Here is a 46,253-nt window from a genome sequence, read left to right on the forward strand (position 1 = left end):
AGGCCGCCGTCGTCGGCGCCGCCGACGAGACCACCGGCCAGGCCGTCGTGGCCTTCGTGATCCTGCGCGGCTCCGCCGCGGACGACCCGGACATCGTCACCACGCTGCGCAACCACGTGGGCCACGAGATCGGCCCGATCGCCAAACCCAAGACCATCCTCGTGGTCCCCGAACTGCCCAAGACCCGCTCCGGCAAGATCATGCGCCGCCTCCTCAAGGACATCGCTGAGGGCCGCGAAGCCGGCGACTCCTCCACCCTCGCCGACAACACCGTGATGAACCAGATCTCGGACTCCCTGAAGGCCTGACCCGGCCCCCGCCCCATCTGTGTTGCAGTTGTTGATTGAAAGCGTCCGTTTTGGCTCGTTTTCGTCCAACAACTGCAACACAGATCCATTTAAACCGGTCGGCGCGGGCACGAATGATCGAAAATTTTTCTTTTTGAGTCTTGACGTTCGTTTTTGACTGCTTCATGATTGTTTCATGTGATCCACTTCACAGGCTTGTGTTTTTCAAGGGAGAAATCATGTCAATCAATGAAGATCGGCCCGCCTCCGGAAACATCCGGCCGGGCTTTGACCGCCGCACCCTTCTGAAGACCCTCGGCGTCGGTGCCGTCGGTGCCGCCGCCATCCCGCTGCTGGCCGCCTGCACGGGCGGCAGCGGCCCGGGTGCCTCCGCCGCCGCCTCCACGTCGCTGACCTTTGGGTCCGGCTCCTCCGACGACGTGCCCAAGGCCGCCTACAAGGCGGTGACCGACGCGTTCACCGCGAAGACCAAGATCAAGGTCACCACCAACGTGGTCCCCCACAACGACTTCCAGAACAAGATCTCCACCTACCTGCAGGGCAGCCCGGACGACGCCTTCACCTGGTTCGCCGGCTACCGCATGCGGTACTACGCCGGCAAGGGCCTGCTCGCACCCATCGACGACGTGTGGGAAAAGGTCGGCGCCAACTACTCGGACGCCATGAAGAAGGCCTCCACCGGCCCCGACGGCAAGATGTACTTTGTACCGAACTACAACTACCCGTGGGGCTTCTTCTACCGCAAGAGCGTCTGGGCCGACAAGGGCTACGCCATCCCCACAACGTTCGATGAGCTGAAGACCCTGTGCGCCAAGATGAAGTCCGACGGGCTGATCCCGATCGAGTTCACCGACAAGGACGGCTGGCCGGCCATGGGCACCTTCGACTACATCAACATGCGGCTGAACGGCTACCAGTTCCACATGGACCTGACCGCGCACAAGGAGTCCTGGGACCAGAAGAAGGTCAGCGACGTCTTTGACACCTGGAAGGCCCTGCTGCCCTACCAGAACCCCGGCGCCCTCGGCATGACCTGGCAGGACGGCGCCATCAACATGGGCAAGAAGAAGTCCGGCATGTTCCTGCTGGGGTCCTTCGTCACCCAGCAGTACACGGACAAGGCGATCCTGGACGACATCGACTTCTTCCCGTTCCCGGAAATCGCCATGGAGGGCCGGGACGCCGTGGAGGCGCCCATTGACGGCCTGCTGCTGTCCAAGAAGGGCGGCAACAACCAGGGCGCCCGGGACTTCCTGGCCTTCATGGGAACCCCGGCCGGACAGGACGCGTACGCAAAGGTGGACCCGTCCAACATCGCCACCGCCAAGGGTGCCGACACCTCCACGTTCTCGCCGCTGACCAAAAAGTGCGCCGAGACCATCGCCAATGCCAAGAGCATCAGCCAGTTCTTTGACCGCGATGCCCTGCCGGCCATGGCCAACAACGTGATGATCCCGGCGCTGCAGGGCTTCATCAAGGACGGCACCGTGGACGTCAAGAACCTCGAGTCGCAGGCCAAGGCGCTGTACGCGGCCCAGTGACTGCGTGCGGTGGCGGCCGGGCCCCCCGGCCCGCCACCGCCGTCCGCTGCACCTGAATCCGCCCCGCAAGCGTCCCTGCGAGAAAACGAGTCTCCCCCATGAGCACGCCAACCGAGCTATCCGAACCAGCCGCCCCCGGCACCCGGGGCAGCCACAAAACAGCCGTGCGCCCGGCCAAACCGGGCCGCGTCAAACGGCTCTCCAAGCGGGACAAGGTGGTCCTGGGCATCATGGTGGGCATCCCGACCCTGATCCAGCTCGCCTTTGTCTGGATCCCCACGCTGCTGTCCGTGCTGCTGTCCTTCGCCCGCTGGAACGGCCTGTCCCTTTCCGACATCCGTGCCGCGGGCATGGCCAACTACACCTACGCCTTCACGGACAACCCGGCCTTCTGGCCGGCCGTCCAGCACAACATCCTGTGGCTGCTGTTCCTGGCCGTCGTGGCCACCCCGCTGGGCCTGCTGCTGGCCGTGCTGCTGGACCAGCAGATCCGCGGCAGCAAGATCTACCAAAGCATCTTCTTTGTCCCGGTTATGCTGTCCCTGGCCCTGGTGGGCATCATCTGGCAGCTGTTCTACCAAAAGGACAACGGCCTGCTGAACTTCCTGCTGGGCACCGCCGGCACGCCGCAGGCCGTTGACTGGTTCGGCAACTCCAGCGTCAACATCTGGGCGGCCCTCATAGCGGCCACCTGGCGGCACGCCGGCTACGTCATGATCCTCTACCTGGCCGGCCTGAAGGGCGTGGACGCCTCGCTGAAGGAGGCCGCCTCCCTGGACGGGGCCAACGCCACCCAGACGTTCTTCCGCATCGTGTTCCCCGCCATGGCGCCCATCAACATCGTCATTGTGGTGATCACCATCATCGAATCCCTCCGGGCGTTCGACGTCGTCTGGGTCATCAACAAGGGCACCAACGGCCTGGAACTCATCAGCGCCCTGGTCATCACCTACCTGATCGGCGAGGGGCAGTCCATCGGCATCGGCTCGGCCTTTGCCGTCATCCTGCTGGTCATCTCCCTGGTGCCCATCACCATCTACCTGTCCCGGACGTTCCGGAAGGAGAAGTTCTGATGTCTGCTTCCACCACCACCGCCCGCCGGGCCCGGCCCGCCAAGCCAGGGGCGGGCCGCAGCCGCCCGCACTACGGCACCCACCTTTTCCTCACCGTCATGGCAGTCATGTGGATGGTCCCCCTGGGCTGGGCCCTGTTCACGGCCCTGCGCCCCAAGGCGGACACGGACAAATACGGCTATTTCAGCCTCGGCGGCGCATTCAACTTCAACAACTTCGCACAGGCCTGGACGCAGGGCGGCTTCCCGCGCTACTTCATGAACTCGCTCATCATCACCGTCCCCACCATCATCCTGGTGCTGCTGTTCAGTTCCATGATGGCCTTTGCCGTCAGCCGGGTGAGCTGGAAGTTCAACGTCACCCTGCTGATCATGTTCACGGCCGGCAACCTGCTCCCGCCCCAGGTCCTGGCCACCCCGCTCTTTGAAATGTTCAAGCTGATCCAGCTGCCGTACTGGTTCAGCGATTCGGGCAGCCTGCTCAACACCTACATTTCCGTCATCATTGCCAACACCGCGTTCCAGATCGGCTTTTGCACCTTCGTGCTCTCCAATTACATGAAGGCGCTCTCGGCGGACCTGACCGAGGCCGCCCTCGTGGACGGCGCGGGCATCTGGCGCCAGTACGTATCAATCATCATGCCGCTGTGCCGCCCGGCCATCGCGGCGCTGGCCACGCTGGAACTGATCTTCATCTACAACGACTACTTCTGGCCCCTGCTCTTCATCCAAAGCGGCGACAGGCTCCCCGTCACCACGGCCATCAACAACCTGCAGGGGACGTTCCTCTCCAACTACAACCTGCTGGCCGCCGGGGCCACCATCACGGTGGTCCCGACCCTGATTATCTACATCGTCCTGCAACGCCACTTTGTTGCCGGCCTGACCCTCGGCTCCAGCAAGGGCTGAGGGTGGCGTGAGAACCGGGAAGCACATGAAAGCCACCAAGGGCGCCCCCCTGCCCCACACGGAGCGGTCCGACCGCACCGAAGACGTGCCAATGCTCGCCGACGCCCGGCGCACCGCAATCGTCTCCACGGTGGCCCGAGAACGCGTGGTGCGGGTTTCGGACCTGGCCGAACAGTTCGGCGTTTCCCTCGTCACCGTCCGCCGCGACATCGACGCCCTGGACGACGCCGGACTGGTCCAGAAGATCCATGGCGGCGCCAAGCTGCCCGGCGGCGCCGGGACGCACGAACCCGGCTTTGAGCTCAAGTCCACCCTGGGCACGCTGGAAAAGCAGGCCATCGCGCAGGAGGCCCTGCTGCTTGTCCAGGACGGGATGGCGATCGGCCTCAGCGCCGGCACCACCACCTGGGCGCTGGCCAAGGCACTCAGCGCCCGCAAAAACCTCACGGTGGTGACCAACTCCGTGAAGATCGCCGACGTCTTCCAGGGCGCGGGGTCCAGGGTGTCGGTGATCCTCACGGGCGGCGAGCGCACGCCGTCGGACGCCCTGGTGGGGCCCATAGCCACCCAGTCGGTCCGCTCGCTGCACCTGGACGTGCTGTTCCTGGGCGTCCACGGCGTGGACGAGGATGCCGGCTTCACCACCCCGAACCTGCTCGAGGCCGAGATGGACCGGGCGCTGATTGAGGCGGCACGCAAGGTGGTGGTGCTGGCCGACCACAGCAAGTGGGGCACCGTGGGCATCAGCACCATCGCCGCCATGGAGGAGGTGGATGAGGTCATCAGCGACGAGGACCTCGCCCTGGAAGCGCAACGCATCCTGCGCGAGCGCGTGGGCAAGCTGCGCCTCGTCGCCACCGCACCGCATCCGCACACCCCCTAACCCCGCCAAAAACGTTCAGGAGTCACACGTGCCAGCCATTTACCTGCGCCAGGGCCGAACATCGCTCGTCATCGGGCTCGACGGCGGTGCCCCGCAACTCCTGCACTGGGGCGCCGACCTCGGCCCGGAGCTGCCGGACCTGGCCATCCTGGGCGACGCCGTCCCCCACTCCGCCCTGGACGTCCCCGTGCCCCTGGGGCTCGTGCCGCAGGCGTCGGACGGCTGGCGCGGGCGCCCCGGCCTGCGCGGACACGGCACGGGCGCCTCCGGGGCAGGATTCTCCCCCCGGCTGCGCCTGGAGGCCTGGTCCCAGTCCGGCGGGGAGGCCCGCATTGAGCAGCTCGATGCGGACCTTGGCCTGGCCGTGGTGACCACGGTGACGCTGCACGCCGGCGGCCTGCTGGAAGTAAGCCACGGGGTGGAAAACCGCGGCGGCGCGGACTTTGCCCTGGACGGGCTCGCCGTGACCCTCCCGGCTGGCCGGGACGCCACCGAGATCCTCGACCTCACCGGCCGGTGGTGCCGTGAACGCCATCCGCAACGCCGCCCGGTGGGGCAGGGCACGTGGGTGCGCAGCGGCCGCCATGGCCGGACCGGGCATGACGCCTCGCTGCTGCTGGCCGTGGGGACTCCGGGCTTCGGCAACCGGCATGGCAAGGTGTGGGCCGCCCACCTTGGCTGGAGCGGGGACCACGAACAATTTGTGGACACGGTCGCGGACGGGCGCACCGTGATGGGCGCGGAGGAGCTGCTCGGTTCCGGCGAGGTGGTGCTGGCGCCCGGCGAAAGCTACGTCACGCCGCCGTGCTTTGCGGCCTACTCGGACCGCGGGCTGGACGGCATTTCCGAGGCGTTCCACCACTGGTTCCGGGCACGCAGCAGGCACCCGTCCACGCCCCGCCCCGTGGTCCTGAACGTCTGGGAGGCCGTCTACTTCGACCACCGCCTGGACGTCTTGACCGAGCTGGCGGAGTCCGCGGCGGAACTGGGCGTGGAGCGCTTTGTGCTCGACGACGGCTGGTTCCACCACCGCCGCAACGACTCCGCCGGGCTGGGCGACTGGTACGTGGACGGGGACGTGTGGCCGCAGGGCCTGCATCCCCTCGTGGAAGCCGTCACCTCCCGCGGCATGCAGTTTGGGCTGTGGGTGGAGCCGGAGATGGCCAACGTTGATTCCGACGTGGCCCGTGCGCACCCCGACTGGATCGCCGGCCCCGTGGCCAGGCACGACGCCGGGTCCCGGCTGCCCCTGCCGTGGCGCCACCAGCAGGTGCTGGACCTGGCGAACCCGGACGCCTGGCAGTACATTTTTGACCGGCTCAACGCGCTGCTGGACGAATACCCCATCAGCTACCTCAAATGGGACCAGAACCGGGACCTGGCCGAGATGGGCCACGACGGACGGCCCGGCGTGCACCGGCAGACGCTGGCCGTGTACCGGCTGCTGGATGCACTGAAGGCCGCCCACCCGGGCCTGGAAATTGAAAGCTGTTCCTCCGGCGGCGCGCGCGTGGACCTGGGCATCCTGGAACGGACGGACCGGATCTGGGCCTCGGACTGCAACGACGCCCTGGAACGGCAGGCCATCCAGCGCTGGACGTCCGTGGTGGTGCCGCCGGAGCTGGTGGGCTCGCACATCGGGCCCGGCACCTCCCACACCACGGGGCGCACGCACGACCTCTCCTTCCGTGCGGCCACGGCCCTGTTCGGCCACTTTGGCATGGAGTGGGACATCCGCGGAGTTGCGGGCGCCGGGCGGGAGGAGCTGCGCGGCGCCGTCGAACTGTACAAAAAACACCGCGGGCTCATCCACAGCGGCACCATGGTCCGCGCGGACGTGCCGGACCCGTCCCTGATGTTGCACGGGGTTGTGGCCGGGGACGGCACCCGGGCGCTGTTCGCGCTCGTGGCGGTGGCGACGTCGTACGCCGAGCAGCCCGGACGGGTGGCCATTCCCGGACTGGATCCGGAACTGCAGTACCGCGTGGCGCTGTGTTACCCGGGGCCGGACGCGGCGGGGGCAACGTTCATGCAGGCCGCCGCGCCCGCCTGGCTGGCGGGCGGGGCGGTGGCCAGCGGCCGGTTCCTGGCCGAGGTGGGGCTGCCCATGCCGGTGCTCAACCCGGAGCATGCAATCCTGCTGGAGGTCACGGCGCGCTGATGGGGCTGCGTGCCCGCCTGCCGGACTCCGGGGGCGCAGCGGACTGCAGCAGGGCGTCCGCCTGGCGCAGCAGCTGGTCGCGGCCGGACACGGATGGTTCGGGCACGGGCGGCTCGGACACGGATGGTTCGGTCAGCCCTGGCCGGGGTGCCTGCTGTCCGTGTGGCCCGGCGGCGCCAAGGGAAGCCTTGACATTGCGCGCAATCTCGTCGAACAGGGCGGCGTCCTGCCGGGTGGCCAGATCGCTGGTCTTCAGGCTCGTCAGGACGATCAGGCCGGCCAGCCGGCGGTCGCTGCCGGTGTCCAGCGCGGCGTCGATGGCCCACTGCGCCCGCACCCACCACTGGTCGCGGCGTCCGGCGTCAAGCGCCTGCCGGTAGGTCAGGTAGGCGACCAGTGCGGTCACGAACACGCCCACAATGGAGATGACGGGCAGCCAACCCTGGCCCCAGCTGCCCAGGTCCGCAGCCAACCGACCCCACCAGATGTCCATGGCTGCATCCTACCGCCGGGCGTGCATGGGGCATGATGGTTCCATGACTTCCACACCCGATGCCACGCCCGCCGGCCGCGGCGAACTGCTCATCCTCAACGGCCCCAACCTGAACCTGCTGGGCACGCGCGAGCCCGCCATCTACGGCAGTGACACGCTCGACGACGTCGCCCGGCTCGCCGGTGCGGCCGCCCGGGACGCGGGGTTCAGCTCCGAGTGCATCCAGTCAAACCACGAGGGCGACCTCGTGGACGCCATCCACGCGGCGCGCGGCACCGCGGTGGGCATCATCCTCAACGCCGGCGCCTACACGCACACGTCCGTGGCCATCCGGGACGCGATTTCCGCCGTCGAGCTTCCCACGGTGGAGGTGCACATCTCCAATGTGCACAAGCGCGAGGAGTTCCGGCACCACTCCTACCTGTCCCCCGTGTGCGACGCCGTCATCGTCGGCGCCGGCGTCCACGGCTACGTCCTGGCCGTCAGCTACCTGGACCAGGCGCTGGCGTAGGTCACTTGATGCCCTGGCCTGCGTCATGGGCCGCGGTACAGCCGCAGGAGCGGCGAAGGACCAGTTCGCAGTCGAAGACCAGGCTCTGCGGCGGCGCGTTCCGCCCGGGGCCGATGATGGCCTTCACCCCGGCTTCCGCCATCTCCCGGACGGGCTGGCGAACGGTGCTCAGCGGTGGCCAGCAGTACTCCGCTTCCTCTGAGCCGTCGAAGGACATGACCGCAACGTCTTCGGGAATCCGCAGGCCGGCTTCATGGATGGCCCGCAGGAATCCGATGGCCTGCTGGTCCGAGCTGATGAACACCGCACCGGGGCGGGGCGACGAGGCCAGGAGCTGTTGCCCTGCTTCATAGCCGCCCTGGCGGTCGAAGGAGCAGCGGTATACCCGTCCGTCAAGCTGCCCCATGGCCTGCAAAGCCTGCCGCCAACCTATTTCACGGCGGTCCAGGGTGTTTCCCGTGGGGATACCCACAATGAGGGCAATCTCCGTGTGGCCATGCGAGCCCAGGTGTTCCACGGCTTGCCGGGAACTGCGGGTGAATTCCGGGCCAATGGCGTCAATGGCCCGGGCGTCCTCCGAAAAGTTCAGCAGCACGGTCCGGATCCCCCGCTGTTCCAGCTCGCCGACATCCGGATTGCTCAGCACGGAACATAGGAACACCCCGTCCACCTGGCGGTCCACGAAGTTCCTCAGGTGGCTTTGCTCCACGGAGAGTGAGTCCCGGGAATCCGCCAGGAGCATGGCGAATCCGCGTTCCTCCGCGGCCTGCTCCACCTCCTCCGCAAGGCTGGCAAAGAAGGGATTGCCGATCTTCGGAACGACCATGCCCAGGAGCCGGGAGGATCCCTTCTTCAATGCCCTGGCGGCCACATTGGGCCGGTAGCCGAGGGCCGCGATGGCCTGCCGGACCTTCGCCTGCGTGGCCGGGGCCACGTTTTTGGGCCCCCCGTTGACCACGTAGCTGACGACGGCGGTGCTGACGCCGGCCAGGCGCGCGACGTCCTTGCGCGTGATGACGGGTCTGGGCGGGGAGGGGTGGTCCGGCATAGCCACCATGTTAGCGTTCAGCGGCCAGTTCCCCTGCCGCGCGCGCCACGGCCGGGGCGTCGCCGAAGTCGGGGATCTGCAGGCGTTCGCCGCCACGCAATGCCGACCTGTGGGCCACGATCCCGGGGAGGGTGTACCGTGCCGCCTCCCAAGCGTTGACCGGGGGTAGTTCGCCGGTGGCAACGGCCGTGGCAAAGTCGTCGACCAGGAAGCTGTGGCTGCCTTCATGCCCGCTGGGCAGGGCGCGGAGTTGAACCGGGAGGCGGCTGGGATCATGCACCGGCGCCAGGCCGGAAACGAAGGCGTCCCGCAATGCCGGGTCCACGTCAGCCAGTGACGGATCGTCCAGGGCGAGGCTGGGGAGGGTGCGGATCTGTTCGCTGACGTCCGTGAAGCCCTTCTTGTCCTGCCACACGGCGGTTTCCACGAGCTGCTCGAAGCTTCCTTCGGTGCCGAAGTAGCGGAAGCGGCTCTCCCGGAGGTGGGACGGATAGCCGACGCGCCGGAACTCGTTGATGCGCACGCTGCCGCCGCCTGCCATCTCGAACAGGGCGCTGGCATTGGAGAAATCGTTGTCGAACATGCTGATTTGGCGGTCGAAGACGCCATCGCCGCGGTCATCACGGACTCCGATGCAGCTCACGCTGGTCAGGTGGCCGCCGATCCCGCCCAGGACCCCTCCCAAGGAATGCGTGGGGTACAACATTGGAGGGTAGCTGGCCGTCTTCTGCCAGTCCGCGCCACCACTGTATTGGTAGGCGGCGTAGAAGCCCAGGTCCATGTCGTGGACGTAGTCCCCCTCGGCGTAGAAAACCCGGCCGAAGGCGCCGGCATCCTTCATCCGGCGCGCATAGATGGTGGCGGGGTTGTAGTAGCTGGTCTCACCCATCATGTAGGTCAGGCCCGTTTCACGGACCGCCGCGATGATGTCGGCAATTTCCTCTTCGCTGATGGCCATGGGAACCGCCGAGTAGACGTGCTTGCCTGCCCGCAGGGCCTGGACGACGAGGGGCCCGTGCGTCCAGCGCTGCGTGAAGATCGCGACGGCGTCCACTCCGCTGGCGAGCATTTCCTCGAAGCTGGCGAAAGTCCCGGCGAGATGCTGGCGCCCCGCCAAGGCTTCGGCCCGCTCGGGCAGGACATCGGTGACATAGACGTCGGTAACGCACGGGTGTGCCTGGAAGAGTTTTGCAAATTGGCCGGCGAACTGGCCGGCACCGACGATTCCGAGGGAAAAAGGTGTCATCTGGGTCATGCCCCCGAGTTTTACATGAGGATCTACTCGAGTCAATACAAATTGAAACATCTGGCTATCTTGTCGAAATTACTTGCACTCAAAATAGTTACTCGTGTAGATTCCTGTGCTGTTGTTAGTTGCATCACATCAATGGAGGCACGTATGGCCAGCAGCACCCTCAGGGCCGGAACCAGAAGACCCATCCCCAGCGCCCTGCCCCGGAAGGGCCCCAAGGCACGCCGTGGACGCAGCGACGCCAGGATCGCAATGGTCTTTATCGCCCCTGCGTTGATCGGCCTCGTGGCCTTCTACATTGTCCCGACCTTCCGGGGCCTCTACCTCAGTTTTACCGACTACTCGATCCTGGGCGACCCGGAGTGGGTGGGCATGAAGAACTACCAGGCCATCGCAAAGGACCCGATGTTCTGGAACTCGCTCTGGGTGACGGTTGAATATGTGGTCATCAACATCGTGTTGCAAACCTCCATTGCGCTGGGACTGGCCCTCCTGATGCACAACGTGGCCAAGTCCATCCTGGTGCGCGGCGCACTACTCCTGCCCTACCTGATGGCCAACGTCATTGCCGCGCTGCTGTGGTTCTGGATGCTGGACTACCAGATCGGCATCGTCAACCAGGTCATCGAATGGCTGGGGCTGCCCCGGGTGGCGTTCTTCGGCTCGCAAATCTGGGCCATTCCGACCCAGGCGCTGATCAACACCTGGCGGAACATGGGGTACACGGCGTTGCTCATTTTCGCCGGCCTTCAGGCGATTCCCGGCTCTTTGTATGAAGCGGCCAGCCTTGACGGCTCCTCCCCGGGCCAGACGTTCCGCAAGATCACCCTGCCCCTTCTGCGTCCCGTCCTGGCCCTGGTGCTCGTCATGACCGTCACCGGCTCCTTCCAGGTTTTTGACACCGTTGCCGTGACCACCCAGGGCGGCCCCATCAACGCCACCCGCGTGCTGCAGTACCTCATTTTCCAGCGCGCCTTCAACGAACAGGACTTCGGCTATGGTTCCGCGATTGCCGTGATCCTGTTCCTCATTCTCATGGTTGTCGCCTTCATCCAGATGAAATTCCTGCGCGGCAATGAATCGGACCTGGACTAGGAGAACCCCCATGACTGAATTCGCATCACAGCGCCGACGCAGGTTCAGGTGGCGCCTGGTCCTGGCCTGGACCGCCGTCGGTCTCGCCATTGCCATCAGCATCCTGCCCTTTTACTGGGTCCTGCGGACTGCCTTGTCCACCAACGGTTCCCTGGCGGCCAATTCGGCCAATCTGCTGCCGGCGGACTTCAGTCTGGGCGCGTTCAAGCGTGTCTTTGGACTGCAGACGACGGCGGAGGCCATCGCGGCCGGCGGATCGGGTGCCTCCATCAATTTTTGGGGCTACCTGCTCAACTCCATGCTCTTCGCGACCCTGACCACCGCGGGCGCGGTCTTCTTCAGCTCCATGGCGGCTTATGCCTTCTCCCGGCTCCGTTGGAAGGGGAGGGACAAGGTCTTTGCACTGTTTCTGGGAACCATTTTGGTACCGCCGATCTTCACGGCCCTGCCCAACTTCCTCCTGGTCCGCAACCTCGGCCTGTTGAACACCATGGCGGGCCTGGTCCTGCCGTACATCTTCATGACCCCGTTTGCCATTTTCTTCATGCGCCAGTTCTTCCTGAACATGTCCCGTGAAGTGGAGGAGGCGGCGATGCTGGATGGGGCCAGGCATTGGAGGATCTTCTTCCAGGTTGTCCTTCCCAACGCTGCCGCACCCCTGGCCACACTTGCGCTCCTGACCTTCATGGGCCAGTGGAATGAGTACTTCTGGCCACTCCTGGTGGGGAGTGACGATAGTTCCCGGGTCCTGACCGTTGGGCTCAGCGTGTTCAAGTCCCAGTCGCCCCAGGGCGCGCCCGACTGGTCCGGCCTCATGGCCGCAACCCTTGTCTCTGCCCTTCCCGTCCTGATCCTGTTCGCCGCTTTCGGCAAACGGATCGTCAATTCCATCGGTTTCAACGGCACCAAGTAGTCCGGCGCCAACCCCTCAAACACCCCGGAAAGAAAGAAGCCCATGAAAAACCCCTTCACCAGCAAGAAGACCGTCGGCGCAGTGGCCATTGCCGTTTTCGCCGCCGCGTCCCTGAGCGCCTGTGGCGGCGCCTCCGCCGGCGGCAACTCTGCCAGCGGGGACGTCAGTTACTGGCTGTGGGACGCCAACCAGCTGCCGGCCTACCAGCAGTGCGCTGACGACTTTCACAAAGCCAACCCGGACATCACCGTCAAGATCACCCAGACCGGCTGGGATGACTACTGGGGCAAGCTCACCAACGGCATGGCCGCGGGGACGGCGCCCGATGTATTCACCGACCACCTGTCCAAGTTCCCGGACTTCGTCAAGACCAAGCAGCTGGTGCCGCTTGACGACGCCGTCAAGGCCGCCAATATCAACCTCAACCAGTACAACGCCGGCCTCGCCGACCTCTGGGTGGGCCAGGATGGCAAGCGTTACGGCCTGCCCAAGGACTGGGACACCATTTCGCTGTTCTACAACAAGAAGATGGCCGCCGCTGCCGGCCTGAGCCCCGCCCAGATGGCATCCCTCACCTGGAACCCCCAGGACGGCGGCACCTACGAGAAGGCAATCGCCCACCTGACGGTCGACAAGAACGGCAAGCGCGGCGACGAGCCGGGCTTCGACAAGAACAACGTGGCCGTCTACGGACTGGGCCTGCCAGGTTCCGATGGTGAAAATGCGGGGCAGACCCAGTGGAGCTTCCTGAGCGCCACAACGGGCTGGACCACCACGGACAAGAACCCCTGGGGCACCCATTTCAACTACGACGATAAGCGCCTCCAGGACACCATCGCCTGGTGGGCCTCGCTCGCCCAAAAGGGCTACATGCCAAAACTCGAGACCACGGTGGGCGCCAGCGCACCTGATGCATTCGGTGCGGGCAAGGCCGCCATCAACAGCAATGGCGACTGGATGATCGGCCAGTACAAGACTTACAAGGGCGTGGACTTGGGCATCGCCCCCACCCCGGTTGGCCCCAACGGCAAGAGCATGTCCATGTTCAACGGCCTGGCCGACTCCATCTGGGCCGGGACCAAAAAGAAAGACGCCTCCATCAAATGGGTCGAGTACCTCGCCTCCACCAAGTGCCAGGACGTGGTGGCCTCCAAGGCCGTGGTCTTCCCCGCCATCAAGACCTCAAGCGACAAGGCCGCTGCAGCCTTCAAGGCAAAGGGCATTGACGTCACGCCCTTCACGCAGCACGTGAAGGACGACACCACGTTCCTGCTCCCCATCACGGACAATGCCGCCAAGGTGGCCGGCATCATGAAGCCTGCCATGGATGCCGTGGTCGCCGGCAAGGCGCCCGCCAGCTCACTGACGGCTGCCAACGGCCAGGTCAACGCCCTGTTCGCCAAGTAGCACCACGCCGTGTGCGGCGGCGGCAGCAGCACCGCCGTCGTCGCACACTTTTCGTCCCCTCCCCCCGCACCGACCGAAAGCCGTTCCATGCACCCCCTCCACCTTTCCGCCGCCGGTTCCAGCCTGGTCCTCTCCTTCGAATCCGGCGAGGCCGAAATCGTCCATTGGGGCCCGGCCCTGGGACCCGGCCTTCCGGACATGGGCCGCCTGAACAACCCCATCCCGCACTCCGCCCTGGACGCGCCGATCGTGGCCGGGCTTCTTCCCCAGGCGTCCTCCGGATGGGCCGGGCGCCCCGGCCTGCGAGGCTACCGCTGGAATGACGAAGGCGTCCCCGGCTTTCATTTCTCCCCCTGCTTCCGGGTCACCTCTGCTGAAACCGTTCCGGTGCCGGCCGGCACCGTGCCGGGGGCCGTTTCGCAGGCCGGCCGGATCATCCAGACCGACCCGAAGGCGGGCCTGGAATTGACCACGACCCTCGTCTTGAATCCCGGGGGGCTGCTGGAGGTTGCCCACGAACTCCTCAACAACGGCACTACGGACTATGCCGTGGAGGAACTGGCCCTGAGCCTCCCCGTCCCTGCGCGGGCCGGTGAACTGCTGGACTTCACCGGCCGCTGGATCCGCGAGAACCACCCACAGCGGCAGGACATCCGGCAGGGCACCTGGGTCCGCACCGGCCGCCATGGGCGCACCGGGCACGATTCGTCCCTGCTGGTGGCGGCAGGGACCAAGGGGTTCGGCAATCGGCGCGGTGAAGTCTGGGCCACCCACTTTGGCTGGTCCGGAAACCACGAACAGTTTTTGGATTCCCTGGCTGACGGCCGCAGGATGCTCGGCGCCACCGAGCTCCTGGGCTCCGGCGAACTGGTTCTGGCCCCGGGCGAAGGCTACAGGACACCGGTCCTCTATGCGGCATACTCGGCCCAGGGCCTGGACGGGGTGACGGATGCCTTTTACCGCTGGTTCCGGGCCCGGCCGAACCACGTGGACACCACGGAGGGCCGTGTCCGTCCCGTTGTGCTGAACACCTGGGAGGCCGTCTACTTCGACCATCGGCTTGAACCGCTCATGGAACTGGCCACTTCCGGGGCCGGACTGGGGGCAGAGCGGTATGTCCTGGACGACGGCTGGTTCCGGGGCCGCCGGGATGACACCGCCGGCCTGGGCGACTGGTTCGTCGACCAGGACGTCTGGCCCCGGGGCCTGACGCCGCTGATCGAGCATGTCAACGGACTCGGCATGGAGTTCGGCCTCTGGGTGGAGCCGGAAATGGTCAACCTGGACTCGGATGTGGCCCGGGAACATCCCGAATGGATCGTGGGCCCCGACACGCGCCTCCACACCGACGGCGGGCGACTGCCGCTGGAGTGGCGCGGGCAGCACGTTCTTGACCTGGCCAACCCGGAGGCCTGGCAGTACGTCCACGACCGGCTCGATGCGCTCCTGACCGAGAACAACATCGCCTACCTCAAGTGGGACCAGAACCGTGACCTCACCGAGCATGGACATGGCGGGCGGCCTTCCGTGCACGGCCAGACCCTGGCCGCGTACCGGCTCCTTGACGCACTCAAGGTGTTGCACCCGAACGTCGAGATCGAGTCCTGCTCCTCAGGGGGTGCCCGCGTGGACCTGGGCATCCTGCAGCGCACGGACCGTGTGTGGGCATCGGACTGCAATGACGCCCTGGAACGCCAGACCATCCAGCGCTGGACCCAGGCCGTGCTGCCGCCAGAACTCGTTGGCGCCCATGTGGGGCCGACCCGTTCCCACACCACCGGCCGGGTGCACGACATCACCTTCCGGGCCATCACTGCCATCTTCGGCCACTTCGGCATGGAATGGGACGTCCGCCAGGCCACGGCACGTGAGCGCACCGTCCTGAAACGGGCCATTGGACTTTACAAGAAGCACCGCGGCCTACTCCATTCCGGCACACGGGTGAACGCCGACATTGCCGACCCCAACCTCTCCTTGCATGGCGTGGTGGCGAGGGACCAGTCCGAAGCCCTGTATGCCGCCGTCGTCCACGCCTCCCTCGCCGCGGAAGTCCCCGGACGCGTCGAGCTTCCCGGGCTTGACCCGCGAAAGGCCTACCGCGTCCAAGTTCTCATGCCCACCGTGGCCGACCTCCCCACGTCGGGGGAAGGGGAGGAGGAAAGTCCCTTTGTCCAGATCCGGTCCAGCAACTGGCTGGAAGACGGGGTTACGGTGAGTGGTGCATTCCTGGCAAACGTCGGCCTTCCGCTTCCCGTCCTCCGCCCGGAACACGCGCTCCTGCTACATGCAGGGGAAATGCACTGACGCGGGCGCCAGGAACATGGCGGCAGGAGCTACTTGACGCTGCACTGCCCGGAGCCCACCGGGCTGTGGAGCATTGGCGCGGCCGCGATGACCGGGGCCACTTCGGCCATGGTGAAGGCGAAGCCGACCGGTTCCGACGTCGTCGACTTGGCAAACACCACTCCCACGACCCGTCCGGAGGTGTCCAGCAGCGGGCCGCCCGAGTTGCCGGACTGGACGTTTCCGGCCAGCTGGTAAATGTCCAGCACCGACTTTTGCTTGCCCTCGATGTCCGGAATCAGCATGGGCCCGCTGGCCAGCACCGTGGCGGGCCGGACCTGCAGCGGCCCGCCCAGCGGGTAGCCGGCGAAGGCCGCCTGGGAGTTGTCGCGGAGGGTGGGGCCGGTGGGCAGGGGAGCCACGTTCAGGCCATCCACGGCAAGGATGGCCAGGTCCTTCACCGGGTCGAAGTAGACCACGCGGGCCGGGAGCGAGCCCTGCGACGGCGTGACCACCACGGGCATGGGGACGCCCGCCACCACGTGGGCATTGGTCAGGACCCGGTCCGGTGCCACCACGAACCCGCTACCGGTCTGGTTCTGGCCGCACTGGAAGGCGGTGCCGGAAATCTTCAGCACGGATCTGGCCGCGTTGTTCCAGGCCGGCGTGTTGGTGCTGGCGTTGGGCGCAGCCACGGGGTTGTGGGGGCCGCCGGGGTTGAGCAGTTGGGGTATGCCCTCCTCCAGGACCAGCGAGCGCATCTGCGCAGCCACCGCCTTGACCGGGTCCGGCGTCCAGGCGTCAATCTTGGAAATGACCACCGAACTGCTCAGCTGCCTGGAGACCGCGGGGATGCCCAGGTTGGTCACGCCGAAGGCAAGCAGGGAAATCACCACCGCGCCCACCAGCACGTTCAGTGCCCCTCCGAGCAGCCGGTTCACGGTGCGTACGGGGCCGGATTTCACGCGTTTGCCGATGGCCCGCCCGATCCTGATTCCCCCGGCATGGCCAATGGCGATCAGGATCACGGTGGCGCCGATGACAAACACCGTCCGCCAGCCGGGCCCGGGTGCATGCTCACTGACAAACGGCGCGGCAAAAAACGCCGCAGCGCCGCCGGCCACCATGCCGAGCAGCCCGCCCAGGCTGACCACCAGCCCCGCGCTGAGCCCGTAGATCAGCTGCCACAACAGCCACAGGATCAACACCGCATCCAGCCAGGAGAAGCCAAGCATCCAGTACCGCCTTCCCTGCACTTTCCCGGTCATTGCCCGCGACTCCCCGGATGGCACCCGCGAGGCACATAATACCGGGCGAATCCGTGCAGCCCTTGTGGGTCCCTGGGGTAAAATGCCGAACGGAGACCGCCGCGCATGCCAAATTGGTCACAAAAGCCCGAAACTTCTGAAAGAATCAGTAATAGGTCCCAACTGTTTAGCTACATAACTTCAAGGAGATTTCATGGACATCGAGGTACTGCGCCGCGCACCACTATTCACCACGCTCGACGATGAGGCCTTCCGACTGCTGACCGACGAGCTGGCCGAGGTGGACCTCTCCCGCGGGGCTTCCGTGTTCCGTGAAGGCGACCAGGGCGACCAGCTGTACTTCATCGTCTCGGGCAAGGTGAAGCTGGGCCGCACCTCGCCGGACGGCCGCGAATCCCTCGTTGCGATCCTGGGCCCGGGCGAGCTCTTCGGTGAAATGGCCCTCTTTGACCCGGCCCCGCGCAGCACCACCGCCACAGCCGTCTCCGAGACCCGCCTGGCCGGGCTGAAGAACGAATCGCTCAACGCCCTGCTGCGCAACCGCCCCGAGGTGTCCATGCAGCTTCTGCAGGCCCTGGCCCGCCGCCTGCGCCGCACCAACGACAACCTCTCCGACTTGGTCTTCTCCGACGTCCCCGGCCGCGTGGCCAAGGCCATCCTGGACCTGGCGGACCGCTTCGGCCGCCCCGCCACCGACGGCATCCTCGTGGCCCATGAACTCACGCAGGAAGAGCTGGCCCAGCTGGTCGGCGCCTCGCGCGAGACCGTCAACAAGGCGCTGGCCGAGTTCGTCCAGCGCGGCTGGCTGCGCCTGGAGGCCCGCGCCGTCGTCATCCTCGACGTCAACCGCCTGCGCCAGCGCTCCCGCTGATCCCCGCCGGTTCAACCGGCCGCGCGCCGGTTGGGCCCGTCGAAACCAAGCACGACGAACCCAGGGACGACGACGGCCCGGCCACCCTCTGGCGGCCGGGCCGTCGTCGTCCCTGCCTCCCCCACCAACGCTCCCGCGCAACCGGGGCACATTTCCTCAACGCCCGGTTGCAAACGGGGCGCTTTTCACAAACGCTCCCGCAGGCGGCAGCGGTCCAATAATGAGCAGCGCGGGAGCGTCCGCCAAAACAGCCCCACTCGCGCGGGAGCGATGGGAAAAACAGCCCCACTCGCGCGGGAGCATCTGTAGTGGGCGGTCAGCGTTCGCGGCAGGCGGCACCTTCGGACGCCGGGGCGGCCTGGACTTCCAGCTCAAAGGTGCCGTCTTCTTCGGTGACCAGGGCGGGCTGGTATTCGTTCACGGGGCGCTTGTGGTTCAGGTATGCGATGCAGCCGCGCGCCGCGCCGAGCTTTTCGAGGATGATTTCCACGCCGGGAACCACCAGCTCCCCCAGTCGCAGCCCCACGGTGTTTTCCTGGCCGATCTCGTCGCCGAGGGCGGAACCGGCCCGGTCCGCGAGGAGGTCCGCCGCGCAGACCCAGCGGCCCCACACGCCCTTGCTGGCGAGCAGCTGCGGTTCCTGGTTCACGGGTGCGGCGGCGGCAAAATACCGGGTGTCAAAGCGGCGGTGGGCGAAGTCCGGGCTAAGCCAGTGGCTCAGGGGCTTGAGCAGGTCCGTGCGCAGCACCAGACCGCGCCGTTCCAGCAGGCCGGAGAAGGTGCTGTCCTGCGCGGCAATGGACTCCCGCTCCTTCATCCACTCCGGCCCGGAAACGGCCTCGACGAGGGACGAGGCGTCCGGCCCGGCCAGCAGGATGCCGGCCTCTTCAAACAATTCGCGGATGGCGGCCACCACGTGGCGCTTCGCCGTCTCGGCGTCGGGGGCGCCCATGCTCTTGGCCCACTGCGCCGGCGAGGGGCCCGCCCAGTCGGTGACGTCGTCGTCCGCGGGCTCAACAGTCCCGCCGGGGAAGGCCACCAGGCCCAGCGGGGAATTGCCGGGCCGGTAGGTCATGAAGGTCTGCAATCCGCCGGGGCTGTCCTTCAACAGCACCACCGAAGAGGCGGAGCGGGGCTTGCTGGGCGTGCGTTCGCCAAAGTCAACCCAAGCCTGCGCGGCTTCACGCTGATCGGCGTTTAGCGGAAAAATCCGCTTTCCTGCGGGCCGGGGGCCCGCAGGGGCGTTACTGAAATTCGGCAATCAACTCAACCTCGACCGGTGAATCCAGCGGCAGGACGGCAACCCCGACGGCGGAGCGCGAGTGCACTCCCGCCTCGCCAAATACTTCCCCGAGCAGCTCGGAGGCGCCGTTGATGACGCCGGGCTGGCCGGTGAAGGAGGGGTCGGAGGATACGAAGCCGACCACCTTGACGATGCGGCTCACGCGGTCCAGGTCGCCAATGACGCTTTTGACGGCTGCGAGCGCGTTGATGGCCGCCGTTGCTGCCTGCCCTTTTGCGTCCTGGGCGGAAACCTCCGCGCCCACCTTGCCCGTCACTGTGAGCTTGCCATCAACAAAGGGCAGCTGCCCCGAGGTGTAGACATGGTTGCCGCTCACCACGGCGGGCACGTAGGCGGCAACGGGTGCTGCCACGGCCGGCAGGGCCAGGCCCAGCTCGGCCAGGCGCGCCTCAATGCGCGATTTCCCTTGGGTCTGCGTGGTTTCCATGGCTAGGCCTTCTCCCGCTTCAGGTAGGCAACGAGGCCGTTGCCGTCCGGACCGGTCACTACCTGGACCAGCTCCCAGCCGTCCTCGCCCCACTGGTCGAGGATCTGCTTTGTGGCGTGAATAATCAGCGGAATTGTGGCGTACTCCCATTTGGTCATGCTTCAAAGCGTAGTCCCTGCCGGTAAACTGGGAAAATGACGGCAAAAAAACACCCCATTTTCGATACCGCCACAACCCTTGGAAAATTCGTGCTCTTCCTTGGCGTGAGCGCAATCTGTGGTGTCCTGGTCGCCGGACTGATGACCCCCGCCGTGGCGTTGACGGGCAGCACCGCCACCTCCTCGATCGACTTTTTTGACCAGATTCCTGCTGAAATGACCGTGGGTGCGCCGGCCCAGTCCTCAAAAATCCTGGCCTCCGACGGTTCCGAGCTGGCAAGCTTTTACAACCAGAACCGCACCACCGTCAAGCTTGCCGACATCTCCCCGTTCATGAAGAACGCCATCATCGCCATTGAGGACGCGCGCTACTACAAGCACGGCGGCATTGACACCAAGGGCCTGATGCGGGCCGTGGCGTCCATGGTGCGGGGCGGCGGGCGCCAGGGTGCCTCCACCATCACCCAGCAGTACGTGAACAACGTCATCATCCAGACCTATGCCGCCAATGGCGAGTTCGACAAAATCAAGCTCGGCGGCGATAAAAAGATCGGCGACAAGGTCCGTGAAATCAAGCTTGCCATCGCCATGGAGAAGAAGTACTCCAAGGACGACATCCTGCAGGGCTACCTGAACTGGGTGCTGTTCGCCAACGGCAACTATGGCGTTGAAGCCGCTGCCTCGTACTACTTTGGCGTCCATGCCAAGGACCTGACGCTGCCGCAGGCCGCGCTGCTGGCGGGCGTGGTCAACAGCCCCACCGTCTACGACCCCGTGGTCAACCCGGACAACGCGGTCTCCCGGCGCAACATGGTGCTCGCCAACATGCTCGACCAGAAAATGATCGACCAGAAGCAGTACGACGCCGCCGTCAAGACCAGGATCGGCCTGAAGATCCACCCGAACCAGAACGGCTGCACCACGGCCGCGCGCGCCGAATACTTTTGTGACTACGTCACCAACCTGATCGCCAACGACCCCCGTTACGGCAAGACCAAGACGGACCGCGTGAAGCTGCTGGAACAAGGCGGCCTGACCATCAAAACGACGCTGGACCCGAAACTGCAGGACGCAGCCCAGGCCCAGTTCGCCAACTTCACGCCCATGGACAACAACCCGGACAGGGTGGGCCAGGCGTTGGTCACCGTCCAGCCCAAGACCGGCAAGATCCTCGCCATGGCGCAAAACACCAAACTGAACGCGCCCAAGGGCCAGTGGAGCACCGACTACAACTTCACCGTGGACAAGTTCGACAAGAACGGCAATTCCCTCGGCGGTTCCGGCGGCTTTGACGTCGGATCGACCATCAAGCCGTTCACCTACGCCGAGTGGCTCAACTCGGGCCACAAGATCAATGACATCGTCAATGCCTCGGTGCGCAAGTACCCCGTGGGCTTCCCGTGGCGCAATTCCTGTGGCGTGTCCACCGGCATCTATGACAACAACTACCCGGGCTCCAAGGACCTGCAAAATGCCGAAGACGGCCGCTACAGCCCCATCAGCGCGCACATGGGCCTGGTGCTCTCGCTGAACACCGCCACCGTGGCCGAGGCCGCCCAGCTGGACATGTGCAACATCCAAAAGATGATGACCGCCGCCGGCATCCACCTGGGCGCAGACCCGAACAAGCCGTACGACCTCTCGAACGTCTCCAGCCTGCTGGGCAGCGGCGAGGTGGCCCCGCTCACCATGGCGACGGCCTTCGCCACCTTCGCCTCGGGCGGTGTGCACTGTGACCCCATCGCGCTGGTCTCCATCACCAACTCCAAGGGTGACAAGTTCCCCGTGCCAAGCGCCAACTGCCGGCAGACGGTCAAGCCCGAGGTGGCTGCCGGCGTCGTGCACACCCTGCAGCAGGTGCTGGTGAACGGCTCCGGCTGGCAGATCCCGCTCCGGTACCATGCCGGTGCCAAGACGGGCACCACGAACGACTCCCAGCAGACCTGGACCACCGGCTTCACCAAGGGCCTGGTCACCTCGTCGTGGGTCGGCAGCCCCGATAACAAGAACCGGTCCAACAACAACCTGCTCATCGCCGGCCAGAGGATCCCGTACGTTGACGGCGCCACCTACGCCGGCAAGGCCTGGCAGGGCTACATGAACGCCATTGCCGGCAACTACGACACCGGCGCCTTCCCGGAGCCGCCGTCGAGCATGCTCAACCCCGTTGCTGCCACGCCGCCGCCCAGCGCCACAAAGGACACCAAGGACACCAAGGACACCAAAAACACCCCGGACAAAAAGGACACCAAGACCCCTGCCCCGAAAGATCCGAAGAAGAAGGACTAGGTGGCCAACACCATGAGCACCCAACGCACCCACCACCCCCGCCTCACCGCCCTCGGATGGACGGCGGGGGCGGCAGCGGCCGCCGGTGCCGGATGCGTGGCGTACGGGGCGTTGATTGAGCGCAACTGGTTCACCATCCGGGAGGAGTCCCTGGCCATCCTGCCCGCCGGGACGAAGCCGTTTACGGTGCTGCACCTCTCCGACATCCACTTCTCCCCCGGCGACCACAAGAAGGCGGCCTGGCTGCGCGGGCTGGCCCGGCTTAGGCCGGACCTGGTGGTCAACACCGGCGACAACCTCAGCCACCCGAAGGCGATCCGGCCGCTGCTGGCCGCGCTGGGCCCGCTGATGGAATTTCCCGGCGTATTTGTCCCGGGCTCCAACGACTACTTTGCCCCGAGGTTCAAGAACCCCTTCGCCTACCTGGGCGGCCCTTCGAAACTCTCCGACCAGGGGAAGCGCCACCCGCACGTCCTGGACACCGCGTCCCTGCATGCCGGTTTCGGCATGGGCGGCTGGGTCGACCTGGCCAACCGCGCCCAATCCATCCCGCTGGCGGGCATCCGCTTTGACTTCAGCGGCGTGGACGATCCCCACCTGGGGCGCGAGCGCTACGCCGGCTGGCCCCGCGGCTCCGCCAACCAGCACACGGCCCCGCACGTGAAGGTTGCGGTGGCCCACGCCCCGTACCAGCGCGTGCTGGACCATTTCACGGCCGACGGCGCCGACCTCATCCTGGCCGGCCACACCCACGGAGGCCAGATCTGCATCCCGGGCTACGGCGCCCTCGTCACCAACTGCGACCTCCCCACCTGGCGCGCCAAGGGCCTCCATGACTGGAGCGCCGGGGGACGCACGACGCCGGTCAACGTCTCCGGGGGCATCGGCACCTCCCGCACGGCCCCCTTCCGCTTCGCCTGCCGCCCGGAGGCCGTGGTCCTGCGGCTGACAGCCAGGCCCGGAGCGTAGCCTGGCGCAGCGCCGCCCCCGGACTCCACCGCACCGTCCGGCTACAGCGCCGTCCGGCCGCACCTGCCGGCTCCAACTGCCTCAACCTTTAGCCGTCAACGGCTTCGACAGCCGTGGCCATTGGCGTGGCTGGGCCCAACGCCGTTCACCATCCAGACCTCCATCACGGGCCGGCAGCGCTGGAAGGGAGGACCGGGCCGGTGAAAACCCGTTGGAATTTTGCGCTTCCCCACACGTCTGACACGACCCGCGTCCCGTTTGGGTTCCCCGGCTGGTGCTGGTCGTTGATGGTTCCGGCCCCTCCCTCCGCGGCCATCCTGCCCGTGCAAGCTGTACAAACCGGATGCACAAGTGGCTGACTGTTCCCACCGCCTGGGCGTAGCGCCATATTTGTCCTGACATTAAGATCAACTATTGACACATGAATTAGAGCGCTCTAATCTTGAACCATCCAGTGACGCGCACCACACACGCGGCCGCCGTTGAGTAGGCAGGGCGCGTCGGTCCAAAATTCGTTGGGGCAACATGCCGCCCGCCAATCGAAAGAGACAAAGATGTCATTACGAACCCAAAATTTCACGTCGACAGGTTCCCGGCGCCGTGGCTATCTCGCCCGATTAACCGTCATCTCCACGCTGGGCGGGCTGCTCTTCGGCTATGACACTGGGGTCATCTCCGGCGCCCTGCTGTACATGAACACGGCCCTGAACATGAACGCCGTGCAGGAAGCCACAGTGGTCAGCGCCCTGTTGTTCCCGGGCGCCGCCCTCGGCGCCCTGGCCGGCGGCCGCCTGGCGGACCGGCTGGGACGCCGCGGGACACTGCTGGTTTGTGCCGGGCTTTTCCTCATCGGCGCACTGGGTTGCGCCATGGCCCCCACCGTATCCGTCATGGTCACCTTCCGCATCATCCTCGGCCTGGGGGTCGGCGCGGCCGCCGTCACCTGCCCGCTGTACCTGGCGGAAATGGCGCCCACCCACCTGCGCGGCCGCATGGTCACCATCAATGAACTCATGATCGTCACCGGCCAGATGCTGGCCTTTGCGATCAACGCGCTCCTGGATGCGTTGATCCATGACAACGAGGTGTGGCGCATCATGCTCGCCGTTGCCTCCGTCCCAGCCATCGCCCTGCTGGCAGGCATGCTCGCCCTGCCCGAATCGCCACGGTGGTACGCCCTGCGCGACCGGCTTGCCGACAGCCGGCGGATACTTCAACTGAGCCGGACCCCGGAGGAGGCCGAGCGGGAATTCAACGAGATCGCCACCTCGGCCAGGACCGCCCGCACCGAGCGCGGCCACGTTTGGAAGGACCTCAAGGCGAGCCCATGGATGCGCCGGCTCCTGTGGATCGGAGTTGGCTTGGCGATCATCCAACAAGCCACCGGCATCAACACCGTCAACTACTACGCACCGACCATCCTGGAAAAGAGCGGGCTGGGCGTCAGTGCCTCACTGGTGGCAACTGTCGCGGTCGGCGTCACGTCGGTGCTGACCACCGTGCTGGGCATCTGGCTGCTTGGCTACATCGGCCGCCGGCGCATGCTCGTCATCGGCTTCTGCGGCGTGGTCGGCGCCCAGGCCCTGCTCGCCGTCGTCTTTCTCCTGCCACAGTCCGACCTGGTCAGCTATGTCATCCTGGCCGCCATGATGCTGTTTGTCGCGTTCGTCCAGTGCTTCATCGGCACATGCGTCTGGCTGCTGCTCTCCGAACTGTTCCCGATGGCCATCCGCGGCTTCGCCATGGGCATTGCCGTTTTCGCCCTCTGGACGGTCAACGCCGTGATCTCCTTCCTGTTCCCGATCGTGAACCAGGCGCTGGGCTCCACCGGCACGTTCAGCCTGTTTGTCGTGGTCAACCTCATCTCGCTGGGCTTCGTCCTGAAGTTCGTCCCGGAAACCAAGGGGCGTTCGCTCGAAGAACTGGAGCAGCACTTCCGAACCGTGGACGGGGCAAACGGACCCGCCGCCGCCTGACCCGCAGCCCACCCCAACACCACCACCCGCTGAAAGGCCTCCCATGAAACTGGGCATCTACACCGCAATCCTGCACGACCGCAGCCTCGAAGAGGCGCTGAAGGTCATCGGGGACCTTGGCCTGAAAAGTGCCGAAATCAACGCCGGCGGGTTCATCGGCACCCCGCACCTGCCCGTGGCCGACATCCTGTCCTCGCAAGGCGCCCGCGATGACTACCTGGGCCTTTTCGCCGACGCCGGTGTGGAACTGACAGGGCTGAACGTCAACGGCAACCCGTTGCACGCAGACCCGTTAGTGGGCGGGAAGCACGCCGCGGACCTGCAGCGGGCCACCGAACTGGCCGGCCTGCTCGGCATCAAGCGCATCGTGGCCATGTCCGGCCTGCCCGGAGGCCATCCCGGGGCCACCGCACCGAACTGGGTGGTCAACCCCTGGGACAGCGGCTACCTGGACATCCTGGACCACCAATGGGAGCTGGCCGTACCGTTCTGGCGGGACATCGACGCCAAGGCCCGCGATAACGGCACGAAAGTGGCGATTGAAATGCACCCGCAAAACCTGGTGTTCAACCCCGCCACCCTCATCCGGCTCGTCGAGCGGACAGGTGCCACCAACATCGGTGCCGAAATGGACCCGAGCCACCTGTTCTGGCAGGGCATCGACCCGGTTGCCGCCGTCGGGCACCTGGGCGAACTGGTGCTCCATGCGGCAGCAAAGGACACCCGCATCAACGACAACTGCCGCATCAACGGCGTGCTCGACGACCGCTTCCGCCGCCTGCGCGCGGACGAGGACCGTGTGAACCTGGGCGGGGACCACTACGTGAACGAGTGGCCGAAGAATTCCAGCTGGGACTTTGTCGCCGTCGGACGCGGACACGGCGGGGACTTCTGGGCCCGCTTCCTGGGTGCGCTGCACGCCGTCGACCCGGACATGGCCGTAAACATCGAACACGAGGACGTGGAGCTCGGCCGGATCGAGGGCCTGGAATTCGCAGCCAACACGCTGCACCGGGCCATGGAACGGCAGATGGCCCGTCAATGACATAGTTGGATGTGTGACTGCAAGGGAGCGCGGCGGCCGGTCGGCCACGATGGAAGAGGTGGCGAGGGAAGCCGGCGTGAGCCGGGCCCTCGTCTCACTCGTGATGCGCGGCGCCCCCAACGTCTCCGCCGCCCGGCGCGCCGCGGTGCACCGGGCGGCCGAAACCCTTGGCTACACGCCCAACCGGCTCGCCAGCCGCCTGGCCAGCCGGAGCACCCAAACACTCGGGCTGCTCCTTCTGGACCTGCACAACCCCGCCTTTGCCGACATGTACGACGGCGTTGCCCGCCGGATTGCCGACAGCCGCCACCAGCTCATGGTCGCCGTGGGTTCCACCGACACGGACGACGAAAGCGCCGCCATCAAGTCGCTTGTGGACCTGCGCGTGGATGGCATCATCCTGGCCGGGTTCATCGGGGACCCGGGAAAGCTGCTTCCCATGCTGCACGGCACCCCCACTGTGGTGCTCAGCCGGGACATTGATGTGCCCGGCATCGACTTTGTGCACACAGACGATGTCGCCGGCGCCGCCTTGGCCGTTGACCACCTGTACGGACTGGGCCACCGGCGGATCGCCCACCTTTCCAAACCGGACAACGTCCCCTACCCGAGCCGGCGCGAAGGCTACCTGCAGGCCATGGCACGGCTCGGGCTGGAACCGTCCATTGTGCAGGCGCCCATGACGCGGGCAGGCGGCCGGAGTGCCGCGGCCCAACTGTTCGACCGTCCCGGCCCGGAACCCACTGCCGTGTTTTCCTACAACGACCTGTCAGCCATCGGGGCCATTGAGGAAATCATCGACCGTGGACTGCGCGTGCCGGAGGACGTGTCCGTGGTCGGCTACGACAACTCCGACCTGGCCTCGTCGCCACTGCTCGGCCTGACGTCCGTGGATCCCAACAGCACCGGACTTGGTGCGGCGGCGGCGAACCTGCTCTTGGACAGGCTCGCCGGCGTGCCCGTCGATGCCCTGCCTGAAGGGTTCGCGCCGACGCTTGTCCCCCGGAAAACCACGGCCCCGCCCCCACGGCAGCCCGGCTCGGGCCGCACATGACCCTTGCAATTACTTTGTCCTGACAATAGGATGATAAGGAACAGCTGTCCGTGCCACACCAGTGCCTCCGCTGTCCCATCGGCATCACCCAAGGAGTCCACCATGGCCAACTCGCTCAACCTGAACATCGACCGCTCCTCGCCCGTGCCGCTCTACCACCAGGTGGTCCAGGGAATCGAGAACGCCATCCATGACGGCACCCTCGTCCCGGGCAGCAAGCTGGAGAACGAGATTGACCTGGCAGCGGCCATGAACCTCTCGCGCCCCACCATGCGCAAGGCCATGGACGAGCTGGTCCGCGCCGGCCTGCTGGTGCGCAAGCGCGGTGTGGGCACCCAGGTGGTGGCCAGCCAGGTGCGGCGCCCACTTGAACTGTCCAGCCTGTTCGACGACCTGAGTGCCAACGGCGGCAAACCCACCACCGACGTCCTGACGTTTTCGCACCACGAGGCCGACCCCGCCATCCTGGAAAAGCTCGGCTTGGCCAAGGGCGCCTCGGTGTACCACTTCACCCGCCTGCGCCTGGTTGACGGCAAGCCGCTGGCACTGATGGAGAACTGGGTGCGGGACGACATCGTGGAGATTGACGAGGCCGGGCTGGCCGACCACGGCCTCTACGGCATCCTGCGCAACGGCGGCGTGAACTTCCGCCTGGCCCAGCAGCGGATCGGTGCCATGATTGCCAACGACTACCAGGCACCGTTGCTGGAAACGACCCCCGGCGCAGCCCTCGTCACCATGGAGCGCACCGCCGTTGACGATACCGGGCGCATGGTGGAAACCGGCCGCCACGTCTACCGCGCTGACCAATACAGCTTTGAAATGACCCTCGTACAGCGCTAGCCCCACCCCACGGGAACCGCAGGAACCACTGGCAGCACTGACACAACTGACGAAGGAACCTCATGACCAATTGGGTTTATCCACTCGGCTCTGCCCGCGACGGCCACTGGGACGTCTCACTCGGCACCTCTGATTCCGCCCTGGCCGTGGACGGCTGGGCCCACACCGGCCTGAAGGTGGCCACACTGGCCCCGGGCGCCGCCGTCGACCTGCCCGTTGCGGCCGAGGAACGGATCGTCATCCCGCTCAGCGGGTCGTTCACCGCCACGGTGGAGGGCACCGCCTACGAGCTGGCCGGCCGCGGGAATGTCTTCACCGGTCCGTCCGACGTCCTGTACTCGGGTGTTGGCAAGGCAGTGAAAATTGCCTCGGCCGACGGCGGGCGCGTCGCCATCGCCACGGCACCGGCCCGCAACGACTACCCCACCCGGCTCGTCACGGCCGCGGAAATCCCGGTGGAGCTGCGCGGCGCCGGAAACTGCTCGCGCCAGGTACACAACTTTGGCACGCCCGCGGCGCTGGAGGCGGACCGGTTCATCGTGTGCGAGGTCATCACCCCGGCCGGCAACTGGTCCTCCTACCCGCCACACAAGCACGACGAAGAAAAGGCCGGCGAGACGGCGCTGGAGGAAATTTACTACTTCGAGACCCGGGTCGCCACCGGATCCCCCGCCCCGTCCGACGCGGACGCCATCGGCTACCAGCGTGTCTACGCCTCGGATGGCCGGCCCATCGATGTCAACGCCGAGGTCCGAACGGGTGACACCGTCCTGGTCCCCTATGGCTGGCATGGCCCCGCCATGGCCGCGCCCGGCTACGACCTCTACTACCTGAACGTCATGGCCGGCCCGGGCCCCGTCCGCGAGTGGCTCATCAGCGACGACCCCCACCACGGCTGGGTCCGGCAGACCTGGGATGGCGCCGACATCGACCCGAGGCTGCCCTTCGGCCGCTGATGGAACCCGGCCCTACGGTGATTGGGCTAGTCGAAACCGGGGTCCCGACAGGCCCGGTTGCCGGGGCTACAGGGCCACCCGAACCGGCGCGCCGGTGAGCAGGGACTCCTGGGCGGCGTCGGCCACCTTGGACGCCGCCACCGCATCCTCGGGCGTGCACGGGTTGGGGCGCAGGCCCTGGATGAGCTCCACAAACGCCTGCAACTCGCTGACGTAGGCGGCCTCGAAGCGCTCGGCGAAGGTCTGGTGCGGGGTTCCTGAGGGAAAGCTGATGCCGGCCTCGGCGGACTTAAGCGCCGCCTGCCCGTCCAGGCCGACCATGACAGACCCCTTCGAACCCTGGAGCTCCAGGCGGACGTCGTGCCCGGCACCGTTGTAGCGCGTGGCGGAAACCGTGCCGACGGTGCCGTCGTCGAAGGTGATCACGGCCAACGCGGTGTCCACGTCGCCCACTTCGCCGATGGCGGGGTCGCCGTTGTTGGAGCCCTTGGCGTAAACCTCCGTGATCTCCCGGCCCGTGAGCCAGCGCAGGATGTCAAAGTCGTGCACGGAGCAGTCGCGGAACAGCCCGCCGGAAGTGGCCAGGAACTCGACCGGCGGCGGCGTCATGTCCCCCGTGATGGCCCGCAGGGAATGGATCCAACCCAGCTCGCCGGCGTCGTAGGCGCGCTTGGCCTCGAGGTAGCCGGCGTCAAAGCGGCGTTGGTGGCCGATCTGGACGGTGCCACCCTTTTCCCGCACATAGTCAAGGACAGGCAGGGATTCGGCCACGTTGACACCGACGGGCTTTTCGCAAAACACGGGGATGCCCGCGTCGACGCCGGCCCTGATCAGCCCCGGATGTGTTGCGGTGCCGGTGGCGATCAGCAGCCCGTCAATGCCGGACGCCAGCAGGTCCTCCACGGAGGGCACAAACCCGGCCCCGAGATTGGCGGCGACCGTGCGGGCATGGTCAACAGCAACATCGGTGAGCTTCAGCTCTACTTGGACGGCAGGCGCCAGCAGTTCGTTGAGGGCGGCGATGTTGCTGGCGTGCATGACGCCGATGCGCCCCACTCCGACCAGGCCCAGGGTGATGGTTTTCATGCGCAGATCCTTTACAGTTGCATCGATTAGTGTCAGACGGCGGACTTGAAGAGGTGTTCGAGCTCTTCCAGGGACTTTCCCCGGGTTTCCGGAACGGCCTTCCTGACCCAGATGATGGCACAAATCTGCAGTGCCACGAAGATGAAGAACGTGGCGGAGATGCCGATCCCGGCCACGAGCTGCGGGAAGAAGAAGCCCACCAGGAAGTTCACGATCCACAACACGAAAACGCAGATGCCCATGGCCACTCCGCGCACATGCAGCGGGAAAATTTCGGACATGGTCAACCAGGTGACACAGCCGATGAACCCCTGCATGAACGCCAGGAAAACGACCATGCATATCAGCACGAGGTAGCCGCGCAGCAGGCCCTCGGGGACCAGCATGGACACCATTGAGAGCGCGAACAGCGACGATGCCGTACCGGTCAGCCCCGTGACAAGCATGAACTTACGCGGCAGCCGGGTCATGAAGTACATGCCGGCGATGACGGCCAGGACGGAGACAACGCCGTTGAGCACGTTGGCGATGAGCGCGCCCCGGTCGCCGAATCCCGAAGAGGAGAGAATGGTGGTGCCGTAGTACATGATGGCGTTGATGCCGCTGATCTGGTTGATGACGGCCATGCCCAGCCCCACGACAAAGATCCGCCGGATCCACGGCACGGCCAGGTCCTTCACGGTGCCCATCCTGGCCTGGTAGTCCTCACGGGCGGCCTCCCGGACCTCATCGAACTCGGCGTTGACCTCGGAGGGTTCACGGGCCTTGCGCAGAACGTCAAGTACGTCGTCGAAGCGGCCACCGGCAGCCAGCCAGCGAGGGCTTTCCGGCAGCACCAGCATGCCGAACCACAGGACGACGGCGGGCAGCGTGGCAATGACGAGCATGTAGCGCCAGATGTGGCCGGCGTCGGGGAACAGGTTGCCCAACAGGGCATTGAAAGTGAACGCCAGGAACTGTCCGGTCACGATCATCAGCTCGTTTTGGGTCACGATCCGTCCGCGTTGGGCGGCCGGGGACATTTCGGCCAGGTACACCGGCACGATCACCGACGCGCCGCCGACGGCAAGGCCCAGGACTGTGCGGGCCAGCACCAGGATCTCGGTGGAGGGTGCGGCGGAACAGCCGATGGTGGCGGCAATGAAGACGACGGCCAGGCCCATGATGGTCTTGCGCCTGCCGAAGCGATCGGAGAGCCGCCCTGCGCTAATGGCACCAAGGGCGGCACCGAGCAGCAAGGTGGAGGTGACAAGCCCCTCCGCCAACGGGGTCAGCCCCAGGTCGCGCTGCATGAACGGCAGCGCACCGTTGATGACGCCCGTGTCGTAGCCAAAGAGCAGCCCGCCGAAGGTGGAGAACAGCGCCACCTTGCGCATGAACTTCCGGGGGTTCGGCCGCACGGCAGCAGCCGGCCGTACGGACTGCTGTTCCGGGAGGGTGTTCATGAGGTGGTCCTGCCCAGGGCGCCCGCAAGATAGCTGTTGATCGTGGCAAGCTGGTAGCGCGAGACGTTTTCGGCGTCGTCGTCCTCGGCAAAGACGCTGGAGACCATGACGGTGTCCGCCCGGTCGAGGAAGCCGATCTCCTTCAGTCCGCCAAAGAACTCATCCCAGTTCACGTCGCCGTCGCCAATCTTCAGGTGCTGGTGCACGCGAACGGGGTTGCCGGGCGGGTTGGTGATGTAGCGCAGCCCGTGGGAGGCATGGTGGTCCATGGTGTCTGCCACATGTACCAGCCGCAGCTTGTCACCGGCGGCGCGCATGATCTCCAGCGGGGCATCCTTCATGTGGAAGCTGTGGGAGGCCACGTAGACCAGGCCCACGTTGGGCGAGTTGACGCCGCGGATCATGCGGATGGCCGCCAGCCCCTCCTCGACAAAGTCGTCCGGGTGCGGGTCGATCAGCAGGTCGATGCCCTCGCGCTCGATGATCGGCAGCAGTTCCTCCATGGAGCGGTAAAAGGCCCGTTCAGACTCCTCGGCCTTTTCGGGCCGGCCGCTGAATTCGGTGTTCATGGTCTTTACGCCCAGGTCCACGGCGATCTGGATGGCACGCTTCCAGTAGCGCACTGCAGCCTCGCGGGCATCCTCGTCGGGACCCGACCAGCGCAGCACGGGCAGAACCGAGGCAATCTCGATCCCGGCGTCCGCCACGGATTTCTTCAGCCCACCCACCAGGGCGTCGTCGGCCTTGGGATGGTTGTAAAACGGGATGAAATCCGGGTGCGGGGTCAACTGCATGTACTTGTACCCGAGGTCCGCCACGAGCTGCGGGAACTCCAACAGACCGTGGCTGTGGTGGAACGGCGTGGGGTCCAGGGCAATCTTCACGAAACTTCACTCCAATGCGTTGATAAATCTGCGTTAAATGGTGCGGGGAGTGGCGGCGTGCCGCCACTCCCCGGGCACTTAGCTGTAGAGGCCGGGCTTGGGTGCCAGCACGACGGCGGTCTTGCCGCCTGTCTTTTGCGCCTCGACCCCCGCTTCGCAACAGGCGGCGGTGGCGTAGCCGTCCCAGGCGGACGGCCCGCCGATCTCCCCGCGCAGGGCAGCATCCACCCACGCCTGGACCTCGACGTCGTAGGCGGCGCCAAAACGCTCCTCGAAGCCCGGGGTGACCCGGCCACCCCAGCGGCCCTGCGTGCGGACGTACGGACCGCCGTCACTGCCGATGTTCACAATGCCGTCCTCAAAGGAGGCCTGCGTGGCCACCTCGTAGCCGAAGCGGGCATTGACGTAAATTTCGACGTCGGCCAGGACGCCGGATTCCGTCTCGATCAGTACGTGCTGCGGGTCGTGCTGGCCCGCCGGGGCGTTGCGGGTGGGTTTGCCCAGGCGCACCTGCACGGAGGTGATTTCCTCGCCGGTGAAGAAGCGGATGGCGTCAAATTCGTGCACCACCGAATCGTTGATGAGCATCTCGTTGGTGAATCCGGCCGGGGTGTCCGGGTTGCGGTGCTGGTGGTGCAGTACCAGCAGCTCGCCCAGGCCGCCCTCGGTGATGATTCCGCGCAGGGCGGCGTATTCACTGTCGAAGCGCCGCATGAAGCCCACCTGGATGCGCTTGCGGCCCAGCCTGGCCTCGGCCTGGACCACCTTGAGGGCGCTTTCGGCGTCCGGGGTGAGGGGCTTTTCGCACAGGATGGGGATGTCCCGGTCCAGCGCCTTGAACAGGATGTCCTCGTGCAGGAAGCCGGGGGTGGCGATCAGGACGGCGTTCACGTCGCCGTTGTCCAGGGCCTCCTCGGCGCTGGCCAGGGCCACCGCTCCCGGGATGCCCTTGATGGCGGCCTCTGCGCGTGCCAGGTCAATGTCGACGACGGCAGCCACCTCGGCCCCGCTGATTCTCTCCCGCAGGCGGTTGATGTGGTCCGCCCCCATGCGGCCCGCCCCGATGACGGCGACGCGAAGTTTTTCGCTCATGTGCTTCTTCTTTCTTGTCTGTGGCCCGGCCTGTCCCCGGCGGCTGGCAGCGGAACCTGCCGGCACACGCGGGCGTGGCTGGTTCCGGGGCCCGGCCGGTTGGGGACCCCGCCAGTCATGGGACGTTGCTAGTTAACTCTGGTCCTGGAGCCGCAGCTGAGCAAATAGTTGCGGGTCCGCTTCGCGATGGGCATGGGCACATCAAACGCAACGGGGTACATGTCTTGTTCCACAATGCCAAAGATTGGCTTGTCCAGCGCCTCGACGGCCTCGATCACGGCGCGCAGGTCCGGCAGGCCGTTGGGCGGTTCCACCATGACCCCGGCCAGGTTGGCCGCGGCCCAGGTCAGGTTCTCGGCGTTGACGCGGGCCAGCACGTCGGGGTCAATCTGCTTCAGGTGCAGGTATCCGATGCGTTCGGGGTATTTGCGGACCAGTTCCAGGGAACTGGCCCCGCAGTACTCGGCATGGCCGGTGTCCAGGCACAGGTTCAGCAGTTCCGGGTCGGTCTGCGCCAGCAGGTGCTCAATGTCCGCCTGGCCGCCGACGTGTGCGTCTGCGTGGGGGTGGAACTGCTGTTTGAGTCCAAAGTCCTTCAGCAGGACCTCGCCCAGCCTGTTGTGGCCGTCAAACAGGTCCTGCCACTGCCGGGGGTCCAGGGTGCCGCTCTCCACTGCGTTCCCCGTGACGTCGTCGCGCCACATGGCGGGAATCACGACGACGTTGTCCCCGCCCATGGCGGCCGTCAGTTCGGCCACCTTGCGGGCGGGCTCCCACGCTTCCTCCCACTGGGCAGCGCCCCGGTGGAAAGCCGTGAACACGGTGCCGGCGGTGACCTTCAGGTCACGATCCGCCAATTCCTTGGCCAGGCGGGCAGGATCGGACGGCAGGTACCCGTAGGGGCCCAGCTCAATCCACTTGTACCCGGATTCGGCCACCTCGTCGAGGAAACGCTCCCAGGGGGTCTGCTTCGGGTCGTCGGCGAACCAGACGCCCCAGGAGTCCGGCGCCGTGCCGATGGTCAATTTGTTTTCAGTCATGATGGGTGGCTTTCCAGAATGCCGGCGGGCGGGCGTGTGGAAACCCGGGGTTCTACACGCCCAACCACCGAGGTTAGTTGGAGGGGAAGTTGTATGACGCACCGGACTCGTGCTGTGGTTCGGGCCAGCGGGAGGTGACGACCTTGGCACGGGTGTAGAAGGCCACACCTTCCTCGCCGTAGATGTGCTTGTCGCCGAACAGCGAGTTCTTCCAGCCGCCGAAGGAGTGGTACGCCACGGGCACGGGGACGGGGACGTTGATGCCGATCATGCCCACGTGCACGCCGCGCTGGAACTTGCGGGCATTGGCGCCTGAGGACGTGAAGATCGCCGTGCCGTTGCCATAGGGGTTGGCATTGATCAGGGCGATGCCCTCCTCCACGGTTTCCACGCGCATGACGGCAAGGACCGGGCCGAAGATTTCCTCCGTGTAGGCGCTCATGTCCGCGGACACGCCGTCCAGGAGCGTGGGGCCAACCCAGTAGCCGTCTTCCTTGCCGGGGACGGTGAAGTCCCGGCCGTCGACCACCAGGGTGGCACCGGCGTCGGCTGCTTCACCGACAATCTTCTGCAGGCGTTGCTTGGAGGCAGCCGTGATCAGCGGCCCCATGTCCGCATCGGCGTCGGTGCCCTCGGCCACCTTGATGGCCTCTGCCCGTTCGCGGACCTTCGCCAGCAGGGTGTCTGCGGCGCCGCCGACGGCGACCGCGACGGAAAGTGCCATGCACCGCTCGCCGGCGGAGCCGTAGGCGGCGGCGGAGAGGTGGTCGGCGGCGTTGTCCATGTCGGCGTCGGGCAGGATGATCGCGTGGTTCTTGGCACCGCCCAGGGCCTGGACGCGCTTGCCGTGGGCCGTGGCGGTCTCGTGCACGTACCTGGCGATGGGGGTGGAGCCAACGAAGGAGATGGCGTCCACATCCGGGTGCGTCAGCAGCCCGTCAACAGTGTCCTTGCCGCCGTGCAGCACCTGGAAGACGCCGTCGGGCAGCCCGGCTTCCTGCCAGAGCCTGGCCAGCAGCATCGGGGCGGAGGGGTCGCGCTCGGAGGGCTTGAGGATGAACGCGTTGCCGGTGGCGATGGCGATGGGGCACATCCACAGCGGCACCATGACGGGGAAGTTGAACGGCGTGATCCCGGCCACCACGCCCACGGGCTGGCGGAAGGAGAACACGTCAATGCCGGTGGAGGCCTGGTCCGAGTAGGCGCCCTTGAGCAGCTGGTTGATGCCGCAGGCAAACTCGATGACTTCCAGGCCGCGGCCGATCTCCCCGGCCGCGTCCGAGAGGACCTTGCCGTGCTCGGCGGTGATGAGGGCGGCCAGTTCGTCAACGTGGGAGGCGACAAGCTCGCGGAACTTGAACAAGACGGCGGTGCGCCTGGCCAGCGAATAATCTCCCCAGATTTCACTTGCGGCCTTCGCAGCGGCCACGGCGGTGTCCAGGTCCTCGCGGCTGGCCAGGCTCAGCTGTGCGGACACGGCGCCGGTGGCGGGGTTGTACACGGCTTGGGTTTTGCCGCTCGTGCCGGCAGTTTCGGCACCGTTGATGAAGTTTTTGATGGTGGTCCAGGTCCGTGTTGCCGTGTCAGTCATGGGATTCTTCCTTGGTGGGTGGTCGAGGGGAAGGGTGTGGATTAGGGGGATCTCAGCCCAGCAGCGTGCGCTGGCGGGCCTTGTGTTCGGTGTACGTGGTGTAGGCCTGTTGGGTGGATTGCAGGTCGGAGATTTCCGAGACCGGCACGTCCCACCAGGATTCGGAGCTGGGCGCGTCCAGGAGAGGGTCGGACTCGACGTGGATGAGCACCGGCCCGCCGCCCTCCGGTGCCGCCTTTGCGGCTGTGACAGCGGCCTCGAGGTCGGCCACCACGTTCTCCCCCGGCGTCACACGGATGACCTTCACGCCCAGGCTCTCGGCGTTCAGGGCCAGGTCGACCGGGAGCTTCTCGCCGTCGTCGAAGGTGTGGTGTTGGGCGTCAAGCGTGCGGTACTTGGTGCCAAAGCGCTGGGAGCCAAGCTGTTCGGACAGGGCACCGATGGACGCGTAGCCGTGGTTTTGGATCAGCACCACTATTAGCTTGATGCCCTCTGCGACGGCCGTGACCAGCTCGGTGTGCATCATCAGGTAGGAGCCGTCCCCCACCATGACGACGACGTCGCGCTTCGTTCCGCCGCCGGCCGCCTCGGCAAGGGTGGCACGCTTGACGCCCAGGCCGCCGGGGATTTCGTAGCCCATGCAGGAGTACGCATATTCCACGTGGTAGCCGAAGGGATCGCGGATGCGCCACATCTTGTGCAGGTCCCCGGGCAGGGAGCCGGCCGCGCAGATGACCACGTCGGCGGCGTCCATGGCGCGGTTGGTGGCGCCGATGATCTCGTTTTGCGAGGGCAGCGGGGTGTATCGGGTGTCAAAGGCCTCGTCGACGATGGCGTCCCAGCGCTTCTTCTGCCCGGCGACCTGGTGTTCCAGGTCGGCGCCCACGCGGTATCCGCCCAGGGCCGCGTTGAGCTTCACGAGCGCCTTGCGGGCATCGGCGACGATGGGCAGCGCGGTGCCGTGCTTGTATGCGTCCAGCGGCGTGACATTGATGTTGATGAACGTCACCCCGGGGTTTTGGAACGCCGTGCGGGAGGCCGTCGTGAAGTCCTCATAGCGCGTGCCGATGCCGATGACCAGGTCGGCCTGGGCCGCGATGGCGTTGGCCGCCGTCGTGCCGGTGGAGCCGATGGCGCCCAGGGAACGGGGGTGGTTCCACGGCAGCACGCCCACGCCGGCCTGGGTGTTGCCGACCGGGATGCCCGTGGCGTCGGCAAACTTGGCCAGCTCGTCCTCGGCATAGGCATAAAGCACTCCGCCGCCGGCGACAATCAGCGGGTTCTTCGCGTTTCGGATGGCATCTGCGGCGCGGCGGATGTCGTCGTCGTCGGCCTCCGGGCGGCGGATGCGCCACTCGCGCGGCGCCAGGAACTCTTCCGGAACCTCAAACGCCTCAGCCTGCACGTCCTGGGGAAGCGAAATGGTGACGGCGCCGGTGTCCGCCGGGTCGGTCAGCACGCGCAGGCCATTGTGGAGCGCAGAGAACAGTTGCTCCGGGCGGGAGACGCGGTCGAAGTAGCGTGAGAGCGGCCGGAACGCGTCGTTGACGGAGACGTCATACGCGTCCGGACGTTCGAGCTGTTGGAGCACAGGGTCCGCCGCGCGGGTGGCGAAAACGTCGCTGGGCAGCAGCAGCACCGGGAGCCGGTTGGTGGTGGCCAGGGCGGCGCCGGTGAGCAGGTTGGTGGAACCCGGACCCACCGAGGTGCTCACGGCGAACGTGGCCCGGCGGCGGGTATGGCGGGCATAGCCGACGGCCTGGTGGGACTGTGCCTGTTCGTTGCGGCCCTGGTAGTAGGGCATGAGGGCGGGGTCGCTGAGCTGGTACTGCTTCAGTGCCTGGCCCACACCGGCCACGTTGCCGTGCCCGAAGATGCCGAACATGCCCGGGATGAGCCGGCCGCGGTACTCCTGGGCGCCGACCTTGTCCACCGCGTACTGCCTGCCCAGGAATTCCACCACGGCCTGGGCCACTGTCATTGTGCGTGTTGCTGTTGCCATGGGGCTACTCCTGCGGGCTCGTGGAAGGACTGTTCAGGGACGGCTGGCCTGTGAGCAGAGATGCGGCCGTGGCGATTGCCCCGGCAACATTGCCGTCCTGCGGGTACAACACCGTGCGGCCGACCGTCAGGCCCTGGACCCCGGGCAGGGCCAGTGCCGCGCCCCAACTGGCGAATACCTCATCGGCTCCGGCGTCGGGGTCCCCGCCGAGCAGCACGGTAGGCATGGTGGTGGAGGCCATGACGCGTTCCATTTCGGGCACGACGGGCAGCTTCATCCAGGTGTAGGCGCTCGTGGAGCCCAGGCCGGAGGCGATGGCGACGGACTTGATGACCGCGTCGGTCGAGAGGTCATTGCGGACCTTGCCGTTCTCCCGCACGGACAGGAACGGCTCAACCATGGCGATGAGCCTGCGTTCGGCCAGCGAATCAATGGCCTTGGCCGTGGCCTCAAGCGTGGCGACGGTGTCCGGGTCGCCGAGGCAGATGCGGGTGAGCATCTTGCCGCCGTCGGCGCCCAGGGCTTCCAGCGCCTGCGCGGTGTGGCCGGTGAAGCGGTCGTCGATCTCGTTGACGAGCCCGGCCAGGCCGCCGCGGTTCATGGATCCAAACACCAGCTTTCCCTCAAGGGCCCCCAACAGCAGCAGGTCGTCCATGATGTCCGGGGAGGCGAGGACGCCGTCCACGGCCGGGTTTGCCAAGGCGAGCTGCAGGCGGTCCAGCAGGTCCAGCCGGTCAGCCATGGCCGTCGGGTTGGTACCCACGCCAATGGCGCCGCGGGCCGGGTGGTCCGCGGCAACAATGAAGTTTTGCGTGCCGTACTTCACGCCCGGGTGGCGGCGGCGGGACGCGGCGGCCCGTGCGACGGCGGCCGGGTCCTCCAGGCGCAGTGCCGTCAGGTGGGCGTAGCGGCGCGGGTCGTTGTCCACGCCGGCTGCGGGGGTGGCGGTCATCGGGGTGATCATTTGAGTGCGCCTTCCGTGGCATGTCCGGGGAGAACGGCCCCCGGCACCAGCTGGCCGCGTTTGGCCAGCAGCGAGGTGACCTCTTCCGGCGTCGGCATGGCGTCGGCGCAGGAAAGCCGGGACGCGACGATGGCGCCAGCGGCGTTGGCATAGTCCAGCACCTGGGCGAGCGGCCAGCCGGCCAGGAGCCCGTGCACGAACGCTCCGCCGAAGGAGTCGCCGGCGCCGAGGCCATTGACTGTTTCGACGGGGACGGGGGCCGAGACAACGCGCTCGGTGGCCGTCTTGGCCATGACGCCCTCATGCCCCAGCTTGACGACGGCGATCTCGACGCCCGCGGCCAGCAGGCGGTCTGCCTGCTCGTCGGGCGTTCCTTCGCCCACGGCGACGGCGCATTCCTTGTCATTGCCGATGGCAACAGTGACGTGGGGAAGGATCTTGGCGACCTGCTCGCGGGCCGCGTCCTCGGAGTCCCAGAACATGGGGCGGTAGTCCAGGTCGAGGATGGTGAACTGGCCCTCTGCCAGTTCAGTGCGGGGGCGGGCCAGGTGGGCGGCCAGGTGGGCGCCGCGGCTGGGCTCCTGGCACAGGCCGGTCACTGTGGACCAAAAGACGCGGGCGCCCTTGATGGCGGCGGCGTCCAGCTCGCCGGCGGCGATCTGCCAGTCCGGTGCTGTGGGGAGGCGGCCGTAAAAGTAGAGCGGGAAATCCTCCGGCGGCTTGATGGCACAGAAGGTGACGGGGGTCAGCAGTTCCGCCACCGGCAGGACAAACTGGTCATCCACGTTGAACTTCTTCAGTTCGCGGTGCAGGTAGCGGCCAAAGGGGTCGTTGCCCGTGCGGGTGATGACGGCGGCCTTGCGGCCGTGGCGGGCCGCCGCGACGGCAACGTTGGTGGCCGATCCACCCAGGTATTTTCCAAAGGACGTGACATCTTCCAGACCCATGCCAATGTCGTTGGGGTAGATGTCGACGCTGATGCGCCCGATGGTAAGCAAGTCATGGCTCACGATGATCAAAAGGACCTTTCACTGGGGAACGCGCCTTGGAGCAGGAGATGCAGGATGGTCGTCCCGCCATGCGCCTCCCATGTGATGATCGGCACATGTACTACTTTGCATGAAAAATCATGTCCTGTCAAAGGTTTGTTCTGACATAAGAACATTAATCAATATTTGGCCGGGCAAAGCGGGCCGGCGCGGCCGTGCGGCTACGCTGCGGAAGGTGCGGGGACGGCAAGTTCGCCCGTCATGTACTGCGCGCGGCCAAAGCCAAAAGACCAGTCGTCCGCGATGTTTTCGCTGTAACCGATAAACACGTCCGCGCCCGCCACCCCCACGCGGGCAAGGTTTGCCGCAATGGTGGCAAACAGCGCCCGCTTGGCCGTCTGCGGGCGGCCCTGCTGGGTGAAGATCTGGATCATGACGACATCGCCACTTCGCCCAAAGCCCAAACCGGCATCCTGGGCCACGATCTGGCCCGCCTTGTGCTCGGTCATGACATGGAAGTAGTCCCGTTCCGGAATGCCAAATTCAGCCACGATGGCATCGTGGATGGCGCGGCTGACGCCCTGCAATCCTTCCGGCGCGCGGCCTTCGTTGACGTCTATGCGTACCAGCGGCATTTTCCAGCTCCTTTGATAGTTTGTCCTGTCATATTATCAAATTAAGCGGGCCGTGCCCAGGGTTGGCTCGGGCGCCTGTTCACGGAGACGGCAATGCGCCCCGGGAACCATGACTCCCCGGAGCGCATTGCCTGCCCTGCGGCGCGGACGGCCGCCGGCTACCCGGCGGCGGTGGTGAACGCGGCCCGGAACGCGGCCAATGCCTCGTCGCTGTCTCCCCGCGCCCAGGCCTCCATGCCCACGGTCCCCCCATAGCCTGCGGCGGCCAGGGCCCGGTGCACGGCGGCGTAGTTGATCTCGCCTGTGCCGGGTTCGCAGCGGCCAGGCACGTCGGCCACCTGGATCTCGCCGATGTGGGGCAGGGAGGAGCGGACCAGCTCGATCAGGTTCCCCTCCCCCATTTGGGCATGGTAGAGGTCCAGCATCATTTTCGCGTTGGGGTGACCCACCGCCTCTACCAGCGAAAGGGTATCCTTGGCGCGCGCCAGCGGAATGCCGGGGTGGTCCAGGACAGTGTTGAGGTTTTCCAGGCAGAACGTGATCCCATGCCTGGCGCCAAGTTCACCAAGCCGCTCCAGCGTGCGGGCACCGGTCAGCCACATGCGGCCCGAGGACCGGTGGACGGGGCGGGCGGCATGGCCGTCTATGAGTTCGGCGGAGTGGACCACCATGCGCGGGATTCCCAGCTCGACGGCGGTGGGAATGAGTTCGGCGGCGGTCCGCACCACGTGCTCGCAGCTGTCCGGGTCCACGAGGCTGCCGGACGTGTAGCCGGTCATGGAGGAAAAGACGGCACCCGTTGCCTTGAGCGCCTTGATGTCCTTGGTGCGCGGGTCCCATATCTCGACGTCGAACCCGGCGTCGTGGATGCGGCGCACCCGTTCCGGGAACGGCAGCCCCGTGTGGACCATTTCCGCGCAGACAGCGAGCCGCATCAGGCACCCGCCACGTGGGCGGGGCGGGCGACGCCGGCCGGCGCCCCGGTGCGCACGGATTCAATGCACGCCAGTGCGGTGGCCAGCGCCCGGCGCGCGTCGGCCCCGCCGGGAGTGGTCCCCTTTCCCACAATCTCCGGCAGGCCCGCAATGCCGGCGGCAAAGTCTGCCAGCTCGTCAGTGTAGGCCTGCTTGAACAATTCGATGTTCAGTCGCGGGGTGTCGGCGGAGAGTCCTGCGGCCGTGTACCGGCGGGCCGCGGTTTCAGTGCTGCGCCCGGCCTGGACCATGCCCTTGGAGCCAAACACCTCGCCTCGGATGTCATAGCCGTAGAGGGCGCTGAAGCTGGCTTCGGCGACGGCCACCGCGCCGTTGTCGTAGCGGATGGTCACCACAGCCGTGTCCAGGAAGCCGTGGTCCTTGTACGCGGGCTCCACGAGCGCGTCGGCCACGGCGTACACCTGCACGGGCTCGGCGCCCGCGTTGAACCAGTTCAGGGTGTCGAAGTCGTGGATGAGCGTCTCCATGAAGACTGTCCACGGCGGGGTCTTGGCTGCGCCGGGGATGCTGCCGGTGCCGGGGTCCCGGGTCAGCGAGCGCAGCAGCTGGGGCGTGCCCACCACGCCGGAGTCAATGTCCCGCTTGGCGGCCAGGAAGTCCTCGGCGTAGCGGCGGTTGAAGCCGACCTGGAAGTTCACACCCGCCCGCCCGACGTCGGCCAGCGCGGCATCCAGCTCTTCCAGGTCCAGACCCGCCGGCTTTTCGCAGAACACGTGCTTTCCGGCGCGTGCGGCCGCAGAGATGAGCTGCGCGTGGAAGCGGACCGGGCTGGCGATGATGACGCCGTCGATGGCCGGGTCGGTGAACAGGTCGCCAGGATCAACGGTCACCTTGGCCACCCCCAGGCGGTCCGCCAGGCCCCGGGCATTGTCAAGGAAGGGGTCCGCCACCGCCTCCAGCACCGCGCCGGGAATCCGGCGGGCCACGCTTTCGGCATGGAAGGCGCCAATCCAACCGGCGCCGATGAGTCCGAGTCGGACGGGCCGGGAGTCCACGGCCGGTGTTGGTTGCAGATATGTCATTGTTCAGTCCGTTCGATAGTGCCGGCAAGCACGCCGGCAGCATGTGAATTGCCGACTAGATCGATCTAGAAGCGCTGTGGATCAAGTTTTACACGATCCGGGACAAAAAACTAGATCGATCCACTAAACTGGCCGGATGATTGCCGGATCCCGGGAGTGCCCATGACAGCCGCCCCACGCCCCACCATGGCTGACGTTGCCGCAGCGGCGGGTGTCTCCCGCGCCCTCGTCTCGATCGTCATCCGCGGCGCGGCCGGGGCCAGCGAGTCCACGCGGGCACGTGTTCTTGACGTGGCGCGGGATCTTGGTTACCGCCCGGACACCCGGGCCCGGCTGTTGCGCAGCAGCAGGACCCGGCTGCTGGGTGTTGTCTTCAACGTCACGGAACCGTTCCACGCGGAGCTCGTCGAATTGCTTTACGTGGCTGGCGGGGCCCGTGGCTACGCGGTCACGCTCAGCGCCACAGGCCCCAGGCGCAGCGAGCAAAAGGCCATGGAATCGCTGCTGGATCTTGGGGTCGAGGCAGCCATCGTCATCTCCCCCGCCACCCCTGCGGCCCGGCTGGCCGGTACACCCGTGCCTGTCGTGGCCATGCTCGATGCACCGGGAGGCCCCCGGGCCGGTGTCGTCAGCAGTGTCCACACCGACGAGGCTGCCGGAATCCGGCTGGCAATCCGGCACCTGCGCGGGCTCGGGCACCGGCACATCGCCCACCTGGACGGAGGGGAGGCGGTCGGGTCCGCGGCCCGGCGCCTGGCGTACGCGCAGGCCATGGCGGCAGAGGGCGTTCCTCCGCTAATCTTCCATGGCGGCCCGCTGGAGTCCGATGGCTCCCGTGCGGCCCGGGAACTGCTCGCCGCGATGGGTGCCCGGGCAGGTACGGGGCATGACACCCGGGAGGGGACCGCCAAGGGCCGTGCCGCCGGGGCGCCCACCGCCGTCGTGGTTTTCAACGACCGCAGCGCGTTGGGAGCCCTGGACACCTTCCGCACGGCAGGGCTGGACGTGCCCGGCGGACTGTCGGTGGTGGGTTATGACAACTCGCGCATGGCGCGGCTGGAGCACATCAACCTCACGAGCATCGGACAGGACGGCCAGGCACTGGCAGAAGCCGCCGTTGCCGCCGCAGTGGATCGGATCGCCGGTGGGCCCGTGCGGGAAGCGGTGGTTTCCCCGTGGCTGGAGCCAGGAGGGACCACCGCGGCGCCTACTCCCCCGGGTAGCTGATGCCCAGCTGGCCGCGGATGCGGTCGGCCAGCTCCAGGGTGCGGATCGAGGCGGCAGGGGTTCGCTGCGCCACAGCCGTCCGCCCGGCATGGATGGCGCATGCGACGGCTGCCGCCTCATGATGCAACCCCTCGAAGTGGGCGCCCGCGGGCTCCTCGTGGCGCAGGACCGTCCCGTCCGGATAGTGGATACTGAAGCCGCCGGGCATGTTGAACCTGCCGTCAAAAGTCAGGGTTGCGGCCGTGCCGACGATGCTGGCGCTGGTCGGCGTGAAGTTGTGTAATTGCGTGTTTACCACCGCCTGGGCTCCGTCACTGAAGGCCATGACGGCCGATATTTGCCCGTTGACGCCCGACTCAAGGTCCGTCCCGACAGCGGCGAGTTGCACGGCCTCGCCCAGGATGTCGGTGATGAGCGCCAGAGGGTAGGTGCCCAGGTCAAGCAGGGGACCTCCGGCGAGGGCGGGGTTGAAGATGCGGTGGCCCGGTTCGAAGTGCTCCCCGTATTCGGCCAGGACTGTTGTCACTCGGCCCAGTGCACCGTCGTCGAGAAGCTGCCGGAGAACGTCGAACTTGGGCAGGAAAGCCGTCCACAGCGCCTCCGCGGCGAACAGCCCGGCAGCATCGGCGCGGTCGCGGATGTCCCGGGCCTGTGCCGCGTTGACGCCGATGGGCTTTTCAACGAGTACGTGCTTGCCGGCATCCAGCGCCAGTACGGCTGCGGCGTGGTGGAAGTTGTGCGGCGTGGCCACATAGATAACGTCCACGTCGGATTGAACCAGTTCCTCGTAGCTGCCGAAGGCGGCAGGAACGTCGAACTTTTTCGCAAACGCCTGCGAACGCCCCGGTGACCGGGAACCGACAGCGGCGATTATCTGCCGCGTGTGCGCCCGGACGGATTCCGTGAAGCGTTCGGCAATCCAGCCCGGGCCCAAGATGCCCCAGCGCAGGACGGGTGCGTCCATGGAGTCCGGGACGCGGGCCGTCGGCAGCACCCTGGTCTTGGCGGGCGGCGTGTGCGTTGTCGCGTCCTCGGCCGTCACGAGTAGTCGACCGGGACAAAGGTGCCGGCATGGCGTGCGGCGAGGATGAGCGCCTCCGCGGCCTGTGCCGCCCGCAGCCCGTCCCGTGCGGTGGCCAGCGGCGATGATTCACCGCGTTGAAGGGAATGGATCCAGGCCTGCAGCTCAAGGCGGTAGGCGTCGGCAAACCTCGGCCGCCAGTCCTCCGGATAGGGTGTGGAGCGCGTGCCGGCGGCATTGGTGGCAACCAGCGCGGGTTCAGCCAGGGATGCGGTGCCCCGCTCGGCCACTACCTCACACCGGGTGCTGTAGCCGAACTGTGCGTTGAGGAACAGCTCCAGGGTGCTCAATACGCCATCAGCCGTGCGGAGCAGGATGAAGGCGGGGTCGTGCAGGCCCGTGGGTGCCGCCGTCGAACGCTTTCCGGCGAGCCAGGCCACCTCGGCGATGGGGGAACCGAGCAGCCAGGGGATGGAATCGAGTTCGTGGATGGCGGAGTTGGTCACGGCGGAGGCCGTGGTCGCGTCCGGCGCGGAGCCGGTGTTGCGGCTCACGCAATGGACCATCAGCGCCTGCCCCGCCTCGCCGGAGGCGGCGAAGCGGCGCAGTTCCCGGTGACCTGGGTCAAAGCGGCGCATGAAGCCCAGCGATAGCAGCGAGCGTCCAGTCGTGGCCGTAATTTCCTCATCCGCAGCCACCACCGCCCGTCACTCCTCCACCCCGGGGGCCAGCGGCTTCTCGCACAGCACCGGCTTCCCGGCCTGCAGGCAGTCCAGGATGAACCCGGCGTGCGTTGAGTCGTGGGAGGCGATAACGACGGCGTCCACCTTCGTAGAGCGGATGAGTTCCCGTGCGTCAGTGGTGGATCGGGCCCCAGCCGCAGCCGCCACGGACGCCGCCCGGTCACCGTCGATGTCCGCGACGTGGCTGACGGCGGCGCCGCTGATGGCTGTGGCCAGGTTGGTGACGTGGTCCGTGCCCATGATTCCGGCGCCGATGACGCCGAGCTTGATGGTCATATGAAGGTTCCCCTGGTGGCTGATTTGGCTTGCGTCGAGCTGCGGCGGGCCGGCCGTAGCGGGCCCGCCGCTTCCTTAGCGGGGCAGCTGGCCGGTGGTTTCAGCCACTTCGGCCTCGAGTTCCTGGGCGAGTTCGCCGTGGCCGCCCATGGCTTCGAGTTCGTGGGCGAGCTCGGCCAGTTCGGCACCGCCGGCCATTTGGGCCG

Annotated in this window: 41 protein-coding genes and 1 pseudogene; 20 read left to right on the forward strand and 22 right to left on the reverse strand. The window is 66.5% G+C overall.

The genetic code is table 11. The features are described from left to right. From MMF96_RS16790 to MMF96_RS16815, 6 genes and pseudogenes are all read left to right on the forward strand, one after another. Positions 1-308: pseudogene (locus MMF96_RS16790) on the forward strand (acetyl-coenzyme A synthetase); the annotation flags it as partial. 218 nt (positions 309-526) lie between these two features. After that, the gene (locus MMF96_RS16795) at positions 527-1,849 is read left to right on the forward strand and encodes an ABC transporter substrate-binding protein (RefSeq protein WP_256884212.1); all 1,323 of its coding nucleotides are present in this window, start codon (positions 527-529) and stop codon (positions 1,847-1,849) included. 98 nt (positions 1,850-1,947) lie between these two features. After that, complete coding sequence (locus tag MMF96_RS16800; protein WP_256884213.1) at positions 1,948-2,922, forward strand: carbohydrate ABC transporter permease; 975 nt, start codon at positions 1,948-1,950, stop codon at positions 2,920-2,922. Next, positions 2,922-3,830 carry a carbohydrate ABC transporter permease gene (locus tag MMF96_RS16805; RefSeq protein ID WP_256884214.1) on the forward strand — a complete coding sequence of 303 codons (909 nt, stop codon included), beginning with the start codon at positions 2,922-2,924 and terminating at the stop codon, positions 3,828-3,830. The genes MMF96_RS16800 and MMF96_RS16805 overlap by 1 nt, the downstream gene beginning before the upstream one ends. A 91-nt stretch (positions 3,831-3,921) precedes the next feature. Further along, positions 3,922-4,713, forward strand: a complete 792-nt coding sequence (locus MMF96_RS16810) for a DeoR/GlpR family DNA-binding transcription regulator (RefSeq protein ID WP_176618498.1) — start codon at positions 3,922-3,924, stop codon at positions 4,711-4,713. Between the two features lie 28 nt (positions 4,714-4,741). Then, the gene (locus MMF96_RS16815; protein WP_256884215.1) at positions 4,742-6,874 is read left to right on the forward strand and encodes an alpha-galactosidase; all 2,133 of its coding nucleotides are present in this window, start codon (positions 4,742-4,744) and stop codon (positions 6,872-6,874) included. Here the strand turns inward: MMF96_RS16815 and MMF96_RS16820 are convergent. Next, positions 6,861-7,367 carry a hypothetical protein gene (locus MMF96_RS16820; protein WP_176618491.1) on the reverse strand — a complete coding sequence of 169 codons (507 nt, stop codon included), beginning with the start codon at positions 7,365-7,367 and terminating at the stop codon, positions 6,861-6,863. The genes MMF96_RS16815 and MMF96_RS16820 overlap by 14 nt on opposite strands. Before the next feature lie 43 nt (positions 7,368-7,410). Here MMF96_RS16820 and aroQ point away from each other — a divergent pair, with 43 nt between their 5' ends. Next, on the forward strand, positions 7,411-7,878 hold the full coding sequence (gene aroQ / locus MMF96_RS16825) for a type II 3-dehydroquinate dehydratase (RefSeq protein ID WP_256884216.1): 468 nt from the start codon (positions 7,411-7,413) through the stop codon (positions 7,876-7,878). Between the two features lies 1 nt (position 7,879). On the opposite strand, the gene MMF96_RS16830 is transcribed toward aroQ, so the two are convergent. Then, positions 7,880-8,935, reverse strand: a complete 1,056-nt coding sequence (locus MMF96_RS16830) for a LacI family DNA-binding transcriptional regulator (RefSeq protein ID WP_256884217.1) — start codon at positions 8,933-8,935, stop codon at positions 7,880-7,882. 1 nt (position 8,936) lies between these two features. Continuing rightward, on the reverse strand, positions 8,937-10,181 hold the full coding sequence (locus tag MMF96_RS16835) for a Gfo/Idh/MocA family protein (RefSeq protein WP_371131065.1): 1,245 nt from the start codon (positions 10,179-10,181) through the stop codon (positions 8,937-8,939). A gap of 144 nt (positions 10,182-10,325) precedes the next feature. Between MMF96_RS16835 and MMF96_RS16840 the strand changes: the two genes are divergently transcribed. The 4 genes from MMF96_RS16840 to MMF96_RS16855 all read left to right on the forward strand — a co-directional run bounded on the left by MMF96_RS16840 (position 10,326) and on the right by MMF96_RS16855 (position 15,897). Then, on the forward strand, positions 10,326-11,273 hold the full coding sequence (locus MMF96_RS16840) for a carbohydrate ABC transporter permease (protein ID WP_375141460.1): 948 nt from the start codon (positions 10,326-10,328) through the stop codon (positions 11,271-11,273). 10 nt (positions 11,274-11,283) lie between these two features. Next, positions 11,284-12,186, forward strand: a complete 903-nt coding sequence (locus tag MMF96_RS16845) for a carbohydrate ABC transporter permease (RefSeq protein WP_256128101.1) — start codon at positions 11,284-11,286, stop codon at positions 12,184-12,186. Positions 12,187-12,228: 42 nt separating this feature from the next. Then, a complete protein-coding gene (locus MMF96_RS16850; protein ID WP_176618496.1) occupies positions 12,229-13,593 on the forward strand; it encodes a sugar ABC transporter substrate-binding protein in 1,365 nt (454 codons plus the stop codon). Positions 13,594-13,680: 87 nt separating this feature from the next. Continuing rightward, the gene (locus MMF96_RS16855) at positions 13,681-15,897 is read left to right on the forward strand and encodes an alpha-galactosidase (protein WP_176618497.1); all 2,217 of its coding nucleotides are present in this window, start codon (positions 13,681-13,683) and stop codon (positions 15,895-15,897) included. Positions 15,898-15,926: 29 nt separating this feature from the next. On the opposite strand, the gene MMF96_RS16860 is transcribed toward MMF96_RS16855, so the two are convergent. Continuing rightward, entirely contained in the window at positions 15,927-17,111 is a 1,185-nt protein-coding gene (locus MMF96_RS16860) for a MarP family serine protease (protein ID WP_176618500.1), read from the reverse strand. A 226-nt stretch (positions 17,112-17,337) separates the two neighbouring features. Here MMF96_RS16860 and MMF96_RS16865 point away from each other — a divergent pair, with 226 nt between their 5' ends. After that, positions 17,338-18,015, forward strand: a complete 678-nt coding sequence (locus MMF96_RS16865) for a Crp/Fnr family transcriptional regulator (RefSeq protein WP_062007784.1) — start codon at positions 17,338-17,340, stop codon at positions 18,013-18,015. Between the two features lie 316 nt (positions 18,016-18,331). On the opposite strand, the gene MMF96_RS16870 is transcribed toward MMF96_RS16865, so the two are convergent. From MMF96_RS16870 to MMF96_RS16880, 3 genes are read right to left on the reverse strand one after another with little or no spacing between them, the layout of a single operon-like run. Then, on the reverse strand, positions 18,332-19,276 hold the full coding sequence (locus MMF96_RS16870; protein ID WP_176618298.1) for an NUDIX hydrolase: 945 nt from the start codon (positions 19,274-19,276) through the stop codon (positions 18,332-18,334). Further along, positions 19,260-19,745 carry a RidA family protein gene (locus tag MMF96_RS16875; protein WP_176618299.1) on the reverse strand — a complete coding sequence of 162 codons (486 nt, stop codon included), beginning with the start codon at positions 19,743-19,745 and terminating at the stop codon, positions 19,260-19,262. Before MMF96_RS16875 ends, MMF96_RS16870 begins: the two co-directional genes overlap by 17 nt. A gap of 2 nt (positions 19,746-19,747) precedes the next feature. Further along, entirely contained in the window at positions 19,748-19,903 is a 156-nt protein-coding gene (locus tag MMF96_RS16880; RefSeq protein WP_107503899.1) for a DUF4177 domain-containing protein, read from the reverse strand. A 36-nt stretch (positions 19,904-19,939) separates the two neighbouring features. Between MMF96_RS16880 and MMF96_RS16885 the strand changes: the two genes are divergently transcribed. The 7 genes from MMF96_RS16885 (at position 19,940) to iolB (ending at position 29,035) form a co-directional block, all read left to right on the forward strand. Further along, entirely contained in the window at positions 19,940-22,192 is a 2,253-nt protein-coding gene (locus MMF96_RS16885; RefSeq protein ID WP_256884218.1) for a transglycosylase domain-containing protein, read from the forward strand. 12 nt (positions 22,193-22,204) lie between these two features. After that, positions 22,205-23,161: a metallophosphoesterase gene (locus MMF96_RS16890; RefSeq protein ID WP_256884219.1), complete on the forward strand. Its 957-nt coding sequence runs from the start codon at positions 22,205-22,207 to the stop codon at positions 23,159-23,161. Between the two features lie 554 nt (positions 23,162-23,715). Beyond that, positions 23,716-25,137 carry a sugar porter family MFS transporter gene (locus MMF96_RS16895; protein ID WP_256884220.1) on the forward strand — a complete coding sequence of 474 codons (1,422 nt, stop codon included), beginning with the start codon at positions 23,716-23,718 and terminating at the stop codon, positions 25,135-25,137. Between the two features lie 43 nt (positions 25,138-25,180). Further along, complete coding sequence (locus MMF96_RS16900) at positions 25,181-26,182, forward strand: sugar phosphate isomerase/epimerase (RefSeq protein ID WP_176618303.1); 1,002 nt, start codon at positions 25,181-25,183, stop codon at positions 26,180-26,182. 13 nt (positions 26,183-26,195) lie between these two features. After that, entirely contained in the window at positions 26,196-27,236 is a 1,041-nt protein-coding gene (locus tag MMF96_RS16905) for a LacI family DNA-binding transcriptional regulator (RefSeq protein WP_176618304.1), read from the forward strand. Positions 27,237-27,338: 102 nt separating this feature from the next. Further along, positions 27,339-28,079: a GntR family transcriptional regulator gene (locus MMF96_RS16910; RefSeq protein WP_176618305.1), complete on the forward strand. Its 741-nt coding sequence runs from the start codon at positions 27,339-27,341 to the stop codon at positions 28,077-28,079. Positions 28,080-28,141: 62 nt separating this feature from the next. Then, complete coding sequence (iolB, locus tag MMF96_RS16915; protein WP_176618306.1) at positions 28,142-29,035, forward strand: 5-deoxy-glucuronate isomerase; 894 nt, start codon at positions 28,142-28,144, stop codon at positions 29,033-29,035. Positions 29,036-29,101: 66 nt separating this feature from the next. On the opposite strand, the gene MMF96_RS16920 is transcribed toward iolB, so the two are convergent. From MMF96_RS16920 to MMF96_RS16975, 12 genes are all read right to left on the reverse strand, one after another. Then, complete coding sequence (locus tag MMF96_RS16920; protein ID WP_176618307.1) at positions 29,102-30,121, reverse strand: Gfo/Idh/MocA family oxidoreductase; 1,020 nt, start codon at positions 30,119-30,121, stop codon at positions 29,102-29,104. Between the two features lie 32 nt (positions 30,122-30,153). Beyond that, positions 30,154-31,566, reverse strand: coding sequence for a sugar porter family MFS transporter (locus MMF96_RS16925; protein WP_306295959.1), 1,413 nt, complete (start codon positions 31,564-31,566; stop codon positions 30,154-30,156). Further along, the gene (locus MMF96_RS16930; protein WP_256884221.1) at positions 31,563-32,450 is read right to left on the reverse strand and encodes a sugar phosphate isomerase/epimerase; all 888 of its coding nucleotides are present in this window, start codon (positions 32,448-32,450) and stop codon (positions 31,563-31,565) included. The genes MMF96_RS16925 and MMF96_RS16930 overlap by 4 nt, the downstream gene beginning before the upstream one ends. 78 nt (positions 32,451-32,528) lie before the next feature. Continuing rightward, entirely contained in the window at positions 32,529-33,542 is a 1,014-nt protein-coding gene (locus MMF96_RS16935) for a Gfo/Idh/MocA family protein (RefSeq protein WP_176618310.1), read from the reverse strand. Positions 33,543-33,670: 128 nt separating this feature from the next. Next, the gene (locus tag MMF96_RS16940; protein WP_176618311.1) at positions 33,671-34,582 is read right to left on the reverse strand and encodes a sugar phosphate isomerase/epimerase; all 912 of its coding nucleotides are present in this window, start codon (positions 34,580-34,582) and stop codon (positions 33,671-33,673) included. Positions 34,583-34,655: 73 nt separating this feature from the next. Continuing rightward, complete coding sequence (locus MMF96_RS16945; RefSeq protein WP_176618312.1) at positions 34,656-36,173, reverse strand: CoA-acylating methylmalonate-semialdehyde dehydrogenase; 1,518 nt, start codon at positions 36,171-36,173, stop codon at positions 34,656-34,658. A 52-nt stretch (positions 36,174-36,225) separates the two neighbouring features. Next, positions 36,226-38,175 carry a 3D-(3,5/4)-trihydroxycyclohexane-1,2-dione acylhydrolase (decyclizing) gene (gene iolD, locus MMF96_RS16950; RefSeq protein ID WP_176618313.1) on the reverse strand — a complete coding sequence of 650 codons (1,950 nt, stop codon included), beginning with the start codon at positions 38,173-38,175 and terminating at the stop codon, positions 36,226-36,228. A 4-nt stretch (positions 38,176-38,179) separates the two neighbouring features. After that, on the reverse strand, positions 38,180-39,127 hold the full coding sequence (locus MMF96_RS16955) for a deoxyribose-phosphate aldolase (protein ID WP_176618320.1): 948 nt from the start codon (positions 39,125-39,127) through the stop codon (positions 38,180-38,182). Positions 39,128-39,135: 8 nt separating this feature from the next. Further along, positions 39,136-40,149: a 5-dehydro-2-deoxygluconokinase gene (iolC, locus tag MMF96_RS16960; RefSeq protein WP_256884222.1), complete on the reverse strand. Its 1,014-nt coding sequence runs from the start codon at positions 40,147-40,149 to the stop codon at positions 39,136-39,138. Between the two features lie 200 nt (positions 40,150-40,349). Further along, entirely contained in the window at positions 40,350-40,763 is a 414-nt protein-coding gene (locus tag MMF96_RS16965; protein WP_176618315.1) for a tautomerase family protein, read from the reverse strand. Between the two features lie 158 nt (positions 40,764-40,921). Next, positions 40,922-41,698 (reverse strand): TIM barrel protein, encoded by a 777-nt coding sequence (locus MMF96_RS16970; RefSeq protein WP_176618316.1) that lies wholly within the window; start codon positions 41,696-41,698, stop codon positions 40,922-40,924. Then, positions 41,698-42,780, reverse strand: coding sequence for a Gfo/Idh/MocA family oxidoreductase (locus MMF96_RS16975; protein WP_176618317.1), 1,083 nt, complete (start codon positions 42,778-42,780; stop codon positions 41,698-41,700). The genes MMF96_RS16970 and MMF96_RS16975 overlap by 1 nt, the downstream gene beginning before the upstream one ends. A gap of 162 nt (positions 42,781-42,942) precedes the next feature. Here MMF96_RS16975 and MMF96_RS16980 point away from each other — a divergent pair, with 162 nt between their 5' ends. Continuing rightward, a complete protein-coding gene (locus MMF96_RS16980) occupies positions 42,943-44,007 on the forward strand; it encodes a LacI family DNA-binding transcriptional regulator (RefSeq protein ID WP_176618318.1) in 1,065 nt (354 codons plus the stop codon). Here MMF96_RS16980 and MMF96_RS16985 read toward each other — a convergent pair. The 3 genes from MMF96_RS16985 to MMF96_RS16995 are packed head-to-tail and all read right to left on the reverse strand — an operon-like array spanning position 43,988 to position 46,047. After that, complete coding sequence (locus MMF96_RS16985; protein ID WP_256884223.1) at positions 43,988-45,049, reverse strand: Gfo/Idh/MocA family protein; 1,062 nt, start codon at positions 45,047-45,049, stop codon at positions 43,988-43,990. The two genes, MMF96_RS16980 and MMF96_RS16985, sit on opposite strands and share 20 nt — an antisense overlap. Beyond that, positions 45,046-45,726, reverse strand: a complete 681-nt coding sequence (locus MMF96_RS16990; RefSeq protein ID WP_256884224.1) for a Gfo/Idh/MocA family protein — start codon at positions 45,724-45,726, stop codon at positions 45,046-45,048. The genes MMF96_RS16985 and MMF96_RS16990 overlap by 4 nt, the downstream gene beginning before the upstream one ends. A 9-nt stretch (positions 45,727-45,735) precedes the next feature. Further along, positions 45,736-46,047: a Gfo/Idh/MocA family protein gene (locus tag MMF96_RS16995; RefSeq protein WP_256884225.1), complete on the reverse strand. Its 312-nt coding sequence runs from the start codon at positions 46,045-46,047 to the stop codon at positions 45,736-45,738. Positions 46,048-46,253 lie beyond the last annotated feature (206 nt).

The organism is Arthrobacter sp. STN4 (genome assembly GCF_024539665.1).
Taxonomy (GTDB): Bacteria; Actinomycetota; Actinomycetes; order Actinomycetales; family Micrococcaceae; genus Specibacter.

Excerpts from the sequence above, each read along its gene's own strand:
- MMF96_RS16900 (WP_176618303.1), top strand. The coding sequence starts at position 25,181 with ATGAAACTGGGCATCTACACCGCAATCCTGCACGACCGCAGCCTCGAA.
- MMF96_RS16830 (WP_256884217.1), bottom strand. The coding sequence starts at position 8,935 with ATGGTGGCTATGCCGGACCACCCCTCCCCGCCCAGACCCGTCATCACG.
- MMF96_RS16955 (WP_176618320.1), bottom strand. The coding sequence starts at position 39,127 with ATGACCGCCACCCCCGCAGCCGGCGTGGACAACGACCCGCGCCGCTAC.
- MMF96_RS16940 (WP_176618311.1), bottom strand. The coding sequence starts at position 34,582 with ATGACTGAAAACAAATTGACCATCGGCACGGCGCCGGACTCCTGGGGC.
- MMF96_RS16965 (WP_176618315.1), bottom strand. The coding sequence starts at position 40,763 with ATGCCGCTGGTACGCATAGACGTCAACGAAGGCCGCGCGCCGGAAGGA.
- MMF96_RS16910 (WP_176618305.1), top strand. The coding sequence starts at position 27,339 with ATGGCCAACTCGCTCAACCTGAACATCGACCGCTCCTCGCCCGTGCCG.
- MMF96_RS16980 (WP_176618318.1), top strand. The coding sequence starts at position 42,943 with ATGACAGCCGCCCCACGCCCCACCATGGCTGACGTTGCCGCAGCGGCG.
- MMF96_RS16865 (WP_062007784.1), top strand. The coding sequence starts at position 17,338 with ATGGACATCGAGGTACTGCGCCGCGCACCACTATTCACCACGCTCGAC.
- MMF96_RS16855 (WP_176618497.1), top strand. The coding sequence starts at position 13,681 with ATGCACCCCCTCCACCTTTCCGCCGCCGGTTCCAGCCTGGTCCTCTCC.
- iolB (WP_176618306.1), top strand. The coding sequence starts at position 28,142 with ATGACCAATTGGGTTTATCCACTCGGCTCTGCCCGCGACGGCCACTGG.
- MMF96_RS16800 (WP_256884213.1), top strand. The coding sequence starts at position 1,948 with ATGAGCACGCCAACCGAGCTATCCGAACCAGCCGCCCCCGGCACCCGG.
- MMF96_RS16895 (WP_256884220.1), top strand. The coding sequence starts at position 23,716 with ATGTCATTACGAACCCAAAATTTCACGTCGACAGGTTCCCGGCGCCGT.
- MMF96_RS16860 (WP_176618500.1), bottom strand. The coding sequence starts at position 17,111 with ATGCTTGGCTTCTCCTGGCTGGATGCGGTGTTGATCCTGTGGCTGTTG.
- MMF96_RS16890 (WP_256884219.1), top strand. The coding sequence starts at position 22,205 with ATGAGCACCCAACGCACCCACCACCCCCGCCTCACCGCCCTCGGATGG.
- aroQ (WP_256884216.1), top strand. The coding sequence starts at position 7,411 with ATGACTTCCACACCCGATGCCACGCCCGCCGGCCGCGGCGAACTGCTC.
- MMF96_RS16925 (WP_306295959.1), bottom strand. The coding sequence starts at position 31,566 with ATGAACACCCTCCCGGAACAGCAGTCCGTACGGCCGGCTGCTGCCGTG.
- MMF96_RS16810 (WP_176618498.1), top strand. The coding sequence starts at position 3,922 with ATGCTCGCCGACGCCCGGCGCACCGCAATCGTCTCCACGGTGGCCCGA.
- MMF96_RS16920 (WP_176618307.1), bottom strand. The coding sequence starts at position 30,121 with ATGAAAACCATCACCCTGGGCCTGGTCGGAGTGGGGCGCATCGGCGTC.
- MMF96_RS16970 (WP_176618316.1), bottom strand. The coding sequence starts at position 41,698 with ATGCGGCTCGCTGTCTGCGCGGAAATGGTCCACACGGGGCTGCCGTTC.
- MMF96_RS16880 (WP_107503899.1), bottom strand. The coding sequence starts at position 19,903 with ATGACCAAATGGGAGTACGCCACAATTCCGCTGATTATTCACGCCACA.
- iolD (WP_176618313.1), bottom strand. The coding sequence starts at position 38,175 with ATGGCAACAGCAACACGCACAATGACAGTGGCCCAGGCCGTGGTGGAA.
- MMF96_RS16885 (WP_256884218.1), top strand. The coding sequence starts at position 19,940 with ATGACGGCAAAAAAACACCCCATTTTCGATACCGCCACAACCCTTGGA.
- MMF96_RS16805 (WP_256884214.1), top strand. The coding sequence starts at position 2,922 with ATGTCTGCTTCCACCACCACCGCCCGCCGGGCCCGGCCCGCCAAGCCA.
- MMF96_RS16845 (WP_256128101.1), top strand. The coding sequence starts at position 11,284 with ATGACTGAATTCGCATCACAGCGCCGACGCAGGTTCAGGTGGCGCCTG.
- MMF96_RS16945 (WP_176618312.1), bottom strand. The coding sequence starts at position 36,173 with ATGACTGACACGGCAACACGGACCTGGACCACCATCAAAAACTTCATC.
- MMF96_RS16875 (WP_176618299.1), bottom strand. The coding sequence starts at position 19,745 with ATGGAAACCACGCAGACCCAAGGGAAATCGCGCATTGAGGCGCGCCTG.
- MMF96_RS16835 (WP_371131065.1), bottom strand. The coding sequence starts at position 10,181 with ATGACCCAGATGACACCTTTTTCCCTCGGAATCGTCGGTGCCGGCCAG.
- MMF96_RS16840 (WP_375141460.1), top strand. The coding sequence starts at position 10,326 with ATGGCCAGCAGCACCCTCAGGGCCGGAACCAGAAGACCCATCCCCAGC.
- MMF96_RS16850 (WP_176618496.1), top strand. The coding sequence starts at position 12,229 with ATGAAAAACCCCTTCACCAGCAAGAAGACCGTCGGCGCAGTGGCCATT.
- MMF96_RS16935 (WP_176618310.1), bottom strand. The coding sequence starts at position 33,542 with ATGAGCGAAAAACTTCGCGTCGCCGTCATCGGGGCGGGCCGCATGGGG.
- MMF96_RS16820 (WP_176618491.1), bottom strand. The coding sequence starts at position 7,367 with ATGGACATCTGGTGGGGTCGGTTGGCTGCGGACCTGGGCAGCTGGGGC.
- MMF96_RS16975 (WP_176618317.1), bottom strand. The coding sequence starts at position 42,780 with ATGACATATCTGCAACCAACACCGGCCGTGGACTCCCGGCCCGTCCGA.
- MMF96_RS16995 (WP_256884225.1), bottom strand. The coding sequence starts at position 46,047 with ATGACCATCAAGCTCGGCGTCATCGGCGCCGGAATCATGGGCACGGAC.
- MMF96_RS16795 (WP_256884212.1), top strand. The coding sequence starts at position 527 with ATGTCAATCAATGAAGATCGGCCCGCCTCCGGAAACATCCGGCCGGGC.